Origin of the sequence: Bradyrhizobium sp. SZCCHNR1053 (assembly GCF_032381235.1) — a bacterium.
Lineage (GTDB): Bacteria > Pseudomonadota > Alphaproteobacteria > Rhizobiales > Xanthobacteraceae > Bradyrhizobium.
On the sequence record NZ_JAUHJM010000018.1, the window covers coordinates 1 to 56875 of the forward strand.

55 protein-coding genes (1 of these 55 cut by a window edge) are annotated in these 56875 nt (G+C 66.1%); 20 read left to right on the top strand and 35 right to left on the bottom strand.

The window, feature by feature from the left end; all coding sequences use genetic code 11:
- Positions 1-345: 345 nt before the first annotated feature.
- Positions 346-3864 (top strand): PAS domain-containing hybrid sensor histidine kinase/response regulator, encoded by a 3519-nt coding sequence (locus QX051_RS27935; RefSeq protein ID WP_315735932.1) that lies wholly within the window; start codon positions 346-348, stop codon positions 3862-3864.
- 60 nt (positions 3865-3924) lie between these two features.
- Here the strand turns inward: QX051_RS27935 and QX051_RS27940 are convergent, their stop codons facing one another.
- From QX051_RS27940 to QX051_RS27960, 5 genes are all read right to left on the bottom strand, one after another.
- A complete protein-coding gene (locus QX051_RS27940) occupies positions 3925-4086 on the bottom strand; it encodes a hypothetical protein (RefSeq protein WP_315735929.1) in 162 nt (53 codons plus the stop codon).
- A 153-nt stretch (positions 4087-4239) separates the two neighbouring features.
- Positions 4240-4695, bottom strand: a complete 456-nt coding sequence (gene rpiB / locus QX051_RS27945) for a ribose 5-phosphate isomerase B (RefSeq protein WP_315737011.1) — start codon at positions 4693-4695, stop codon at positions 4240-4242.
- Positions 4696-4793: 98 nt separating this feature from the next.
- Positions 4794-5153, bottom strand: a complete 360-nt coding sequence (locus QX051_RS27950) for a hypothetical protein (RefSeq protein ID WP_315735927.1) — start codon at positions 5151-5153, stop codon at positions 4794-4796.
- 155 nt (positions 5154-5308) lie between these two features.
- Positions 5309-5890 (bottom strand): Imm21 family immunity protein, encoded by a 582-nt coding sequence (locus QX051_RS27955; protein ID WP_315778343.1) that lies wholly within the window; start codon positions 5888-5890, stop codon positions 5309-5311.
- A gap of 748 nt (positions 5891-6638) precedes the next feature.
- The gene (locus QX051_RS27960; protein WP_315778344.1) at positions 6639-7313 is read right to left on the bottom strand and encodes a response regulator transcription factor; all 675 of its coding nucleotides are present in this window, start codon (positions 7311-7313) and stop codon (positions 6639-6641) included.
- Between the two features lie 352 nt (positions 7314-7665).
- Between QX051_RS27960 and QX051_RS27965 the strand changes: the two genes are divergently transcribed.
- Positions 7666-9336, top strand: a complete 1671-nt coding sequence (locus QX051_RS27965; RefSeq protein WP_315735921.1) for an MFS transporter — start codon at positions 7666-7668, stop codon at positions 9334-9336.
- A gap of 108 nt (positions 9337-9444) precedes the next feature.
- On the opposite strand, the gene QX051_RS27970 is transcribed toward QX051_RS27965, so the two are convergent.
- The 3 genes from QX051_RS27970 to QX051_RS27980 form a co-directional block, all read right to left on the bottom strand.
- The gene (locus QX051_RS27970; RefSeq protein ID WP_315778345.1) at positions 9445-9912 is read right to left on the bottom strand and encodes a secondary thiamine-phosphate synthase enzyme YjbQ; all 468 of its coding nucleotides are present in this window, start codon (positions 9910-9912) and stop codon (positions 9445-9447) included.
- Between the two features lie 24 nt (positions 9913-9936).
- Positions 9937-10503: a hypothetical protein gene (locus QX051_RS27975; protein ID WP_315735916.1), complete on the bottom strand. Its 567-nt coding sequence runs from the start codon at positions 10501-10503 to the stop codon at positions 9937-9939.
- Positions 10504-10605: 102 nt separating this feature from the next.
- On the bottom strand, positions 10606-11229 hold the full coding sequence (locus QX051_RS27980; protein WP_315778346.1) for a 2-hydroxychromene-2-carboxylate isomerase: 624 nt from the start codon (positions 11227-11229) through the stop codon (positions 10606-10608).
- A 286-nt stretch (positions 11230-11515) separates the two neighbouring features.
- Here QX051_RS27980 and QX051_RS27985 point away from each other — a divergent pair, with 286 nt between their 5' ends.
- From QX051_RS27985 to QX051_RS28005, 5 genes are all read left to right on the top strand, one after another.
- Complete coding sequence (locus tag QX051_RS27985) at positions 11516-11893, top strand: AtpZ/AtpI family protein (protein ID WP_315735912.1); 378 nt, start codon at positions 11516-11518, stop codon at positions 11891-11893.
- A gap of 73 nt (positions 11894-11966) precedes the next feature.
- Complete coding sequence (locus QX051_RS27990) at positions 11967-12710, top strand: F0F1 ATP synthase subunit A (RefSeq protein WP_315735910.1); 744 nt, start codon at positions 11967-11969, stop codon at positions 12708-12710.
- Positions 12711-12750: 40 nt separating this feature from the next.
- The gene (locus QX051_RS27995) at positions 12751-12978 is read left to right on the top strand and encodes a F0F1 ATP synthase subunit C (RefSeq protein WP_006615622.1); all 228 of its coding nucleotides are present in this window, start codon (positions 12751-12753) and stop codon (positions 12976-12978) included.
- Between the two features lie 28 nt (positions 12979-13006).
- A complete protein-coding gene (locus QX051_RS28000; RefSeq protein ID WP_315717910.1) occupies positions 13007-13582 on the top strand; it encodes a F0F1 ATP synthase subunit B' in 576 nt (191 codons plus the stop codon).
- A complete protein-coding gene (locus tag QX051_RS28005; RefSeq protein WP_315778347.1) occupies positions 13582-14073 on the top strand; it encodes an ATP F0F1 synthase subunit B in 492 nt (163 codons plus the stop codon). The genes QX051_RS28000 and QX051_RS28005 overlap by 1 nt, the downstream gene beginning before the upstream one ends.
- A 122-nt stretch (positions 14074-14195) precedes the next feature.
- Here QX051_RS28005 and QX051_RS28010 read toward each other — a convergent pair whose 3' ends face one another.
- The 14 genes from QX051_RS28010 to coxB form a co-directional block, all read right to left on the bottom strand.
- Positions 14196-14813 (bottom strand): hypothetical protein, encoded by a 618-nt coding sequence (locus QX051_RS28010; protein ID WP_315778388.1) that lies wholly within the window; start codon positions 14811-14813, stop codon positions 14196-14198.
- A gap of 142 nt (positions 14814-14955) precedes the next feature.
- Entirely contained in the window at positions 14956-15543 is a 588-nt protein-coding gene (locus tag QX051_RS28015) for a GNAT family protein (RefSeq protein WP_315778348.1), read from the bottom strand.
- 114 nt (positions 15544-15657) lie between these two features.
- Positions 15658-16947: a pitrilysin family protein gene (locus tag QX051_RS28020; protein ID WP_315735902.1), complete on the bottom strand. Its 1290-nt coding sequence runs from the start codon at positions 16945-16947 to the stop codon at positions 15658-15660.
- A complete protein-coding gene (gene thrC / locus QX051_RS28025; RefSeq protein ID WP_315778349.1) occupies positions 16947-18362 on the bottom strand; it encodes a threonine synthase in 1416 nt (471 codons plus the stop codon). The genes QX051_RS28020 and thrC overlap by 1 nt, the downstream gene beginning before the upstream one ends.
- 539 nt (positions 18363-18901) lie before the next feature.
- Complete coding sequence (locus QX051_RS28030; protein WP_315778350.1) at positions 18902-19333, bottom strand: carboxymuconolactone decarboxylase family protein; 432 nt, start codon at positions 19331-19333, stop codon at positions 18902-18904.
- Positions 19260-19739 carry a MerR family transcriptional regulator gene (locus QX051_RS28035; RefSeq protein WP_315778351.1) on the bottom strand — a complete coding sequence of 160 codons (480 nt, stop codon included), beginning with the start codon at positions 19737-19739 and terminating at the stop codon, positions 19260-19262. Before QX051_RS28035 ends, QX051_RS28030 begins: the two co-directional genes overlap by 74 nt.
- Before the next feature lie 84 nt (positions 19740-19823).
- Positions 19824-20582 carry an SURF1 family protein gene (locus tag QX051_RS28040; RefSeq protein ID WP_315778352.1) on the bottom strand — a complete coding sequence of 253 codons (759 nt, stop codon included), beginning with the start codon at positions 20580-20582 and terminating at the stop codon, positions 19824-19826.
- A gap of 190 nt (positions 20583-20772) precedes the next feature.
- Entirely contained in the window at positions 20773-21162 is a 390-nt protein-coding gene (locus QX051_RS28045) for a DUF983 domain-containing protein (protein ID WP_315735883.1), read from the bottom strand.
- 166 nt (positions 21163-21328) lie between these two features.
- Entirely contained in the window at positions 21329-22186 is an 858-nt protein-coding gene (locus tag QX051_RS28050) for a cytochrome c oxidase subunit 3 (RefSeq protein WP_315757594.1), read from the bottom strand.
- Positions 22187-22273: 87 nt separating this feature from the next.
- On the bottom strand, positions 22274-22909 hold the full coding sequence (locus QX051_RS28055; protein WP_315735879.1) for a cytochrome c oxidase assembly protein: 636 nt from the start codon (positions 22907-22909) through the stop codon (positions 22274-22276).
- Positions 22910-22943: 34 nt separating this feature from the next.
- Positions 22944-23120, bottom strand: coding sequence for a CoxF protein (locus QX051_RS28060; protein ID WP_315735877.1), 177 nt, complete (start codon positions 23118-23120; stop codon positions 22944-22946).
- Between the two features lie 20 nt (positions 23121-23140).
- Positions 23141-24079 (bottom strand): heme o synthase, encoded by a 939-nt coding sequence (locus QX051_RS28065; protein WP_315778353.1) that lies wholly within the window; start codon positions 24077-24079, stop codon positions 23141-23143.
- A 158-nt stretch (positions 24080-24237) separates the two neighbouring features.
- Positions 24238-25851 carry a cytochrome c oxidase subunit I gene (gene ctaD, locus QX051_RS28070; protein WP_315735873.1) on the bottom strand — a complete coding sequence of 538 codons (1614 nt, stop codon included), beginning with the start codon at positions 25849-25851 and terminating at the stop codon, positions 24238-24240.
- Positions 25852-25920: 69 nt separating this feature from the next.
- Entirely contained in the window at positions 25921-26757 is an 837-nt protein-coding gene (coxB, locus tag QX051_RS28075) for a cytochrome c oxidase subunit II (RefSeq protein WP_315778354.1), read from the bottom strand.
- Positions 26758-27237: 480 nt separating this feature from the next.
- Between coxB and QX051_RS28080 the strand changes: the two genes are divergently transcribed.
- Complete coding sequence (locus QX051_RS28080; protein ID WP_315778355.1) at positions 27238-27867, top strand: invasion associated locus B family protein; 630 nt, start codon at positions 27238-27240, stop codon at positions 27865-27867.
- 86 nt (positions 27868-27953) lie between these two features.
- On the opposite strand, the gene QX051_RS28085 is transcribed toward QX051_RS28080, so the two are convergent.
- The gene (locus tag QX051_RS28085; RefSeq protein ID WP_315735867.1) at positions 27954-28454 is read right to left on the bottom strand and encodes a GNAT family N-acetyltransferase; all 501 of its coding nucleotides are present in this window, start codon (positions 28452-28454) and stop codon (positions 27954-27956) included.
- An 84-nt stretch (positions 28455-28538) separates the two neighbouring features.
- Here QX051_RS28085 and tldD point away from each other — a divergent pair, with 84 nt between their 5' ends.
- From tldD to QX051_RS28105, 4 genes are all read left to right on the top strand, one after another.
- On the top strand, positions 28539-29963 hold the full coding sequence (gene tldD, locus QX051_RS28090) for a metalloprotease TldD (RefSeq protein WP_315735865.1): 1425 nt from the start codon (positions 28539-28541) through the stop codon (positions 29961-29963).
- The gene (lepB, locus tag QX051_RS28095; RefSeq protein WP_315757600.1) at positions 29960-30751 is read left to right on the top strand and encodes a signal peptidase I; all 792 of its coding nucleotides are present in this window, start codon (positions 29960-29962) and stop codon (positions 30749-30751) included. Before tldD ends, lepB begins: the two co-directional genes overlap by 4 nt.
- A 13-nt stretch (positions 30752-30764) precedes the next feature.
- Positions 30765-31103, top strand: coding sequence for an MmcQ/YjbR family DNA-binding protein (locus QX051_RS28100; protein ID WP_315778356.1), 339 nt, complete (start codon positions 30765-30767; stop codon positions 31101-31103).
- 76 nt (positions 31104-31179) lie between these two features.
- Positions 31180-31749, top strand: a complete 570-nt coding sequence (locus QX051_RS28105; RefSeq protein WP_315778357.1) for a nucleotidyltransferase family protein — start codon at positions 31180-31182, stop codon at positions 31747-31749.
- A 96-nt stretch (positions 31750-31845) separates the two neighbouring features.
- Here QX051_RS28105 and QX051_RS28110 read toward each other — a convergent pair whose 3' ends face one another.
- The 3 genes from QX051_RS28110 to QX051_RS28120 form a co-directional block, all read right to left on the bottom strand.
- A complete protein-coding gene (locus tag QX051_RS28110) occupies positions 31846-32508 on the bottom strand; it encodes a PAN domain-containing protein (protein ID WP_315778389.1) in 663 nt (220 codons plus the stop codon).
- 250 nt (positions 32509-32758) lie between these two features.
- Positions 32759-34129 (bottom strand): glutamate--cysteine ligase, encoded by a 1371-nt coding sequence (locus tag QX051_RS28115; RefSeq protein ID WP_315778358.1) that lies wholly within the window; start codon positions 34127-34129, stop codon positions 32759-32761.
- A 96-nt stretch (positions 34130-34225) separates the two neighbouring features.
- Positions 34226-34714 carry a helix-turn-helix domain-containing protein gene (locus QX051_RS28120; RefSeq protein WP_315735855.1) on the bottom strand — a complete coding sequence of 163 codons (489 nt, stop codon included), beginning with the start codon at positions 34712-34714 and terminating at the stop codon, positions 34226-34228.
- A gap of 148 nt (positions 34715-34862) precedes the next feature.
- Here QX051_RS28120 and gstA point away from each other — a divergent pair, with 148 nt between their 5' ends.
- Positions 34863-35477 carry a glutathione transferase GstA gene (gene gstA / locus QX051_RS28125; protein ID WP_315778359.1) on the top strand — a complete coding sequence of 205 codons (615 nt, stop codon included), beginning with the start codon at positions 34863-34865 and terminating at the stop codon, positions 35475-35477.
- A gap of 169 nt (positions 35478-35646) precedes the next feature.
- A complete protein-coding gene (locus QX051_RS28130; protein WP_315778360.1) occupies positions 35647-35883 on the top strand; it encodes an addiction module protein in 237 nt (78 codons plus the stop codon).
- Between the two features lie 89 nt (positions 35884-35972).
- On the opposite strand, the gene QX051_RS28135 is transcribed toward QX051_RS28130, so the two are convergent.
- The 4 genes from QX051_RS28135 to QX051_RS28150 form a co-directional block, all read right to left on the bottom strand.
- A complete protein-coding gene (locus QX051_RS28135; protein ID WP_315778361.1) occupies positions 35973-38186 on the bottom strand; it encodes a 3-hydroxyacyl-CoA dehydrogenase NAD-binding domain-containing protein in 2214 nt (737 codons plus the stop codon).
- Positions 38187-38338: 152 nt separating this feature from the next.
- Complete coding sequence (locus QX051_RS28140) at positions 38339-39547, bottom strand: acetyl-CoA C-acetyltransferase (protein ID WP_315778362.1); 1209 nt, start codon at positions 39545-39547, stop codon at positions 38339-38341.
- Between the two features lie 87 nt (positions 39548-39634).
- Complete coding sequence (locus QX051_RS28145; protein ID WP_315778363.1) at positions 39635-41425, bottom strand: acyl-CoA dehydrogenase C-terminal domain-containing protein; 1791 nt, start codon at positions 41423-41425, stop codon at positions 39635-39637.
- A gap of 128 nt (positions 41426-41553) precedes the next feature.
- The gene (locus tag QX051_RS28150) at positions 41554-41952 is read right to left on the bottom strand and encodes a nuclear transport factor 2 family protein (RefSeq protein WP_315735843.1); all 399 of its coding nucleotides are present in this window, start codon (positions 41950-41952) and stop codon (positions 41554-41556) included.
- A gap of 137 nt (positions 41953-42089) precedes the next feature.
- Here QX051_RS28150 and QX051_RS28155 point away from each other — a divergent pair, with 137 nt between their 5' ends.
- From QX051_RS28155 to QX051_RS28175, 5 genes are all read left to right on the top strand, one after another.
- Complete coding sequence (locus QX051_RS28155; protein ID WP_315717938.1) at positions 42090-42677, top strand: PadR family transcriptional regulator; 588 nt, start codon at positions 42090-42092, stop codon at positions 42675-42677.
- A gap of 188 nt (positions 42678-42865) precedes the next feature.
- Positions 42866-46387: a hypothetical protein gene (locus QX051_RS28160; protein WP_315778364.1), complete on the top strand. Its 3522-nt coding sequence runs from the start codon at positions 42866-42868 to the stop codon at positions 46385-46387.
- Positions 46388-46538: 151 nt separating this feature from the next.
- Entirely contained in the window at positions 46539-47372 is an 834-nt protein-coding gene (locus tag QX051_RS28165) for a hypothetical protein (protein WP_315778365.1), read from the top strand.
- A 153-nt stretch (positions 47373-47525) separates the two neighbouring features.
- Positions 47526-48452: a sulfite exporter TauE/SafE family protein gene (locus tag QX051_RS28170; protein WP_315735837.1), complete on the top strand. Its 927-nt coding sequence runs from the start codon at positions 47526-47528 to the stop codon at positions 48450-48452.
- Positions 48449-49228 carry a TIGR02186 family protein gene (locus QX051_RS28175; RefSeq protein WP_315735834.1) on the top strand — a complete coding sequence of 260 codons (780 nt, stop codon included), beginning with the start codon at positions 48449-48451 and terminating at the stop codon, positions 49226-49228. Before QX051_RS28170 ends, QX051_RS28175 begins: the two co-directional genes overlap by 4 nt.
- Positions 49229-49239: 11 nt before the next feature.
- On the opposite strand, the gene QX051_RS28180 is transcribed toward QX051_RS28175, so the two are convergent.
- Together QX051_RS28180 and QX051_RS28185 are read right to left on the bottom strand one after the other, a co-directional pair.
- Positions 49240-50019, bottom strand: coding sequence for an MBL fold metallo-hydrolase (locus QX051_RS28180; protein ID WP_315778366.1), 780 nt, complete (start codon positions 50017-50019; stop codon positions 49240-49242).
- Positions 50016-50936, bottom strand: a complete 921-nt coding sequence (locus QX051_RS28185; RefSeq protein WP_315778367.1) for a DMT family transporter — start codon at positions 50934-50936, stop codon at positions 50016-50018. Before QX051_RS28185 ends, QX051_RS28180 begins: the two co-directional genes overlap by 4 nt.
- 97 nt (positions 50937-51033) lie before the next feature.
- Between QX051_RS28185 and QX051_RS28190 the strand changes: the two genes are divergently transcribed.
- Positions 51034-51900: a LysR family transcriptional regulator gene (locus QX051_RS28190; protein WP_315778368.1), complete on the top strand. Its 867-nt coding sequence runs from the start codon at positions 51034-51036 to the stop codon at positions 51898-51900.
- 237 nt (positions 51901-52137) lie between these two features.
- On the opposite strand, the gene pdeM is transcribed toward QX051_RS28190, so the two are convergent.
- The 3 genes from pdeM to QX051_RS28205 all read right to left on the bottom strand — a co-directional run.
- Positions 52138-52791 carry a ligase-associated DNA damage response endonuclease PdeM gene (pdeM, locus tag QX051_RS28195; RefSeq protein ID WP_315778390.1) on the bottom strand — a complete coding sequence of 218 codons (654 nt, stop codon included), beginning with the start codon at positions 52789-52791 and terminating at the stop codon, positions 52138-52140.
- A gap of 49 nt (positions 52792-52840) precedes the next feature.
- Entirely contained in the window at positions 52841-55546 is a 2706-nt protein-coding gene (locus QX051_RS28200; RefSeq protein WP_315778369.1) for a ligase-associated DNA damage response DEXH box helicase, read from the bottom strand.
- Between the two features lie 379 nt (positions 55547-55925).
- Positions 55926-56875, bottom strand: partial view of an ABC transporter substrate-binding protein gene (locus QX051_RS28205; RefSeq protein ID WP_315778370.1) — the 3' portion only. It continues 280 nt past the right edge of the window; 950 of the gene's 1230 nt are visible here — the last part of the coding sequence; the start codon falls outside the window, past its right edge; it ends in the stop codon at positions 55926-55928.

Below are 56875 nucleotides of genomic sequence, written 5' to 3' on the forward strand. Positions count from 1 at the left end.
GAGACAACACAGCAGTGATCGAATAGTGTCAGGGATCAGCCCGGTCCAAAATGTCAGGGATCAACCCGGTCGGTCACCGGGGCCCCCCACCCCCAACCCCTCCCCGCAAGGGGGAGGGGAGCTGACCGGCCACGCCGCGAGACACGGGCTCAGATCGTCACGACTCCACCGATCCGTCTGGATATGGAACGGACCGCCGCCGTCGAAGCGATACATCGCGCCGCCCTTAACGACGCCTCCTCGTTCCCTGCGTCCCTCGCCACATCCCTATCGCCCCGCCTCTCGCAAAGCGCTAAGTTCGCAGCCAATTCACGGGGCGCAGCGATCGAGGAGTTCGCGAAGGCCATGCTGCACGACTGGGGCGTGATCGCAGCCGCGTTCGGCTACATCGGCTTCCTGTTCCTGGTCGCCAGCCGCGGCAACCGGGCCGGAGAGCGGCGGCCGGCGGAAAGCCGTGGCCGGCTGGCTGGGCTGATCTACCCGCTGTCGCTGGCGATCTACTGCACCTCCTGGACCTTCTTCGGCTCGGTCGGCTTCGCCTCGCGCACCAGCGTCGACTTCCTTGCGATCTATCTCGGGCCGATCCTGATGGTCGGCGCCTGCACGCCGCTGCTGCGCCGGGTGATCCAGCTCGCCAAGTCGCAGAACATCACGTCCGTGGCCGACCTGATCGGCGCCCGCTACGGCAAGAGCCAGGCGGTCGCAGCAACGGTGGCGCTGATCGCGATCATCGGCTCGGTGCCCTATATCGCGCTGCAGCTCAAGGCCGTCGCCTCCTCGCTGCAGACCATCCTGATCGACGACCGCGCCTTCGCCCACATCCCGATCGTCGGCGACATGGCGCTGATGGTCACGCTCGCGATGGCCGTCTTCGCGGTGCTGTTCGGCACGCGACAGACCGACGCCACCGAGCATCAGCACGGCCTGATGCTGGCGGTCGCGACCGAGTCGATCATCAAGCTCGTCGCCTTCATCGCCGCCGGCGCCTTCGTCACCTTCTGGATGTTCTCGCCGGTCGAGCTGATCGAGCGCGCGATGAAATCGCCGGAGGCCGAGCGCGCGCTGGAATATGTGCCGGGCATCGGCAATTTCCTCACCATGACCCTGCTGTCGTTCTGCGCCGCAATGCTGCTGCCGCGCCAGTTCCATGTCAGCGTGGTCGAGAACGCCGACGACGCCGAGGTGTCGCGCGCGCGCTGGCTGTTCCCGCTCTATCTGGTCGCGATCAATCTGTTCGTGATTCCGATCGCGCTCGCCGGCCTCGTCACCTTCCCGTTCGGCGCCGTCGACAGCGACATGTATGTGCTGGCATTGCCGATCGAGGCCAATTCGCAATGGCTGTCGATCCTCGTCTTCGTCGGCGGATTGTCGGCGGCGACCGCGATGGTGATCGTCGAATGCGTGGCGCTGTCGATCATGGTCTGCAACGACATCGTCGTGCCGCTGGTGCTGCAGCGTCAGGAGCAGCGCGAGATCGGCCGCGACTTCGCGGGCTTCCTGCTCGGCACCCGCCGCATCGCGATCTTCGCCATCATGGTGATGGCCTATTTCTACTACCGCGCGCTCGGCAACACCCAGCTCGCCGCGATCGGTCTGCTGTCGTTCGCCGCCATCGCCCAGCTCGCGCCGAGCTTCTTCGGCGGTCTGTTCTGGCGGCGCGCGACCGCGCGCGGCGCCATGGGCGGCATGCTGGTCGGCTTCGCCGTCTGGCTCTACACGCTCTTCATCCCGAGCTTCCTGGACACCTCGACCGCGGGCATCCTGTTTCTCCAGCACGGCCCGTTCGGGCTGGAGGCACTCAGGCCGCAGGCGCTGCTCGGCACCGATCTGCCGCCGCTGCTGCATGGCGTGCTGTGGAGCCTGTCGCTCAATCTGTTGACCTACATCGTGCTGTCGCTGGCGCGGCAGCCGTCGTCGATCGAGCTCTTGCAGGCCGACATCTTCGTACCGGCCGAGCTGACGCCGAGTGCGCCGAGCTTCCGGCGCTGGCGCTCGACCGTGACGGTGCAGGACATCCAGAGCACGGTCGGCCAATATCTCGGTCCCGACCGCGCTCGCGCCTCGTTCGAGGCGTTCGCCGCCCAGCGCAACCTCCCGCTCGATCCGGCCGCGCCGGCCGATTTCGAGCTGCTGCGCCATGCCGAGCACCTGATCGCCTCCTCGATTGGCGCGGCGTCGTCGCGCCTCGTGATGTCGCTGCTGTTGCGCAAGCGCACGGTGTCGGCCAAGGCCGCCTTGAAGCTGCTCGACGATTCCCATGCCGCGCTGCATTTCAACCGCGAGATCCTGCAGACCGCGCTCAACCACGTGCGCCAGGGCATCGCGGTGTTCGACGCCGACCTGCAACTGATCTGCTCCAACGGCCAGTTCGTCGACCTGCTCGGGCTGCCGCCGGATCTGGTGCAGATCGGCAGCCCGTTGAAGGAAATCCTCGAATTCATGGGCACGATCGGCGCGCCGACCTATGAGGACAGCGAGGCGCTGCTGGCGCGCCGACTCGCCGCCTACACCACCGAGGGCGAGCCTTATCTGGAACGCCTCGCCGACCGCCACATGGTGATCGAGGTCCGCACCAACCGCATGCCGGATGGCGGCCTCGTCATCACCTTTACCGACGTGACGCCCTCGTTCGAGGCCGCCGAAGCGCTGGAGCGCGCCAATGCGACCTTGGAGAAGCGCGTGCGCGACCGCACCGAGGAGCTGACAAGGCTGAACTCGGAGCTCGCGCTGGCCAAGAGCGCCGCCGAGGACGCCAACATCTCCAAGACGCGCTTCCTCGCCGCCGCCAGCCACGACATTCTGCAGCCGCTGAACGCGGCGCGGCTCTACGTGACGAGCCTGGTCGAGCGGCAGACGGCGGGCGAGGATTCGCGCCTGGTCGAGAACATCGACGACTCGCTCGAGGCGATCGAGGAGATTCTCGGCGCGTTGCTCGACATCTCCCGGCTCGACGCCGGCGCGATGACGCCCTCGATCTCGAGCTTCAAGATGGCCGACCTGATGCGCTCGCTGGAGATCGAGTTCGCGCCGGCCGCGCGCGCCAAGGGTCTGGAGCTGGTGTTCGTGCCGTCGTCGCTGCCGGTCGAATCCGACCGCCTGCTGCTGCGCCGGCTGCTGCAGAACTTCATCTCCAACGCCATCAAGTACACGCCCAAGGGCCGCGTGCTGGTCGGCTGCCGCCGCCACGGGCAGTCGCTGCAGATCGGCGTCTACGACACCGGCGTCGGCATCCCCCCGGTCAAGCGTGGCGAGATCTTCAAGGAATTCCACCGCCTCGAGCAGGGCGCGCGGATCGCGCGCGGCCTCGGCTTGGGGCTGTCGATCGTCGAGCGCATCGCGCGTGTGCTCAATCACGGCATTGCGCTGGACTCGCGACCCGGCCGCGGCTCGGTGTTCTCAGTGACGGTGCCGATCGCCAAGGCGATCAACCACACCGCCGCCGTCACCACCGCGACCCCGCTGGCAACGACGCCGATCGCGGGCGCCCTGATCGTCTGCATCGAGAACGATCCCGCGATCCTCGACGGCATGAAGACCCTGCTGACGGCGTGGGACGCCGAGGTGATCGCCGTCCCCGATCCGGAGTCCGCGGTGGAGGCGATCGCGGCACGCGACGGCGCCGTCACCGGCCTGCTCGTCGACTATCACCTCGACCGCGGCAACGGCATCGCCGCCATCCGCGACATCCGCCGCCGCTTCAATGAGGCGCTGCCCGCGATCCTGATCACCGCCGACCGCAGCCCCCACGTCCGCGCCGCCGCACGCGACGACAACATCGCCGTGCTCAACAAGCCGCTCAAGCCGGCGTCATTGCGGGCGCTGTTGGGACAGTGGCGGATCCAGCAGATGGTGGCGGCGGAGTAGTTCGCAAAGGCGCGGCTGCTCACCCGAAAAAGAGGCAGCCCCGACTGGCGAACAAAGGAATCAGAAAAAGGCGAGGCTCAAATCCAGCCCGTAGGTCTGGGTCAGTATCCATACGAAAAATAGAGCAGCGAAGAACAGCACCAGATGTCTGAGCAACTCGTCCTTTGCACCATCCGATGACTCGGAAAAAGCCCTCGAAAGAGCCCTGGCCATGGCAGTCATGTGCGACCTCTACCTCCCCCCGCTCAAAATAGGTCAAGACGAAGGGCTGAAAGGTTCACCAAGGCGGGAACGCTGACCCGCAGCAGCGCGGCGCACCTGGACCCGCCCTTTGGCTGTCGCAATTGCTGGTCCGTTCGCATTCAAGCGACGGCACTACGCCTCCAGTGCGGTGATCATGTCCACCCGCGTCACATGCCGGCCGCCCTCGAAATCCGCAGTTAGGAACGCGTCGACGATATCGAGCGCCAGCCCCTCGCCGACCACGCGCGCACCGATCGACAGCATGTTGGCGTCGTTGTGCTGGCGGATCATCCGCGCCGAGAAGGTGTCTGCGCAGACGCCGCAACGGATGCCCTTGACCTTGTTGGCAGCCATCATAATGCCCTGGCCGGTGCCGCGCAGGATGATGCCCAACCGGCAATCGCCGGAGGCGACGCGACGCGCGGCCGCTTCGCCATGCTTCGGATAATGCGTGCTCTCCGGCGTCGTCAGCCCGATATCGACCACCACCCAGCCTTTCAGCGAGAGATGAGCCGCAATGGCTTGTCGCAAGGGGATGGCAGCGTGGTCGCTGGAGAGGACGACGCGGCTGTGGCTGTCATGGAGCAGGCTTTCCTCGTTCCGGAGCAGGTTCGCGGCTCGAATGAGTCGGATTAGGTACTCGACGCACTGGATCCGAGATCAATCGGCAAATCTCTTCCCCCGCATTATTTTGCCAGCGACCTCAGCTTGTCGAGCCTCTCGCGCACCTCGCTCCCGTTGCGGTTCAGGATGGGCCCTGCAGATCCGGTCAGGAAGGTGATGTACGGATCTCGATCCTGCAGAAAGAAGATGTAATCAGCCCCCGCCAGGAGAGGGAGCGTGCAATTGCCGTATGCAAATGGCGCGCTCCTGACCTTTTCGTCGTCCGGCGGCTTTCCTTTGATCACCTCGATCGCTTGGGCCGAAGCTTCGATGATCTGCTTGTAGGCCCCCTTCATATCGTCTGGCGCGGCAATCTCCTGGACCGACGTGAGGTGTGCGACGAGGACCGCGGAGGCTTGCGAAAACAATTCCTCCTCGGTCACGAGCGGCTTCCGAGAGAGGGAAGAGCAAGCGGACCCAGGCGAGACATGCGCAAGCGATATCGTAATCAACGAGGCGACCAAGATCCGGCGGGGCATTGCGAACATCGAGCTGCTCCACTCTGGGGTGGGCATATAACATCCTCTTCAACGGCCGATCAACTGTCTGGGGCAGCCGCCTGTCTCCCAGCGGTCGGCAATCGGCTGATCCAGCCGATCTCGCGAACGACAATCGCCAGCCCGGTAGAGTGTTGATACGCTGCTCTCGCGAGATAGCGCCCTGGCCGCAACGCCAGTGTCAGATGATGGCTGCGCAGATCGTCACCTCGATCGGCTGAATCGATCAGATACATGACCCCGGACGCCCCCGTCTCGAATTCGAGTCGCTCAGCGTCCGGGCCATCGAGGTCGGCCCGCAGTTGCGGCGCCCTCAATGCAGGCTCAATCGGTCGCTCATCGTCGACCCCAATCCATTGAACGAGAACCCCTCGGTCTTCGCGATCATCGGCGTACCACGCCACATCACCGGCATCTCCGGACAAGATGACGGCCGCACCATTCCCGCAGACGATCGATCCCAGCCAGCCCGTCGCCCTGCACGCACGCGCATAGTCGCTCTGATCTTCAGGGTCTTCATGGCTACTCCATCCCTCGATGCCCCGCCAACGCGACAGTTGCTCAGCGGGGATCAGCACGTGAGGGCCACGGGTCGTTTCAATCCAGGTGCGGGTGCGTGACATGCGGCTAATGATAGCAGATGCGTCTACTCTTGGACCAACAAAGCTCGGCAGCTATTCGAGCCGAAACGAGGCCCCCCCGCGAATTGAGTTTCTTTTTTCCAGAAATCATGCTACGAGTCGCGCCATCCCGTGCCCGCCATGAGGGGCGCTTCGCGATCGTCACGAACGTGGGGCGCGGGATGCGGTGGGCGCGTCGGGTCGCAGCGGGCTTTGTCCTGCCGACGAACGATCCGGCGCGCACGGTCAAGCCGTGTGGTCCTGGCATCCCGTTGCTGATGCCAAATCCGTGACGACGGTGTTGCGGATGACGGGGGCAAGAAAGCCGGTCCCCGAGGAGAGCGCGGAGCAGCCGTTAAAGCCATCGCGCAGGGAAGGCCGGGTGTTTCGGCCAGACCTGTGGTGACTGCCGCCTGCTTTTTTCTGCAGGCGGGCCACGGGCGCGGCCAGCGCCCGGCCTTCCCTGCGCCCTCTATCTTCAAGAGGGCCGATGATTGGCAAAGCTCGGACGCGCTGTGCGCCGCGAGGCCGTGAAGGTGTGTCGCGAGTGAAGCAGAAGGCGTGCGGAATGGACGCTGTCCACATACACTGCAAGGCGGCATCAAGCGCCGGCCAATGGCGCCTCCGGCAGACTGCTGCGGGGTATCGTCATTCCGGGGCGGCTCGCAGAGCCGAACCCGGAATCTCGAGATCCCGGGCCCCGTCCTTCGGACCATCCCGGAATGACGACTCATCCAGATTTTCCCGTCGCCTACTTCCCCGTCGGCGTATCCTGCCGCCAGGCGCTGCCCGCGATCTTCGCGGCGGCGATCACGGCCTGGGTCCGGCTCTCGACACCGAGCTTCTGCAGGATGGCCGAGACATGCGCCTTGATGGTCGCCTCGGAGACGCCGAGCTCGTAGGCGATCTGCTTGTTGAGGAGGCCCTGCGACAGCATCATCAGCACACGCACCTGTTGCGGGGTCAAGGTGACCAGCCGGTCGCGCAGCTTCGTCATCTCCGGATCGGCCCCGGCGGCGAGGTCGGTGTCGGGCGGCACCCAGACGTCGCCGTCCATCACCTTCTTGATGGCATCACGCAGCGTATCGACGCCGAACCGTTTCGGAATGAAGCCGGACGCGCCGAAATCGAGCGAGCGGCGGATCGTCGCGCCGTCATCGCTCGCCGACACGATGACCACCGGGATCGCCGGATATTGCGCGCGCAGATAGATCAGGCCCGAGAAGCCGGAGATGCCGGGCATGGTGAGGTCGAGAAGTACGAGATCGACATCGGAATCCTTTTCCAGCAGTGCGGTGAGGTCCTCGAACGAACCGGCCTCGTCGACCACGGCCTCCGCGAGCACGCTCGCGACCGCCTGCCGCAAAGCGTTGCGGAACAGCGGATGATCATCGGCAATGACGAGATGGGTGCTGGCAGTCGCCATGAATCCAGATTTGACCTTGCGAGACCGACGACATGCTGCAACTGCACGCGCCCGGTTTTCCGGAAATACTCGCCCGGCCACCGGTTGCATGCAAGCGTCCAATTCCACTTGCAGGGAAGGCGGTTAATCCGAACCTTGTGCAACGCAACATCGGTAACGCGACGGCCTTTCACCGAACTTGATCCGCCGCAATGTCCCCATCTTTACCGCGCGCCGCAGAGGGCAGAGCCGAAAGTCGTATTGGGGCGGGTTTCACTGCAATGTTACTGAAGGCCAAGGTCTCCGCGACCTGCGCCGTCCAAGTCCGGCATGCGGAGGCGAAAGCCATCATCACAACAATCATGGGGAGCGAATGCCGATGTCGACAATGGTAGCCACACAAGCGAGATCGGGAGGCATGACGAAGGACGAACGCTTCGTCATTCTGGCTTCCTCTCTCGGCACCGTGTTCGAGTGGTACGACTTCTATCTCTACGGATCGCTGGCCTCGATCATCGGCGCGCAGTTCTTCAGCGCCTACCCGCCGGCCACCCGCGACATCTTCGCGCTGCTGGCCTTCGCCGCCGGCTTCCTGGTCCGCCCGTTCGGCGCCATCGTGTTCGGCCGCATCGGCGATATCGTCGGCCGCAAATACACCTTCCTGGTCACGATCCTGATCATGGGTCTGTCGACCTTCATCGTCGGCATCCTGCCGAACGCCGAGACCATCGGCTTCGCTGCGCCGGTGATCCTGATCGGTCTGCGCCTGCTGCAGGGCCTCGCGCTCGGCGGTGAGTATGGCGGTGCGGCCACCTACGTCGCCGAGCATGCGCCGATGGGCAAGCGCGGCTACTACACCTCCTTCATCCAGACCACGGCGACGATGGGCCTGTTCCTGTCGCTGCTGGTCATCCTGTTCACCCGCACCATCATCGGCGAGGCCGACTTCGCCAAATGGGGCTGGCGCGTTCCGTTCCTGGTGTCCGTGCTGCTGCTCGGCGTCTCCGTCTGGATCCGTCTGCGCCTCAACGAGTCGCCCGTGTTCCAGAAGATGAAGGACGAGGGCAAGAGCTCGAAGGCGCCGCTGACGGAAGCGTTCGCGAACTGGGGCAACGCCAAGATCGTGCTGCTGGCCCTGATCGGCGCCACCATGGGCCAGGGCGTGGTCTGGTATACCGGCCAGTTCTACGCGCTGTTCTTCCTGCAATCGATCCTGAAGGTCGACGGCTACACCGCCAACCTGCTGATCGCCTGGTCGCTGCTGCTCGGCACCGGCTTCTTCGTCGTGTTCGGCATGCTGTCCGACAAGATCGGCCGCAAGCCGATCATCATGGGCGGCTGCCTCATCGCGGCGCTGACCTTCTTCCCGATCTTCAAGATGATCACCACCAACGCCAACCCGGCGCTGGAGAAGGCGATCGAGGCGACGAAGGTGGAAGTGGTGGCCGATCCCGCCGGCTGCGGCGATCTGTTCAACCCGGTCGGCACCCGCGTCTTCACCGCGCCTTGCGACACCGCCCGCGCCTTCCTGGCCCAGTCCTCGGTCAAGTACTCGACCGTGTACGGTCCGGCCGGCTCCGGCGTGAAGGTTACCTTCAACGGCAAGGAAGTGCCCTACACCGACGCCAAGACCAGCAACCCGGCGCTGACGGCGGCGATCGGCGAGGCCGGCTATCCGAAGGCCGGCAACCCGACGATCGTGAAAATGGCGCATCCGTTCGACATCTTCCGTCCGCAGGTCGCGGCGATCATCGGCCTGCTGCTGATCCTGGTGATCTTCGTCACCATGGTCTACGGCCCGATCGCAGCGATGCTGGTCGAGCTGTTCCCGACCAAGATCCGCTACACCTCGATGTCGCTGCCCTACCACATCGGCAACGGCTGGTTCGGCGGCCTGCTGCCCGCCACCGCCTTCGCAATCGTGGCCTCGACCGGCGATATCTATGCCGGCCTGTGGTACCCGATCACGTTCGCCGTGATCACCGCGGTCGTCGGCTTCATCTTCCTGCCGGAGACCAAGGACGTCGACATCCAGGCCGATTGATCACGAGGCGAGCGGCACCCCGCTCGCATCTGCTTCCAACGACGAACGGCCGCGGATCACTCCGCGGCCGTTCCGCTTTTTGCGCCAGGGATTTTCTCTTTTATGGCCTCACGCCGCGCCGATGAACTGCAACACCACCTCGCGCCGATGCGGACGCGCGCGATGCTCGATCAGATAGAGCGCCTGCCATGTGCCGAGCATCATGCGGCCGTCCTGAACCGGCACCTGCTGCGAGACCGCGCTCAACATGGTCTTGACGTGCGCCGGCATGTCGTCGGACCCCTCGGTGTCGTGCACCCAACCGGCATTCTCCGGCGCCAGCCGCGCCAGCGCCGTGGCGAGATCGTGCAGCACGGTGGGATCGGCATTCTCCTGGATCGTCAGCGACGCCGAGGTGTGGCGAATGAACAGGGTCACCGCGCCTTCCCTGGCGGATACTTCACGCAGGAACGCCTCGACCTCGCGCGTGAAATCGGTGAAGCCGCGGCCCGAAGTCTGTACGGTCAGAGTCGAGGTTACGATCGTATTGATGACGCTCGCCGAGGGCGCGCTGCGCGACATCGATCTGGCTGGCATGCGTTCAGCCTCCTCGAAGCGGTCTCAGATCCTGCCCGAGACGTCCTTCTGCACCCGCGTCGCCATGTCGAGCAGCCGGCGCCAAGCCTGTTCGAGGAACCCCATCATGCGATCCATGTCCTGGTCGCTGGGCAGCGGGATCTCGAGTTTGCGCGTTGCATCGGAGGATTTCGATTCACCCGGCTTGTCCCCCGTCTTGGGTTCGGCTTTCTTCAACTGATCGGATTTGGGCAGCGCCTGATCTTTCGGCAGCGGCTCATCGATCTTGCCGGAGATGCTCTGGTCGCGCGACGCGAGCTGGCCCTTGAGCTTTTCATTCTCCGCCTGCAGACGGCCGATCTCGGCATCCAGCGCGGCGCGCTCATCGGGCACCGCGTAACAGGCGAAGCCCGACCCACCGCTGTTGTTGCACATCGAGACCGCACCGGTCCTCGTATCGAGCCGGATCACGCCATCCGACGTCGTCGACATCGTGTAGCGTCCCTTGTCGCCGTCAGGCGCGGTGTCCTCGACCGCAAACGCCTCTCCGCCGAGACAGCTCAACGCCAGCAGCGCGAGGAGGGGCGGCCGGTAGGGCTTCGTGAGACTCATGGCTGGCTCTCCCAGGCGCATTCGCAACCGCCGCCATGCACGCCGACATTGTGTCGCGGCCATGACGTTGCCCCAGGTGCGATCCCCTGCCACAGGCCGCACCTATGTTTCGGACGTATAGGCGGAGCGACCGGATTTCAACGCGTCCGCCAGCAGCTCGAGCCGGTCCTGCCCCCAGAAGATCTCGCCGTCCAGCACATAGGCCGGCGAGCCGAACACGTCGGCCGCGATCGCGTCCTGCCGGTTCTGCTCGTAGGCCGCCCCGACCATGTCCGTCGCCGCCTGCGTCACGAGATCGCGGCCCGGCAGTCCGGCTGCATCGGCCAAGCCGGCGATCACCTCGGCATCCGCAAGATTGAGCTGCTGCTCCCAGATGGCCGGGAAGGCGCGCTGCAGATAGGGCTCCGGATCGAGGCCGGCCTGCTGCGCCGCGATGACGACGCCGTCGGCGAGCCGGGCGTTGAAGGGCCAGTTGTTCGGCTGGATGTGGAAATCAAGACCGCGCTTGTCGCGCCACCGCTTCAGCTCGACGATGCGATAGCGCTGCCGCGCCGGATGGCGCCTGGCCAGTGGAAGCCCGCCGGTCTCGGCGAACAGATCCACCAGCATGACCGGCTTGAGGTTGACGGTCGCCCCGTGGCTCGCGGCGATGTCGCGGAACAGCCGGTGGCCGATATAGGCCCATGGCGACTGCAGCGAGAAATAGTAGTCGATCTGGCGCGCCATGCGGGTTCCCGTGTTGGTTGGAGCTCAGCGAGAGCTGATCATCGGGTCCTGACGGGTGCAAGATCGCAGCCGCACACAACACTGTTGATGCGGCGCGGTGACACGCGCGACCGATCTGACGAAAAAGCCGAGAAAACGTGTAAATTCAGGCATCTAACAGTTCAACACGCAATCTTGACTTGGGGGGATGCGGTCAGTATGGTCCGCCCGGCTTTAAAGGGCGATGGGGCGCTAATTCCTGAAACTCGCGGCACCGGGTCGGGTCTCCACACGTGGCGGATGGCACATGGCGGATGACACGAACGAGAGCAGCGGACACAAGGATCGCGACAAGTCGCCCGATGAGGTTGCGCTTTCCGCAAGGCTCGGAAGTCTCGACCAACGGTTGTCCGAAATTCGCGACGGCCGAAAGATCGGGGCTGATCAACCTGGAAACGGCAGCGGTGACACTGCAGCCCGGGCTTCGGCCATGGCGCGTGGCCTGCGACTGTCGTCCGAGTTGATCGCCGGTGTCCTCGTCGGCGCGTTGCTTGGCTGGGGCTTCGACCGCTTGCTGTCGACATCGCCCTTCGGATTCATCGTGTTTTTCCTGCTCGGCTTTGCCGCCGGCGTGTTGAACGTGGTGAGATCCGCAGGCATAGCTCCCGACAGGCCCCGCCAGTGAGATCAGCGCGGAAGATCGTCGAGTGAATTGCAAAGCGCCGGCGTGGCCGGTGAACAACTGAGACGCCACGCGGATGATCGATCCGATCCACCAGTTCCATCTCAACAAGATCTTCACGATCGGCCACATCGGCAATCAGGAGATCACCTTCACCAACTCGTCCGCGTACATGCTGCTCGCGGTCGTGCTCATTGCCGTCATGATGATGGCCGCCGGGCGCGCGCTCGTGCCGGGCCGGTTCCAGTCGGTGGTCGAGCTGTCCTACGAATTCGTCGCCAACACCATCAGAACCAGCGCCGGCTCGCACGGCATGACGTTCTTCCCGCTGGTGTTCTCGCTGTTCATGTTCATCTTCGTCTCGAACATCGTCGGCATCATCCCCTACACCTTCACCGTCTCCAGCCACATCATCGTCACCTTCTCGCTGGCGCTCTTGGTGTTCCTGACGGTCATCATCTACGGCTTCTACAAGAACGGCCTGAAGTTCTTTAAGCTGTTCGTGCCGTCCGGCATCCCCGCGGTGATCCTGCCGCTGGTGGTCGTGATCGAAATCATCTCCTTCTTCTCCCGCCCGATCTCGCACAGCGTCCGTCTGTTCGCCAACATGCTGGCCGGCCACGTCACGCTGAAGGTGTTCGCGAGCTTCGTGACCATGCTCGGCGCGCTCGGCTTCGTCGGCAAGGTCGGCGCGCTGCTGCCGCTCGGCCTGACGGTCGCGCTGACCGGCCTCGAGCTGATGGTCGCGTTCCTCCAGGCCTACGTCTTCACGATCCTCACCTGCATCTATCTCAACGATGCTATCCATCCGGGCCACTGATCCGGCCCTCTCTACCAAACCCCTCAAAGGAGTTCGTTTCATGGATCCGGTTGCAGCGAAGTACATTGGCGCGGGCATTGCCTGCATCGGCATGGGTGGCGCGGGTGCCGGCATCGGCATCATCTTCGGCAACTATCTGTCGGCCGCTCTGCGCAATCCGTCGGCTGCCCAGGGCCAGTTCGGCAACCTGATTTTCGGCTTCGCGGTGACCGAAGCGCTCGGCATCTTCTCGCTGCTGATCGCGCTGCTCCTGCTGTACGCCGTCTAAGACGGCTTGAGCCGGACAGGAGAAGCCCGTGGCTGAAAGTCATGGCGAGGCCAAGGGCGGCGAGGCCAAGGGCACCGCAAGCGCCCATACTGAGGCCGATGGCGGGCATGGTTTCCCTCCCTTCCAGAAGGAAACCTTTCCCTCCCAGATCGTCTCCCTGGTGATCGCCTTCGTGGCGCTGTACGTGATCGTCTCGCGTGTGGCGCTGCCGAAGGTCGGGGCCGTCATCGACGCCCGCCAGAAGTCGATCGACGGCGATCTGGCTGAAGCGCAGCGGCTGAAGGATGAATCCGAAGCCGCGATGAAGGCGTATGAAAGCGAGCTGGCGACGGCTCGTGCCCGTGCCCAGGCGATCGGAGCCGAGACCCGCGAGAAGCTCGCGGCTTCTTCGGACGCCGAGCGCAAGGCGCTGGAAGACAGCCTCGCAGCCAAGCTCGCGGCGGCGGAGAAGTCCATCGCCACCACGCGCACGACCGCAATGAGCAATGTCCGCGGCATCGCCGCAGACGCAGCCAGCGCGATCGTGAAGCAGCTCACCGGCAAGGCCCCTGCAGCCAAGACGGTCGAGGCTGCGGTCGATGCATCGTTGAAGGGAACAGCCTGATGCATTTGCTTGCTGATCCGGAAACCTGGGTTGCGATTGCCTTCGTGATCCTGATGGGCCTGTTCGCCTATCTCGGTGTCCACCGCACGGTCCTGAAGGCGCTCGACAATCGCTCCGAGCGCATCAGGAACGAGCTGGCGGAGGCCAAGCGGCTCAAGGAAGAGGCGGTCAAAGTGCTCGCCGACTACAAGACCCGCCGCGCCAGTGCCGAACGCGAGGCCGAGGAGATCATCACCAGCGCCAAGGCGGAAGCCGAGCGCATCGCGGTGGAAGCCAAGGCCAAGATGGAAGACTTCGTCGCCCGTCGAACCAAGGCCGCCGAGAGCAAGATCGCCCTCGCCGAGGCCCAGGCTCTCGCCGACGTCAGGTCCGCTGCGGCGGATGCCGCCGTCCAGGCCGCCGCGACCGTGCTGTCGCAGTCGGTCAAGGGCGCTCTTGGCGAAGACCTCGTGGCCAAAGGCATCGCGGAAGTCGGCCGCAAGCTGAACTGAGCGGCAGTCCATCTGATCCAGTATCTTCAAAAGGCCGGGGCGATTTCATCGCGCCGGCCTTTTGCGTTGAAGGCCATCGGCCCCGGACCTGCCGAGCGCGGCCTCGCCGTCGTTCACCCGCCTCACCTCCGCTTCTTGCCGTGCGGCCGCTCCGGGGTCAGGGCCTGCGGGTCGAAGCCGATGTAGAAGACGTAATTGTCGGCATTGGCGCCGGGCGGCGGCACCGGATAGACCATGTCCTCGGCGACGATCGTGAACGGCACGCTGCCGTCCTCGGTCATCTGCACCGTGGTGCGATACGACTTGGTCGCGATCACCTTCTCGCCGATGCCGCCCTGGACCACGGCGATGCGCATGGGAATGTCGACGCTCGCCGGCGCGCCCGCCGGTCCGGCAACGATGCGCCCCTGGATGCCGATCTTGGCGATGATTTCGGCCCCGTTGAGATTGCATTCGCGCGCGGTCTTCGTGATCGACGCCTGGAACCGGACGTCATTGCCGACCGCCTGCTTGCCGGGCGCGGCCACGGCGTAGGTCGAGGCGCCGGCGCGAATGCTGACCGGCGGACAGGTCAGGCCCTCGGTCGGATCGGCCGGCGGTCCGCCGCCGGCGGGCAAGTTCTCCTGTCCCTTGTTGTCGGAGCCGCCGCCGAACAGGCTCTTGAAGCGGTCGGTCAGCGATTGGGCGGCCGCCGGCGGCGCCGCGCCCGCGGCTCCCAAGGCCAGCAGCACGGCTGCCAACGTCCCAACCCTGATCACGCTCGTCTCTCGCATCGTCTGATATCCCCGGCAACTCGGTCGCCCAGCCCAGGCGTCTATACCCAATTCAGAGGCCGGAACCAGCCCCGATCGGCCTCTCCCGCGGCCATCCCGATCACGATTGCTACCCCCGGAAATCCTCGTGCAACAGGCCATAGAGGTAATGGTCCTGCCAGACTCCGTTGATGCACAGGTAGCGACGCGCCAGGCCCTCGCGGGTGAAGCCGCATTTCTCCAGCACGCGAATCGACGGCGTATTGGTCGGGATGCAGGCCGCCTCGACCCGGTGCAGATTGAGCTCGCCGAACAAGGTCGGCAGCAGCAGCCGCAGCGCCGCCGTCATGTAGCCATGATGCCCGAACGGCTGCCCCATCCAGTAGCCGATGGTGCCGGCCTGAACGATGCCGCGGCGGACATTGGCGAGCGTGATGCCGCCGAGCATGGCGCCATCCTGCTCGCGGAAGAGGATGAACGGATAGGAGCGGTCGGCCGAGATGTCCTCGGCATAGCGGCGCAGCCGGCGGCGGAAGCCGGAGCGCGTCAGATCGTCGGACGGCCAGATCGGCTCCCAGGGCGTGAGATAGTCGCGGCTGATCTCGCGCAGCCGCGCCCATTGCGCGTAATCGGCCATCTGCGGCGCGCGCAGCAGCAGGCCCTGGCCGCGCGGAGCCAGCGCAGCCGGTCCGTTGGATGGCAAGCGAAACAGGGCCATCTGTGATGCTCCCCCTGCTCTTTCCGGGTCGAAGCCTGCTCCGACCCACCCCAGATCTCCGGCGCCGAGTCCTGGCGGAATTCAATGCGAAGACCGCACCGAGCCGTACCACGTTCAGTGCAGTTGGGCCTTCGATCTCGAACCGGTCAGACCTTCGGCGAAAGTTACCGCTGTGTCCAGACCCCTGCCGGTGCCGAGCGCGACGACGGCCGGCTTGCTGCGTGCGAGCAGCGCCCGCGCCGCATCGCGCGTGCTCTCGACGCTGACCGCCTCGATCTTGGCGACCATCTCCTGCAAGGTCTGCGGCCGTCCATAGGCCAGGATATGCCGCGCCAATTGCTCGGCACGGGCACTGCAGCTCTCCAGCGCCATCAGCAGCCCGGCCTTCATCTGCGCCTTGGCGCGGGCGACCTCGGCCTCGCTCAAGGTCTCCACCGCATTGCCGATGATGTCGACCACGACCTCCATCATCTCGGGCGCGTCAGCCGGATCTGTCCCGGTGTAGAGGCCGAAGAAGCCGGTGTCGCTATAGGGCGCGTGGAACGTGTAGACGGAGTAGCAGAGCCCCCGGTTCTCGCGCACCTCCTGGAACAGCCGGGACGACATGCCGCCGCCCAGGATGTTGGTGAACACCTGCAGCGAGAACAGCGACGGATCGGCCTGCGGCACGCCCTCGAGCGCGAGCGTCAGATGCGCCTGCTCGAGATCGCGGTGCACGACGCGTGAGCCGCCCTTGCCGAATGTCGCCGGCAGCGGCTTCGGCGCCGGGCCGCCATTGAAGCTGGCAAATCGCTTCGTCACATCCTCGACCACCCGCTGATGATCGACGGCGCCGGCGGCCGCGACCACCATGTCGGGTCCGCGATAATGCGTCGACAGATAGCCGTGCAGCTTGTCGCGATCGAACGCCTCCAGCGTCTTGGCGGTGCCGAGCAGCGAGCGGCCCATCGGCTGGTCCGGAAAGCACAGCTCGTTGAGATGCTCGAACACGACGTCATCGGGCGTGTCCTGTGCCGCGCCGATCTCCTGCACGATCACGTTCTTCTCGCGCTCCAGCTCCTCCGGCACGAATGACGGATTGGCCAGAATGTCCGAGAGCACATCGAGCGCCATCGGCACGTCCGCCTTCAGCACGCGGGCGTAATAGGCCGTGGTCTCGGTCGAGGTGCCGGCATTGAGATCGCCGCCGACCGCCTCGACCGTCTCGACGATCTCGCGGGCGCTGCGCGTCGTCGTGCCCTTGAACGCCATGTGCTCGAGCAGATGCGAGATGCCGTGCTCGTCCGGCTTCTCGTCGCGACCGCCGACGCCGGCCCAGACCCCGAGCGCCGCCGTCTCCAGATGCGGCATCGTGTCGGTGACGACCGTCAACCCCGTCGGCAGCTTGGTGACTTCCACACCCATCATGCAATTCCCTGCTTGGCGGCCCGGCTGACCGAGCGGATGAACTTCTCCACCTCGGCCTGGTCGTTCCGCATGATCCTGATGTCCTCGCGCTTGCTCATCAGCCCTTCGAGCCACACCGGCAGGTGCGGCCGCATCCCGCAGGCGGCCTCGACCGCATCGGGGAATTTGGCGGGATGGGCGGTCGACAGAACGATATTCGGCACCGACAGATCCGTGCCGTCGCGATCGGCTACGGCCAGCGCCACGGCGGTGTGCGGATCGACGAGATCGCCGGCCTCGCGGAAGGCGGCACGGATCGCCGCCGCGGTCTCGGTTTCGTCGGCGCGGCCGGCATCGAAATCGGCGCGGATCGCCGCCAGCATGGCATCGGGCAGCACGAAGCGGCCGGACTGCTTGAGGCTGTCCATCAGCCGCCGCACGGTGCCGGCATCGCGGCCGCCGGCTTCGAACAGCAGCCGCTCGAAATTCGACGACACCTGGATGTCCATCGAGGGCGAAGCCGTCGCATGCACCTCGCGCACCTCGTAGATGCCGGTCGTCAGCGTCCGGGCGAGGATGTCGTTGACGTTGGTCGCGACGCGCAACGTGCGCACTGGCAGGCCCATGCGCTTGGCGACATAGCCGGCGAAGACGTCGCCGAAATTGCCGGTGGGCACGGTGAAGTCGACGGCGCGGTGGGGCGCGCCGATCGCGACCGCCGAGGTGAAGTAGTAGACCACCTGGGCGACGACGCGCGCCCAGTTGATCGAGTTGACGCCCGACAGCCTGACCGAATCGCGGAAGCCGTGATGGTTGAACAGGCCCTTCACGATCGCCTGGCAGTCGTCGAAATGACCTTCGATCGCCAGCGCATGCACGTTGGCCGCACCCGACGTCGTCATCATCCGCCGCTGCACCTCGGAGATGCGGCCATGCGGGAACAGCACGATCAGATCGGCATAGTCGCGGCCGGCGAAAGCCTCGACCGCCGCACCACCGGTATCGCCGGATGTCGCCACGACAATGGTGGTGCGCTCGCCGCGCTTGGCCAGCACGTGGTCCATCAGCCGCGAGATCAGCTGCATCGCCACGTCCTTGAACGCCAAGGTCGGGCCGTGGAACAGCTCCAGCACGAACTGATGCGGTGCGATCTGGTCGAGCGGCACCACGGCGGGGTGACGGAAGGTCGCATAGGCCTCGTTGGCCATGCGGCCGAGCTCGGCATCCGAGATCTCGCCGGCGACGAACGGCTTGATGACCTCGACCGCGACCTCCCAATAGGGCCGGCCGAAGAACGAGGCGATCGTCTCGGGCGTCAGCTGCGGCCAGGTCTCGGGCACGTACAGGCCGCCGTCGCGGGCGAGCCCGGTCAGCATCACATCGCAGAAGGTGAGCGCGGGGGCTTCCCCGCGGGTCGAAACATAGCGCGTCAAACCGCTCTCCTGACCTGCGTCACCAGGCCATAACCCGTTGATTGAATTCGAAATCGGAACCGCCTAGCGGCAACATGGTCCGGCACCATAATGGTTTTGGTCCGTGCGCGAAACCGGTTGTTGGCACAGCAATGGTCGCGGCTCCGGGTTACGGCGGCGTTACGGACGCCGGCGCGGGAGCGCAGCGCATGGTGGCGCTCCGAACCAGCCTCCCGCGCTCCGCCGTCATCGCGCGGTTCAATGCGTTCGGTAGAAATGTTGACGATCGTCGTCTGCCGGCTATCTGCGCGAGCTCGCCTGGGCGGCCGAGGGGCCGATCGTGATCCGCCAGGGCGAGGACATGGGCGTGCCCTGCTGCCTGCAGGTCGATCTCGACGGATCGGCCGCCGCGCCGGTGAAGGTCTCGGGGAGCGTGCGGTCGATCGAGGCCAAGCCGTAGCCCGCAACCGTAGCCCGCATGAGCGCAAGCGACATGCGGGATCAGCACCGGTCCCGCATGTCGCTTTGCTCATGCGGGCTACGAGTGACCCGGCGGCCGCTCAGAGCTGTGCGGCCTCCGCGCCCTTCGCATCGGCCTCGGCGAACACCGCCTTGGCCGCGAACAGGCCGTTGAGCGCGGCGGGAAAGCCGGCATAGACCGCCATCTGCATGATCACCTCGGTGATCTCGTCGCGGCTGAGGCCGACATTGAGACCCGCATGGATGTGCACCTTGAGCTGAGGGGTGGCATTGCCGAGCGCGGTCAAGGACGCGATGGTCGCGATCTCGCGGCTGCGCAGATCGAGGCCGGGGCGCGAATAGATGTCGCCGAACGGAAACTCGATCACGTAGGTCGCGAAATCCGGCGCGATGTCGGCGAGCGCCGCGATCACATTGTGGCCGGCCTCGCCGTCGATGCTATCGAGCGCGCGCCGGCCGCGCGCCAGCCGGTCCTGATCGTTGTTGGCGCCCGATTGCGTGCCGCCCGGCATCGGGCTCGTCGTCGTGGATTGGCTGGGCGTTGATTGCGTCATCATCGTTCGTCCTCTCGTTCGCGCCGGCATAGCTGGCGATCTTGGCGTCGAGAACGAGAAGACAATCCTGCAAGCTGGCGACGCGCGCCCGGACCGCGTCGCGATGGCGCTCCAGGAGCCGGCGTCGGTCCGGCTCCGTGGCAGCGCCGCCCGCGCGCAGCTCGGCATAGCGCAGCATGTCCCGGATCGGCATTCCCGTGGCCTTCAACCGGCCGAGGAATTCGATCCAGGTCAGGATCGATGCGTCATAGTCCCGCTGCTGCGCATGGTCGCGATCGGCCCTGGGCAGCAGCCCGATCCGCTCATAGTAGCGGATGGTATGGGGCGTGAGCCCCGACTGCCTCGCCAGCTCGCCGATCTTCATGCGCGCTCATCTCCATTCACGACGCCCGGCAGGCTACGGGTTCGAGCGCGCTCTAAGTCAAGCGCCGTTTCGCGGGCTACGGGCTCATCGGTTCGCTGCGCGCCGGCCGCGCGCCCACACCGCGAACGCGACGATCAACGCGGCGGCCAGAGAGAACCAGGTGATCGCGTATTGCATGTGCTCGTCGCGCAGATGCGGCGACAGCGGGCCGGGCTTGGGGATGCCGTTGTCCGGCACCGGGGTCTCGAGGTCGATGTAGAACGGTGCGACCTCGCCCCAGCCGAGGGCGTTTGCCATGGCCTGATGATCCCTGGTGAACCACAGGCGCTTGTCGTGATTTTCCGCCGCGGTGAGCAGGCCGGCGGCTTCCGGGAAACGCAGATAGCCGGTCAGGGTCACGGGGGCGCCGGTGACGAGCTTGCCCACCTGGCGATCCTGGACGCTGCGTTCCTGCATCGTGTTGGCGACGAAGCCGGCGTCGATCACGACGGTCTCGCCAGACGGCAGGCGCGCGGGGAGGAACGCCCAGGTGCCCGGCCCGGAGACGTCCTCGCGCACGGCCGAGCCGGCGCTGTAGACCATCGCGTCCGGCAGTCTGGTGTAGGTGGCGGTGAAGCTGACGCGGCGAAATTCGTCGCGCTCCGGCGTCAGCGTGCGCCATTCCGTCTGTGGCGGCAGCGGCTCGGGCGCAGCGGCGACGCGATCGGTGAGCGCGGCGATCAGCGCATGCTTCGCTGCCCGGCGCTGCAACTGCCAGACGCCGAGGCCGATGAACAGTGCGACCATGACGAGGGTGAAGGCGGCAAAGGCGCGCGATGAGGTGTTGGGGCGCGTCGAGGTCATCGTTGCAGGGCCGCCAACGACAGGCTGCACGCTCTGCCGACGCAGACGGTGCACTCCCCTCCCCCTTGCGGGGAGGGGTCGGGGGTGGGGGTGCCCCACGGAAGACTGCCGCTGGGGCTACCCCCCTCCCCAACCCTCCCCCACAAGGGGGGAGGGAGCGCACCGCGCTGGCGGCGAGTCGATGCGTCCCTCATCGCGGCGTCTTGTCCACCAGGCGGCCGGGGGCGGCCTTGTGGTGGAATTGCAGGGCGATCAGCAGCGACTTCATCGCGCGCAGCGGCAGCAGCGTCGTCACCAGGATCAGCGGTCCCCATAGCGCGGCGTGGACCCAGAACGGCGGCTGATACTTCACCTCGACGATCAGGGCGGCGCCGACCACGATGGCGCCAGCGAGCATCATGATGAAGATCGCCGGACCGTCGCCGGTGTCGATGAAGGCGTAGTCGAGATCGCAGGCTTCGCAACGCTTGCGCAGGTTGAGGAAGCCGTCGAACAGCTTGCCCCGGCCGCAGCGCGGGCAGCGGCAGGCGAGCCCGCGCAGGACGGTCTGGGCCAAAGTGACGGGCGGATGGGTGGTCATGGTGTCTTGCCCCCTGGGCGGCCGGGCGACGCCTCATGGTGATACAACCGGAGGCGACGAGAGCGGATCACATTTCGATCAACCGCCGGGCGCCGCCGCAACGAGAAAGGGCGGCCCGACGGCCGCCCCTTCTTAGCACGTTCGGCGGAACCGGTACGCGCCAGCTTCAGTGCGCGCCGTGGGCCATCGCCTCGGCGCCGTGGCCCCAGACGTAGATGCAGATGAAGAGGAACAGCCAGACCACGTCGACGAAGTGCCAGTACCAGGCGGCGAACTCGAAGCCGAGATGCTGCTTGGGCGTGAAGTGGCCGGCATAGGCGCGCGCCAGGCAGACGATCAGGAAGATCGTGCCGACCAGGACGTGGAAGCCGTGGAAGCCGGTCGCCATGAAGAAGGTCGAGCCGTAGATGTGGCCGGCGAACGAGAACGTCGCGTGGCTGTACTCATAGGCCTGCACGCAGGTGAAGGTGGCGCCCAGGAGGATGGTGAGGATCAGGCCGTATTTCAGGCCCTTGCGGTCGCCCTCGAGCAGCGCGTGGTGGGCCCAAGTCACCGTGGTGCCCGAGGTCAGCAGGATCAGCGTATTGAGCAGCGGCAGATGCCAGGGATCGAAGGTCTCGATGCCCTTTGGCGGCCAGACGCCGCCGAACAGGGCGTCGCGGGTGGCCTGCACCTCGAAGTTCGGATACAGCGCGGCATTGAAATAAGCCCAGAACCAGGCGACGAAGAACATCACCTCGGAGGCGATGAACAGGATCATGCCGTAGCGGTGATGGAGCTGCACCACGCGGGTGTGATCGCCCTTGTACTGCGCTTCCTTGATGACGTCGCCCCACCAGCTCGCCATGGTGTAGAGCACGCCGATGGTGCCGATGCCGAACACGACCGGCGCGGCGCCGAACATCTTGTGCATCCAGCCGATCGCGCCGAACGCCATGATGAAGGCCGAGACCGAGCCGACGAACGGCCAGGGGCTCGGGTCGACGAGATGGTAGTCGTGATGCTTGGCGTGCGCCTCAGCCATGTCAGGTCTCTCCCCAGATCGATGCCGGTCGCGCCGGCACGGTGTCGTTCAACAGCAATGGTCCCCGGATATCGGACGTCCGCGCGGTCACAGGTTGCCCCGCGGTTTGTCCGGCTCGCCCGCGGCGATCGGCTTGGGCTCGGCGTCGCGAACGGGATAGAAGGTGTAGGACAGCGTGATCGTCTTCAGCCCGTCATTCTCGTGATCGGCCGTGATCGCCGGATCGACGTAGAACACGACAGGCATCTCACGGGTCTCGCCCGGGGCCATGGTCTGTTCGGTGAAGCAGAAGCAGTTGATCTTCTGGAAATAGGCGCCCGACGTCAGCGGCGTCACGTTGTAGGCCGCTTGCGCCATGGTGGTGCGCGCCGCCTGGTTGGTGACCTTGTAGTAGACCGTGACCACCTCGCCGATCGCGACCTCGATCTCGGTCTTCTCCGGCTCGAACTTCCACGGCAGCCCGCCGGCGACATTGGCATCGAAACGGATGCCGATCCGGCGCGCCAGCGGCGCCGACGACGGCGCCGCGGTCGCGACCTGCGTGGTGCCGTTGAAGCCGGTGGCGCGGCAGAACCAGTTGTAGAACGGCACGGCGGCATAGGACGCGCCGACCATCAGCACCACGACGGCGCCGCAGATGCCGCCGACCAGCGCATCGCGGCCGAGGCCGCGGCGCGGCGCGGCCGGCGCTGTCGCCGGAACGATCTGGTCGGTTGTCTCCATTGCGGTCTGCTTCGCCCTGTCCTGCATCGCGTCTCTACATCGGCCGATTCAGCACCGCGGGACCCTTCACCATGGTCACCGCGAAGAACAGCACCACCAGCACGCCGAGCGCGAGCGCAATCGCGATCGAGCGGCGACGGCGGCTGCGCAGCTGCGCCTCGGTGAGGACGATGCCCTCTTGCTCGTTCGGATCTGCCATCGTGATCGCCATGTTTTCCAGTCTCGCGCCTCTTACCAGATCAGCGGCGCGATCATGCGCGCGACCGCTTCGAGCCCGAGCGTCGCGAACAGCGCGAACAGGTAAAGGATCGAGAAGGCGAACAGCCTGCGGTTGGCGCGCAGCGAGGTGCTGCGCTCGCGCTTGCGGAACACCTCGATCGCGAGCCATAGCATGCCGGCGCCGAGCGCCAGCGAGACGACGCCGTAGACGGCATCGAAATAGCCGAGCGGCCAGGGCGCCAGCGCGACCGCCACCAGCACGATCGTGTAGAGCAGGATCTGCAGCCGGGTCGCATCGGGGCCGGCGACCACCGGCAGCATCGGCACGCCGGCGCGGGCGTAATCGTCGCTGCGGAACAGCGCCAGCGCCCAGAAATGCGGCGGGGTCCAGAAGAAGATGATCAGGAACAGCCAGAGCGGCTCCGGCGCGATCGATCCGGTGGCCGAAACCCAGGCGACGACCGGCGGCAGGGCGCCGGCGGCGCCGCCGATGACGATGTTTTGCGCGGTCCAGCGCTTCAGCCACAGCGTGTAGATGACGACGTAGAAGAAGATGGTGAAGGCGAGCAGCGCGCCGGCGAACCAGTTGACGAGGATGCCCAGCGTCAGCACCGAGAAGAACGACAGCGTGATGCCGAAGGCGAGGGCCTCCTGGCGGGTGACGCGGCCGCGCGGGATCGGGCGGTTGGCGGTGCGCGACATCAGCGAGTCGATGTCGCCTTCCAGCGCCATGTTCAGCGCCCCGGAAGCCCCGGCCCCGACCGCGATGCACAGCAGCGAGGTGATGGCGAGCACCGGGTGGAAATGGCCCGGAGCGATCAGCAGGCCGATCAACGCCGTAAAGATCACGAGCGACATCACCCTCGGCTTCAGGAGCGCGAGATAATCGCCGACATCGGCCTCGGAAATCCGCGGGCCGACGGCAATGGCGTTCTGATCGATGACCGACACGACGAATCCAGACTTCAATTCACAGGCTTCAATTCAAACGGCTCTGACGCAGGGCGTGCCAGAACCTCGATTCAAGACTCCATCCGGCAAACCATCGGGCGCACCACCGGCGGATATCGACGCGGCGCCGGATGGGCGCCGCGTCGGAGAGATCAGGCTCACTGCACCTTCGGCAGCACCTCGAACTGGTGGAACGGCGGCGGCGAGGACAGGGTCCATTCCAAGGTCGTCGCGCCCGGTCCCCACGGATTGTTCGCCGCCTGCTGCTTGCGCATGAAGGCGTCGACGACCCCGTAGATGAAGATCAGCACGCCGAAGGCCGAGATGTAGGAGCCGATCGACGACACCAGATTCCAGCCGGCATAGGCGTCGGGATAGTCGATGTAGCGGCGCGGCATGCCCGACAGGCCGAGGAAGTGCTGCGGGAAGAACACCAGGTTCACGCCGACGAAGGTGACCCAGAAGTGCGCCTTGGCGATGGTCTCGTTGTACATGTAGCCGAACATCTTCGGGAACCAGTAGTACCAGCCCGCGAAGATGGCGAACACGGCGCCGAGCGACAGCACGTAGTGGAAGTGCGCGACGACGTAATAGGTGTCCTGCAGCACGCGGTCGACGCCGGCATTCGCCAGCACGACGCCGGTGACGCCGCCGACCGTGAACAGGAAGATGAAGCCCACCGCCCACAGCATCGGCGCGCGGAATTCGATCGAGCCGCCCCACATCGTGGCGATCCAGGAGAAGATCTTCACGCCGGTGGGCACCGCGATCACCATGGTGGCGGCGACGAAATAGGCCTGCGTCGCCGAGGACATGCCGACCGTGTACATGTGGTGCGCCCATACCACGAAGCCGATGCCGCCGATCGCGACCATGGCGTAGGCCATGCCGAGATAGCCGAACACGGGCTTGCGCGAGAAGGTCGACACGATCTGGCTGATCATGCCGAAGCCGGGCAGGATCAGGATGTACACTTCCGGATGGCCGAAGAACCAGAACAGATGCTGGAACAGCAGCGGGTCGCCGCCGCCGGCCGGATCGAAGAAGGTGGTGCCGAAGTTGCGGTCGGTCAGCATCATGGTGATGGCGCCGGCGAGCACCGGCAGCGACAGCAGCAACAGGAACACCGTCACCAGGATCGACCACACGAACAGCGGCATCTTGTGCAGGGTCATGCCCGGCGCACGCATGTTGAAGATCGTGGTGATGAAGTTGATCGAGCCGAGGATCGACGACGCACCGGCGAGATGCAGCGACAGGATCGCGAAATCCACCGCCGGTCCCGGATGACCCGAGGTCGACAGCGGCACATACATCGTCCAGCCGGCGCCGACGCCGTTGGCGCCGGGCTCGCCCTCGACGAAGGTCGAGGTCAGCAGCAGCGCGAACGAGGCCGGCAGCAGCCAGAACGAGATGTTGTTCATGCGCGGGAACGCCATGTCCGGCGCACCGATCATCAGCGGCACCATCCAGTTGCCGAAGCCGCCGATCATCGCCGGCATGACCATGAAGAAGATCATGATCAGGCCGTGCGAGGTCACGAACACGTTGTAGGTGTGGTTCTCGTGAAAGAACTGCACGCCCGGATACATCAGCTCGATGCGGATCGCGACCGACATGACGAGGCCGATGATGCCGGCGCACACCGCGAAGATCAGATACATCGTGCCGATGTCTTTGTGGTTGGTCGAATAGATCCAGCGGCGCCATCCGGTCGGATGGTCGTGCGCGTGATCGTCATGGCCGGTCAGGGTCGTCGCGTTCGTCGCCATTGTCCAATCCTCAGTGTCCCCGTAGGCCGCGCGAGGCGGCCCTCAATCCTAAGCGCTCGTCCCCGCGCGCTACTGCGATATGCCCGCAGCCGACGCGTAGGTGCTGGTGGGCGCGCTGGCGTACTTCTTCTTGGCGTCCTCGACCCAGGCGGTGAATTCCTGGTCGCTCACGACGCGCACCGCGATCGGCATGTAGGCGTGATCCTTGCCGCACAGCTCGGAGCACTGGCCGTAATACATGCCGACCTTGGTCGCCTTGAACCAGGTCTCGTTGAGGCGGCCGGGAATGGCGTCGATCTTGATGCCGAAGGACGGCACGGCGAAGGAGTGGATGACGTCAGCGCCGGTGGTCTGGACGCGAATCACCTTGTTGACCGGCACGACCATCTCATTGTCGACCGCCAGCAGGCGCGGCTTCTTGTCCTGCGCCATCAGCGAGTCGAACTCGAACTTGCCGTTGTCGGGATAGGCGTAGCTCCAGTACCACTGCTTGCCGGTCGCCTTGATCGTGAGGTCCGCCTTCGGCACGTCGAGCTCGAGGAACAAGAGGCGGAACGACGGCACCGCAATGGTGACGAGGATCAGCACCGGGATCAGCGTCCACGCCACTTCGAGCAGCGTGTTGTGGGTGGTCCGCGACGGCACCGGATTGGCGCGCGCGTTGAACTTGACCACCACGGCGATCAGCAGCGCCAGCACGAACAGCGTGATGATGGTGATGATCGTCAGCAGCAGGCCGTGGAACCAGGTGATGTTCTCCATCACCGGCGTCGCAGCCTCCTGCAGCTTGACTTCCCATGGCGCCGGCTGCCCCGTTTCAGCAAACGCCGCTCCACCCGACACGAGCGTCATGCCCGTTACAGCCAACCCCAGCAAGGCGCTCAATTGGCCTTTCGACATCTTCATGCCGTCGCGCTCCCTTCAGAACTTTCCCCCTCAGCGCACCGCCCGCTTCACGCGGCGGCGCGCCGTTCGATCCGCTCTCCTGACAAATGGCCTTCGGGCGGATGCATAGAAAAGCACCTGGGCCAGTTCACTGGAATGACGAAATCTTTCTTCTCAAACCATAATTCTTGATCTATCGCAATGCAGTCTTGCGCCGGATATCGCGCGCCGCGCTGTTCGTCGCGACAGGCGTATTTTCCGGGAGATTGCCGCATGCCGTGATTTCGCGGGCAACGGGCGCTTGACAGGCGTGCGGCGCGATGTAGGCAAACGGGACACGGCCGTTTGCGAGGCTGATTCGGCGAGGCGCAGCGGCAGCGCCCACCGGGGTGCGGCCATATTTGGTATCGTTTCGTGCCGTACGCCGGTGACGCTGTCCTCAAGACGCCATCATTGCCGTATCATGGCGTCGGACGCGCAGACCACCCACAGGAAATTGTCATGGCACCGACCCGGATCAGGGTTTCAACGGACAGGACAGCTGACATGCCGACCCCAGCTGCGAATGACTCGCGCCGTTTGTACCGATTCAGCGCGGTGCGTGCGCGACTCACGCATGTCGCCGCAATGACCTCCGCCGCAGCAACGGCGATCGCGCTGATGGCCGCGACGGTGGTCGGCGTGCCGCACGCGGCGTTGGCACAGGGCGCGGTGCGCTCGGTGCATGGCGACTGGCAGATCCGCTGCGACACGCCGCCCGGCGCGCAGAGCGAGCAGTGCGCGCTGATCCAGAGCGTCGTGGCCGAGGACCGCTCCAATGCCGGCCTCACCGTGATCATGCTGAAGACCGCCGACCAGAAGAGCCGGCTGATGCGCGTGGTGGCGCCGCTCGGCGTGCTGCTGCCCTCCGGCCTCGGCCTGAAGCTCGACAACCAGGACGTCGGCCGCGCCGGCTTCGTGCGCTGCCTGCCCAATGGCTGCGTCGCCGAGGTGGTGCTGGATGACAAGCTGCTCGGCCAGCTCAAGACGGCCAAGACCGCGACTTTCATCATCTTCGAGACGCCGGAGGAAGGGATCGGCTTCCCGCTGAGCCTCAACGGACTCGCCGAAGGCTTCGACAAGCTGCCCTGACGTTGGCCACGATTGACAGGCCCCTCCCGCGCACGATGCCGTGATCGAGCCGTGAGTTCGCGCGTCTGAATGCGCGCGCCGCGGCCTCAGCGCGGGCCGTCGAGCGCCAGCGCCATCACCAGCAGGGTCTTGTCGAACCCGTCATCGCCGGGCTCCCGCGGCTGCACCGCCTTGAGCAGGAATCCGGCCTTCTGGTACAACCGGATAGCGTTGGTGTTGCTGCGGTAGACCGTGAGCTCGACACGCGAGAAGCCGGCCGCCCGCGCGGCCTCGAGCGCCGCCGCCATCAGTCGCCTGCCGAGGCCCTGGTGCCGGAACTGCGGCATTAGGCCCATGCCGAGCACCCCGATCCGGGCATCGATTGGCCCCGATTTGGGCGTCACATCGCACCAGCCGACCACCTCCCCGGCCGAGAGAGCGACGAATTGCGGATATCCCTCGTGGATGTTGTTCAGAATGAAGGCGCGCGTGGACTCCAGCGGCGGCGCCTGCACGAACGACAAATAGCGCCGCTCGCGCGCGACATGATCGAGCGTGCGGTGGAAGCTCTCGATGTGAGCGGACGTGATGGGAACGATCTCAACCATGTCAGTTCGGTAATCATCCAGCCCCTCGCGCCCCGGCGTCAAAACAACTATCTTGGAATGAACGCTCCGACAACGGATTGACACATGACTGCTCCCACCACTTCCCTGCTCGAGCGCGCCAATCTGGATCGCGATGCGGTCCGGAGCGAGGTCGCGCGCGGCCTGGCCGGCGCCGATGACGGCGAATTGTTCTTCGAATACAGCCAGACCGAGGCGCTGACCTTCGACAATGGCCGGCTGAAGCAGGCGACCTACGACACCAGCCAGGGCTTCGGCCTGCGCGCGGTGAAGGACGACGCGGTCGGCTATGCCCATTCCTCCGACGTGTCGCTGCCGGCCCTGATGCGCGCCGCCGATGCGGTGAGCGCGGTCAGGGGCGGCTATTCCGGCACGTTCGCGAGCGCACCGCCGCACACCAACGTCCGGCTCTATGGCGACGACAATCCGCTGGACGCCCCGGGCTTCGAAACCAAGGTCAAGCTGCTCGGCGAGATCGACGCGTATCTGCGCGACAAGGATCCGCGCGTGCGCCAGGTGACGGTGAGCCTGGGCGCGACCTGGCAGGTCGTGGAGATCCTGCGGCCCGACGGCGAGAGCTATCGCGACATCCGCCCGCTGGTGCGCGTGAACATCTCCGTCGTCGCCGGCCAGGGTGATCGCCAGGAGAGCGGCGGCAAGGGCTATGGCGGCCGCGAGGCCTATGCGCGCTTCATCGAGACCAAAGCCTGGCGCGAGGCCGCCGACGGCGCGCTGCGCGAGGCGCTGGTCAACCTGGAGTCTGTCCCCGCCCCCGCCGGCGAGATGGACGTCGTGTTAGGGGCCGGCTGGCCCGGCGTGATGCTGCACGAGGCCGTCGGCCACGGCCTCGAGGGCGACTTCAACCGCAAGAAGACCTCGGCCTTTGCCGGACTGCTGGGCAAGCCGGTCGCCGCCAAGGGCGTCACCGTGGTCGATGACGGCACCATGGCCTCGCGCCGCGGCTCGCTGTCGATCGACGACGAGGGCACGCCGACCAGCCGTACCTTGCTGATCGAGGACGGCATTCTCGTCGGCTACATGCAGGACCGCCAGAACGCGCGGCTGATGAACATGGCGCCGACCGGCAACGGCCGCCGCCAGGGCTACGCACATGTGCCGATGCCGCGCATGACCAACACCTACATGCTGGCCGGCGAGCACGATCCGGCCGAGATCATCGCATCCGTCAAGAACGGCATCTATGCCGTCAATTTCGGCGGCGGCCAGGTCGACATCACCTCGGGCAAATACGTCTTCCAGTGCACCGAGGCCTACAGGATCGAGAACGGCAAGGTCGGTGCGCCGGTGAAGGGCGCGATGCTGATCGGCAATGGCCCGACGGATTTGAACCGCATCAGCATGATCGGCAACGATCTGTCGCTCGATACCGGCATCGGCACCTGCGGCAAGAACGGCCAGGGCGTGCCGGTCGGCGTCGGTCAGCCGACGCTTCGCATGGATCGCATCACCGTTGGAGGCACGGGCCGATGAGCCTCGACAAGATGTCCACGAGCAAGATCGGAACCAAGGCCGTGCGTAAGGAAACCACTTGGGGCGGTCAGCTTGCGCAACTCGCCGCCGTGGTGATGGTGGTGTTCGTCGCCAAGGGCGCGATCGCCGAGCCGTTCTACGTGCCGTCCGGCTCGATGGAGCCGACCCTGATGATCGGCGACGCCCTGCTGGCGTCGAAATTCCCCTATGGCTACGGCACCTCGTCGCTGCCGATGCAGATCACGCTGCCCGAGACCGGCCGCCTGTTCGGCGAAACGCCGAAGCGGGGCGACGTCGTCGTGTTCCGCTGGCCCGGCGACACCTCACAGGCCTGGGTCAAGCGCGTCGTCGGCCTGCCCGGCGACCGCATCCAGATGCGCCAGGGCCAGCTCTACATCAACGGCCAGGCAGCCGCGCTGAAGCCGGACGGCATCGGCGATGCCGAGGACGACACCGGCCGCAACGAGCCGGCCTATCGTTACGTCGAGACGCTGCCGAACGGCGTGTCGCATTTGATCTTCAAGATGCGCGACAACGGCCGGCTCGACAACACCCCGGAGGTGACCGTTCCGCCCGGCAAGCTGTTCGTGCTCGGCGATAACCGCGACAACTCCGCCGACAGCCGCGTTGCCTTGCGCGACGGCGGCGTTGGCTTGCTGCCGATCGACAACCTCGTGGGCCGCGCCGATGCCGTGGTCGGCTCCTGGGACCTCGGCTTCAAGAACCAGCCGGTCTGGGCCTGGCTGTCGGGCTTCCGGCTGGATCGCTTCTTCACCGCGGTGCGCTGAGCGGATCGCGGCCGTGACCTTCGACGATGTCAGGGCGCTTGCGCTGACATGGCCGGAGGTCGAGGACGGCACGTCCTACGGGACGCCCGCGCTGAAGGTGCGCAAGAAGATGCTGGCGCGGCTGAAGGAGGACGGGGACAGCCTCGTCCTGCCCGGCGTACTGCTGGATGAACGCGCGATGCTGGTCGAGACGCGCCCAAAGCTGTTCTATTTCACCGATCACTACCGCGACTATCCGATCGTGTTGCTGCGCCTGTCGAAGGCGAAGCGCGCCGACGCAGAGCCGCTGTTGCGCCGGCAGTGGCGGGCCCTGGCGTCAAGGAGAGCCGTAGCCGTGTTCGATCGCGGCTGAAACGGGCTGCACGCCGTTCTCCATCTCGTGTATTGAACGTGTCGACGGCACCCATGTTCTGATGCCTTCGACTATCATGACCAAAGACGATTTCATCGCAGCCGCGCTGCGCAACCCCGTCAACACCGCGATCATGCGCGTGCTGCGTGAAACGGCCGTGCCCGATGCCTGGGTCGTCGCCGGCTGCCTGACTCAGAGCGTCTGGAACGTGCGGACCGGCCGTCCGATCGATCACGGCATCAACGACTACGACATCTTCTATTTCGATCCCGATACGTCGTGGGATGCTGAGGACGCCGTCATCCGGCGCATCACATCCTGCCTCCATGACATCGAAGCCAAGGTGGAGGTGCGCAACCAGGCCCGCGTCCATCTCTGGTATCCCGCCAAGCACGGTCGTCCCTACTCCGCCGTGTCGCGATCAACCGATGGAATCGACCGGTTTCTCACCGTCAACACGCAGGTCGGGCTCCGCCCCGCCGCCGATGGATATGAGCTCTATGCGCCCAAGGGCCTCGGTGACATCGCGCAGATGATCGTGCGGCCGAACCACACGGCCAATTTCTCGGCGACGAACTACATCGCCAAGGCGGAACGTTGGAAGGCACTGTGGCCTGAGATCACCGTGATCGTCGCGGAAGACTAACATTGTTGGACCAACACGTGAAACGACAGGGACGCAGGCATCTTCGTTTGCCGTCCTATAGCCGGCCCGCAAAATAGCGGCCCTCGTCGCCCCGCGCTATCGCACCACGCCTGACGTGAACCCCGCGCGGCGCCGCGGCGGCTTGATCTCCTTCTTCAGGAAGCAATGCGCCTCCTTGCCGGCATAGCCGGGCCGCGCGAAGGTCCAGGCCCGGCATTTGTTGTCGCCTGTGCAAGCAGCCTTGCAGATCTCCTCGGCGTCGGCGGCCTTCTCTTCCTTCTTGTCCGCCGCCTTGTCACCGCTGCTCTTGTCGCCCTTGTCGGCGGCCTTCTCGGCCTTGTCGCCGCCCTTCAGATCGGTGGTCTTGATGTCGAAGCTGCGGTAGTCGCCGCCGGGACGGTCGATCGACGTCTCGACCGCATCGTTGCGGATCTCGACGACGCCCGCGCCACGCACGCCGGAAACGCAGCAATTGTCCGGCACGCGCGCCGGCACGCTGTTCTTGAGCCAGCACACCGCACCCGCTTCCATCACGGTCGGATAGTTGAAGCTCCAGGCGCGGCACCGCCGGTCGTGCTCGCACAGCAGCGCGCAATCGGCCGGGTCGCCGGAGGTGATCGGCGCGCTCATATAGTCGCCGCCGGGGCGATCGGAATAGGTCTGGGCTGAAGCCGGCGTCAGGCACACAGCCGCGAACAGGCACGCCAGTGCCCTCAGCCATGCCCCGATGAAGCGCCCCACGCGCCGCCGCTGAACCATCCGACCCATTGTTAATGTTCGAGTTTTCTTGCGAGTTTTTAGGCAGTCATTTGATCGCCACGAACCTGTATGGCGGATGAACGGCTCGGACCGGTGGGAGCAGCGGAAGGCAACGCAGCGGCGCCCAGGCGCTGAATCGAACCTGGGACACAAATCGCAACAAAAAACAGCGGACCCAAGCCGCCAGCCGCCTCAACGTGGAGCAGGCGGCGCAGCGAACCTGCGACGGTCGCAGGCTCAGCCCTTCCGATCAGAACGCATATTCGTCGTAGGCCGGCTCGACCGAGCCGCCCCACGGGCCGTCGAACTTCTCCAGCATCTCCTCGGCCGGCGAGCGGCCGGAATCGATGATCTGGTCGAGCGGCTCGAGATAGCGGCTCTCGTCGCGGCCGAGATGGTCGATGCGGCCGCGCCGGCGCAGGCCGAGATGCGCCAGGGTGAGGCATTCCTTGGCGATCTCGAACACGTAGCGATTGCGAATACGCGCCTTGAAGCCGAGGCGCGGCACGTCGTCGCGCAGGTTCTGGCGCTCGAACGCGGTCCAGGTCTTGACCAGGTCCCAGGCCGCGTCGAGGCTGACGTCGTCGTAGAGCAGGCCGACCCAGAACGCCGGCAGCGCCGGCAGCCGGCCCCACGGCACACCGTCGGCACCGCGCATTTCCAGATAGCGCTTCAGGCGCACCTCCGGGAAGATCGTCGAGAGGTGATTGGCCCAATCCGACAGCGTCGGACGCTCGCCCGGCATCGCCGGGTTCTTGCCTTCGAAGAAGTCGCGGAACGAGGTGCCGGAGACGTCGATATAGGTCTCCTCGCGTTTCACGAAATACATGGGAACATCGAGCGCGTAGTCGACCCAGCGCTCGAAGCCCATGCCATCCTCGAACGCCCACGGGATCATGCCCGAGCGCTGATTGTCAGTGTCGCGCCAGATCTCGGAGCGGAACGACAGGAAGCCGTTCGGCTTGCCTTCGGTGAATGGCGAATTGGCGAACAGCGCGGTCGCGATCGGCTGCAGCGCCACCGAGACCCTGAGCTTCTTGACCATGTCGGCTTCGGAGGAGAAGTCGAGATTGGTCTGAACGGTGCAGGTCCGGTACATCATGTCGAGGCCGTAACGGCCGACCTTCGGCATGTAGCTGGTCATGATCTTGTAGCGGCCCTTGGGCATCACCGGAATTTCGGCGCGCGACCAGGACGGCGTCATGCCCAAGCCGAGAAAGCCGATGCCGAGCGGAGTTGCGATCTCGCGTACCTGCGCCAGATGCGCCATCAGCTCCGCATGCGTCTGGTGCACGGTCTCGACCGGCGCGCCCGACAGCTCGAACTGGCCGCCGGGCTCCAGCGAGATGGCGCCCCCGCCGGTGACATCATAGAGCCCGATGATGTTGCCGCGCTCCATGATCGGCTCCCAGCCGAGCAGGAGCTTCATGCCTTCGAGCAGCGCGCCGATGCCGCGCGCACCCTCGTAAGGGACCGGGCGGTGACCGTCGAGCGTGAACGGCGTCTTCTCGTGCTCGGTCCCGATGCGGAAGGCGGACGGCGGCTTCACGCCGGCCGCGAGCCACGCCACCAGCTCGTCGCGCGACTGCAGCGGGGTCATATCGATCTGGTCACGCGCCATGGGAGTCTCGGTTCAGAAGCGCTTCGAGGGTCGCGCGTGGTGACAGGAAAGGCCGCGGACCCCAGGGGGCCGCGGATGTGAATGGGGACGGATGCTTCATCGGGTCGCCGCGCCCTCTCCAGCCGCCAACGGAGCGGCCTGACCACAGGAGCAGCCAAGCCGATCCAGCAGCATGCAAAGCTTGGCGGCGTCGGTATCCGACAGCTTGGAGCCGACATGCTTCTCGATCGCGGCGGAATAGGCCGACCACATCCGCTTCTGCAGTTCGCGTCCGGCCTCGGTGATCTCGACGAACTGGCCGCGCTTGTCCATCTTGCATTCCCGCCGGACGACCAGACCTTCTTCGACCAGCCGGTCGATCAGCCGGGAAGTGGAATATTGCGGGATCAGCATCTGCCGCTCGAGCTCGACCGGGCGCAGCTCGCCCGCGGGCGCCCGGGACAGCTCCAGCAGCGCATCATACCAGGCGAGCGGCGGAAAACCGGCCTTCTTCAGCTCCTGCTCGACGCAGTCCAGCACCCGGCTCTGGACCCGCATCAGGCGGATCCAGGCGGCGGTCGCCTCGGTCGATGGTTTGCGTTTCATGGGCCGGCTCGTATCCTTCAGGTCCTCGTTCTAGCGCATTCGATGCACCTGCATCAATCTTGACTATTCCATGCAAGTGCATGTAAGGGCGGGTGTGACGCCGCGATCGGTTCCAACCACGACGATGGTCTCACGGAGGGAATACCCAATGAAGCTTTATTATTCACCCGGCGCCTGCTCGCTCTCGCCCCACATCGCCCTGCTCGAGGCCGGCCTGCCCTACGATCTCGTCAAGGTCGACCTGCGCGCCAAGACCCTGGAAAATGGCGACGATTACCTCAAGGTCAATCCGAAGGGCCAGGTGCCGGCGCTCGGGTTGCCGAGCGGCGAGATCGTGACCGAAGGCCCGGTCATCGTCCAGATGATCGCCGACCGGGCGGCGACCAAGAACCTCGCCCCGGCGCGCGACAGCGGCGAGCGCTACAAGCTCTTGGAGTGGCTGAACTTCATCACCTCGGAGCTGCACAAGAATTTCAGCCCGATGTTCTCGCCGGTGCTCTCCGACGACGCCAAGGCGTTCTTCAAGGACCGCGTGATGGGCAAGTTCAAATATATCGACGGCCAGCTTGCCGGCCACGACTATCTGATGGGCCAGCAGTTCACGGTCGCCGACGGCTATCTGTTCACCATCCTGACCTGGGCGGACCGGATGAAGTTCGACCTGTCGGCGATGCCGAATCTGGTGGCCTACAAGAACCGCGTCGCCGCGCGGCCGAAGGTGCAGGAGGCGCTGACCAAGGAAGGGCTGATGAAGGCGGGGTGAGCGATTGCTTCTTACCGAAGCGATTGCGACGTCACGAAGCCGGTGAGCTCCCCTCCCCCTTGCGGGGAGGGGTCGGGGGTGGGGGTCCACACGATGACTCTAGCCGAGTTCATGAACCTCCCGGCTCCAGCGATTATCATGACGTGATGTCCGTTCCATTCGACATTCTATGCTGACCACGAAGGACCGGCCCGATTTCATCGCGCTGTTGTGGGACAGCCTCGCATCTGAAGACGCGCGATTGACGTCGGCTCAAGAAGTTTGGTTGGCTCGTCGCTTGGCTGGCTTCGATGCGGATGCGCGAGGCGCTGTGCCGTGGAGGATATCGACCGCGATCTTTTCACCCGAGCTCACGCTGAGACTCCGAGGTGAGGGGCATCTTCAAATCATCGAGACCTTTTGCTGAGACCCCCACCCCCGACCCCTCCCCGCAAGGGGGAGGGGAGCGCACCGTCGATGCGGTGCTATCGAGACTCATCAGGCAGCCCGCAATCGTCAAGCCGCCGCCTTCTTCGGCGGGAAGCGGCCGTAGAAGGTTTCGCCCTTGGCGGCCATCTCTTCCAGCAGCTTCGGCGGGGCGAAGCGCGAGCCGTACTTCTCTGTGAACTTGTGGCACAGCTCGACGAACTTCTTGGTGCCCATGAAGTCGATGTAGGACAGCGTGCCGCCGGTGAACGGCGCGAAGCCGAAACCGAGGATCGAGCCGACATCGGCCTCGCGCACGTCGGTGATGACGTGGTCCTCGACGGTGCGCGCAGCCTCCACCGCCTGCACCACCAGGAAGCGCTGCTTCAGCTCCTCGACGTCTAGCGTGTCGGGATCGAGATGCTTGGGCTGCAGCTTGGCGAGATCCGGCCACAGGCTCTTCTGACCCTTGCCCTTCTCGGGATAGTCGTAAAAGCCTTTGGCGTTCTTGCGGCCGAAGCGACCCTGCTTCTCGACCAGCTCGACCATCAGCTTCTTGTGGTCCTGGTTGATCGCGTTGGGTCCGAGATCGTGCTCGGTCGCCTTCATGATCTTGAGGCCGAGATCGAGCGCGACCTCGTCCGACAGCGACAGCGGGCCAACCGGCATGCCGGCCATCTTGGCCGCGTTCTCGATCATCGCCGGCGGCACGCCTTCGAGGAACATCTCGTTGCCCTCGGCGATGTAGCGCATCACGCAGCGGTTGGCGAAGAAGCCGCGGGAGTCGTTGACCACGATGGGCGTCTTGCCGATGGTGCGGACATAGTCGAGCGCGGTCGCCAGCGCGACGTCGCCGGTGGCCTTGCCCATGATGATCTCGACCAGCATCATCTTCTCGACCGGCGAGAAGAAGTGGATGCCGATGAAGCGGCCCTGGTCCTTGAACTCCTCGGCCAGCGAGGTGATCGGCAAGGTCGAGGTGTTGGAGGCGAAGATCGCGCCGTCCTTCAGATGCTGCTGCGCCTTGGCGTAGGTCTCGGCCTTGACCTTGCGGTCCTCGAACACGGCCTCGATGACCAGGTCGCAATCCTTCAGCGCGGCGTAGTCGGCGGTCGCGGTGATGCGGCCCATGATCGCCTCCGCCTCGCCCGGCTTGGCGCGGCCCTTCTTGACCAGACCATCGACCACGCTCTGGGCATGCGCCTTGCCCTTGTCGGCGCTCTCCTGGTCGCGGTCGATCAGCACGACCTCGAGGCCACCGCGCGCCGAGACGTAGCCGACGGATGCGCCCATGAAGCCGGCGCCGATCACGGCGATCTTCTTCAGCTTGCTTGGCGGCACGTCGGCCGGACGACGCGCGCCCTTGTTCAACTCCTGCATCGACAGGAACAGGCTGCGGATCATCGCTGCGGCTTCCTTGGAGCGCAGGATGTGGGCGAAGTAGCGCGACTCGACGCGCAGCGCGGCGTCGATCGGCAACTGCAGGCCCTCATAGACGCAGCTCATGATCGCGCGCGCGGCCGGATAGTTGTCGTAGGTCTCGCGGCGGTAGATGGCGTTGCCGGCCGGGAACATCATCATGCCGTTCTTCGAGAACACCGGGCCGCCCGGCAGCTTGAAGCCCTTCTCGTCCCACGGCTGAACGGCCTTGCCGCCGCCCTTGATCCAGTCCTTGGCGGCCTTGATGAGGTCAGCCGCCGGAACGATGGCGTCGACCAGCTTCAAGGCCTTGGCCTTGTCGAGCGTCAGCGCCTCGCCCTTCAACAGCAGGTTCATCGCGTCCTGCGGCTGCACGATGCGCGGCACGCGCTGGGTGCCGCCGGCGCCGGGGAACAGGCCGACCTTGATCTCGGGCAGGCCGAGACGGGTCTTCGGGTTCTCGGCCGCGACGCGGTGATGGCAGGCCAAGGTCAGCTCGAAGCCGCCGCCGAGCGCGAGGCCGTTGATCGCGGCGACCCACGGTTTGCCCGACGTTTCCATAGCCCGGTAGATCTGCGAGAAGCGCCGGCTGTTGTCGAACAGCATCTGGTTGGCGGCTTCCTCGCCCTTGCCCTTCAGCACCTCGGCATAGGTGCGGTTCATGCCCTCGAGCATGGACAGGTCGGCGCCGGCGCAGAACGCCTCCTTGGCCGAGGTGATGACGACGCCCTTGATGGCGGCGTCAGCAGTGGTCTCCTTGACGATGGTCTCGAGTTCGATCGCCGAGGTCTCGTCCAGCACGTTCATCGAACGTCCCGGAATGTCCCAGGTGATCAGCGCAATGCCGTCGGCATCGGTTTCGAGTTTGAAGTTCTTGAAGGCCATATTGATCTCCCTCGGTGCCAGCAGCCGGTCGGCGCGGCGTTGTCCTGAAATCGTAGGGTGGGCAAAGGCGCCCTTGCGCCGTGCCCACCGACGGTGTCGATGAAGACGATGGTGGGCACGCTTCGCTTTGCCCACCCTACGTTAGGAGTTCGTCACACCCGCTCAATGATGGTCGCGGTGCCCATGCCGCCACCGATGCACAGCGTGACCAGGGCGGTGGCCTTATCGGTGCGCTCCAATTCGTCGAGCACGGTGCCCAGGATCATCGCGCCAGTGGCGCCGAGCGGATGGCCGAGCGCGATGGCGCCGCCATTGACGTTGATCCTGTCCTTGTCGATCTCGAACGCCTGCATGTAGCGCAGCACGACCGAGGCGAACGCCTCGTTGAGCTCGAACAGGTCGATGTCCGAGGTCTTCATGCCGGAGCGCTCGAACAGCTTCTCGGTGACGTCGACCGGGCCGGTCAGCATCATCGCGGGCTCCGAGCCGATATTGGCGAAGGCGCGGATTTTCGCGCGCGGCTTCATGCCATACTTCGCCCCGGCCTCCTTGCTGCCGAGCAGCACCGCGCCGGCGCCGTCGACGATGCCCGAGGAGTTGCCGGCGTGATGCACGTAGTTGACGCGCTCGATCTCCGGATGCGACTGGATCGCCACCGCATCGAAGCCGCCCATCTGCGCCATCGCCGCGAACGACGGCTGCAACTGCGCCAGCGACTGCATCGTCGTCGACGGGCGCATGTGCTCGTCCTTGGCGAGGATGGTCAGGCCGTTGATGTCCTTGACCGGAACGACCGATTTGCTGAAACGGCCCTCCTCCCAGGACTTGGCGGCGCGCTGCTGGCTCTGCACGGCGTAGGCGTCGACATCGTCGCGCGAGAAGCCGTACTTCGTCGCGATCAGATCGGCGGAGACACCCTGCGGCATGAAGTAGGCCGGCACCGCCATCGACGGGTCCATCGGCCAGGCGCCGCCGGAGGCGCCGATGCCGACGCGGCTCATCGACTCCGCGCCGCCGCCGATGACCAGCTCATGCTGGCCGCTCATGATCTGCGCGGCGGCGAAATTCACGGCGTCGAGGCCGGAGGCGCAGAAGCGGCTGATCTGAATGCCCGGGACGGCGTCGCCGAGACCCGCATTCAGCGCGGCGAAACGTGCGATGTCCGAGCCGGCCTCGCCGACCGGATCGACCACGCCGAGCACGACGTCATCGACCGCGTCCTCGGGAATGTTGTTGCGGTCCTTGAGCGCCTTCAAAGGCACCGTGGCGAGCGCGAGCGCGGTCACCTCATGCAGGCTGCCATCGGATTTGCCGCGGCCGCGGGGGGTACGCACGTGGTCGTAGATAAAGGCCTCAGGCATCACGCCCTCCTCATCTGATCGGATTCGTTGTTGTTGGTGTTCGACGGTAGCCGGCGCGCGAGCGGCGCACTGGCTCCCGCCACAGCATCAGAAGGCTTCCGCCGGCAGCTCCATCACGGTCGCACAGCCGGCCTGCAGGCGGGCGAGATGCGCGGCCGTCTCAGGGATCACGCGCTCCATGAAGAAGCGGCCCGTGATCAGCTTCGTGGTCAGATAGGTCGAGCTGTCGCCGGCCGCAATCTTGTCCTGCGCGACCTTGGCCATCTTCGCCCACATGTAGCCGAAGGTGACCAGCGCGAAGAGATGCATGTAGTCGGTCGCGGCGGCGCCGGCATTGTCCGGCTTGGTCATCGCGTTCTGCATCAGCCAGGTCGTGGCCTGCTGCAGATGGCCGAGCGCGGTCGACAACGGAGCGACGAACGGCTTCATCGCATCATTGCCGCCCTGCTCCTTGGCGAAGGAGCCGACCTCGGCGAAGAACGCCATCACGGCGCGGCCGCCGTCGCGCGGCAGCTTGCGGCCGACGAGATCCAGCGCCTGGATGCCGTTGGCGCCTTCGTAGATCATCGCGATGCGGGCATCGCGCACGAACTGCTCCATGCCGTGCTCGGCGATGTAGCCGTGACCGCCATACATCTGCTGCGCCTGAACGGCGTTGGCGAAGCCCATGTCGGTCATGTAGCCCTTCATGACCGGGGTCATCAGGCCCATGTGATCGTCGGCCGCCTGACGGTCCTTCGGGTCAGCTGAGCGGTGCGCGACGTCGCTCTTCAGCGAGGTCCAGACGACCATGGCGCGGGCGGCCTCGTTGAAGGCGCGGATCGACAGCAAGGTGCGGCGCACGTCGGGATGCACGATGATCGGATCGGCGGCCTTGTCGGGCGCCTTGGGCCCAGTCAGCGAGCGGCCCTGGATGCGCTCGCGCGCATAGGCGACCGCGTTCTGATAGGCGACCTCGGACTGCGCGAGCCCCTGCACGGCGACGCCGAGCCGGGCCTCGTTCATCATCACGAACATGCCCTGCATGCCCTTGTTCTCTTCGCCGATCAGCCAGCCGGTGGCGTTGTCGTAGTTCATCACACAGGTCGAGTTGCCGTGGATGCCCATCTTGTGCTCGATCGATCCGCAGGTCACTCCGTTGCGCGCGCCGACGGTGCCGTCCGGATTGACCATGAATTTCGGCACCACGAACAGCGACACGCCCTTGATGCCGGCGGGCGCGCCCTCGATGCGGGCGAGCACGAGATGGATGATGTTGGAGGCCAAGTCGTGCTCGCCGGCCGAGATGAAGATCTTGGTGCCGGAGATCTTGAAGCTACCGTCGGGCTGGCGCACCGCCTTGGTGCGCAAGAGACCGAGATCGGTGCCGCAATGCGGCTCGGTGAGGTTCATGGTGCCGGTCCACTCGCCCGCCACCATCTTCGGCACGTAGGTCTTCTTCTGCTCCTCATTGCCATGCACGATCAGCGCGGCGGTGGCGCCCATGGTGAGGCCGCCATACATCGAGAACGCCATGTTGGCAGAGCACTGGAATTCGTTGACGGTCTGGCTCAATGTCACCGGCAGGCCCTGCCCGCCATATTCGGTCGGCGCCGACAGGCCAAGCCAGCCGCCCTCGACGATCTGCTTGTAGGCCTCCTTGAAGCCCTTCGGCGTGGTCACGCTGCCGTCGTCATGGCGCTTGCAGCCTTCGAGATCGCCCACGCGATTCAGGGGGTGCAGCACCTCTTCGGCGAGCTTGGCGGCCTCGCCGAGGATCGCCTCGCGGACATCGGCCGAGGCATCGGAGAAGCCCGGCAGATTGTCGTAGCGGTCGATCTGGAACACGTCGTTGAGCAGGAAGGTGACATCTTCCACGGGGGCTTTGTAGATCGGCATCGGCGTCTCCGGCAGGAAGGCTGAAGTTTCAGACTGAAATTGTGCGGACGCGGCAGGCAATGCTGGCCGCGGACTGTAGCGACTTCTAAGAGCTTGCGGCAGCCATTCGTTTGCGGCTGTCGGTCACATCACGACGGCTTGCTCATCGCGGCCAGCTGTTCGCCCATCAGGCGGTGCAGCAGGTTGATGGCCTTGAGCGGCCGCACCATGACCTTGAAATGGGTAATGCGGCCGGCGTCATCGAAGGTGATGATGTCGACGCCGTTGAGCTTGATGCCCTCGATCTCATTCTCGAATTCGAGCACGGCGCCCGTGGCGTTACGCCACTCCCCGACATACTTGAATCCGGGACCGCCTAAGACTTTCTCAGCACTCGCGAGATATTTGAAGGTGATGTCGCGGCCGCGCTGCGGCGTATGCACGACGGGACTCTCGAACACGGCGTCCGGGTGCAGCAGCTCCCGCAGCGCGCCGAGATCGTGAGACCTCATATAGCCGTACCATCCATCGAGGCCGGTCATTGTCATTGGGCGTCTCCTCAGGGCGGAACAGGCCAGCACCACAACCACCCCATATGCACATTGACGCATATGCGCCAATGTGCATAATGTCAAGCGTGGAGCGGGGCAGAACACGATCAGAAAAACGGGAGCAGTTTCCGGCCATGGCCCTCGGCGACGCCATCCTCGCCTGCCTCACCGAACATCCGATGACGGGCTACGAGCTCGCCAAGACGTTCGATTCCTCGATCGGCTTCTTCTGGAAGACGGACCACCAGCAGATCTACCGCGAGCTGTCGCGGCTGCGCGACCGCGGCTACATCCAGGGTCGCGAGGTGGTGCAGACCGGCAAGCCCAACAAGCTGGTCTACACATTGACCGCGGAGGGCCGCGCGGCGTTTCGCAGCTGGGCGGCGCGGCCGAGCACGCCGGCCTCGACGAAGGACGATCTTCTCGTCCGGCTCTATGCACTGGGCGCCGCCGACATCGGGCCGATCCGGGCCGACCTGATGGCGCGGCTCGAGCATCATCGCGACCGCGCCGAGCGCTACGATCGCATCCTCAAGAAGCATTATGCGGACGGCAACGTGGCCCCGGCCGATATGGGCAAGCTCCTCAACCTGCGTCTCGGCCTGCGCCACGAACGCATGGTGGCGGAATGGTGCGAGGAAGCGATCACCGCGCTCTCGACGATATCCGGCGCGAGCAGCGTGCGGCCGCTCGATCCATCATCGCGTGAAAATGCCGGCTGATACCCGCCGTTCGATAGGGCAAAACTTCTGACCGCGCCGGCGGTAAACTTAACGCGTTATTTACCGTAAAAGTCAAAAGTCGGGACCTGGAGCAGACGATCTGCGCGGACCCGTTCATGTTCATGTCCGGGACGCGTGGAGAGGCTGGAGGCGCTTGGTGGAGCGCTGGAAGCGGAACCGGACGAGACATGAATTCGCGCGTACCGTGGAGTAATGAAGGCATCGACCCGTCCGTCCGTGAAAGGGCCGAGGCCGCGGCGCAACGCGCCGGCATGACGCTGAACGACTGGATCAACTCCACGCTCGGCGCATCTACCCCGCCCGACTTCCGTGGCAGCCACGCGCCGCGCAGCACGCCGACCGTCAGCCGCGATGCCCGCGAGGTGACCGACATCCACCAGCGGCTCGACTCCATCGCACGGCAGATCGAGCAGATGTCGCGCCCCGTCTCGCGCAAGGATGCGCCACGCGACGAGCAGGGCGTCGCGCGTCAGCTGAATGATGCGATCTCGCGGCTCGACGCCCGCCTGTCACAGATCTCGACGCCGCTGCGCAAGCCGGACACCGAAGACCGCTATCGTGGTCCTGACGGCGTCGAGCGCGCCGCTGCGCAGCTCTACCGGCCCGCCCAGCCGCTCAGCGCGGGTTCGTTCGACGTGGCCGTCGCTGAAATCAGCGCCCGCCAGAGCGAGCTCGACAATGCGCGCCCGCTGCCGCCGCACCAGGCGCCGCCGACCGCGCCTGCCATGGCATCCGCAGCAGCGCCGCTGATGACCCCGATCAGCGCGCCGCTGACGCCGCCGCAACCGGCCGCACCCACGCCCGATTTCTCACTGCTCGAACGCCATCTGCTGAAGATCACGAGCCAGATCGAGGCGCTGCATCGCCCCGAGGACGGCATCGAGCAGTCGATCGCCGGATTCCGCAACGAGCTCTCCGAGATCCGTCACGCCATCACCGAGGCGATGCCGCGCCGGGCGATCGAGTCGATCGAGAACGAGATTCGCTCGCTGTCGCGCCGCATCGACGAGAACCGCAACACCGGCGTCGACGGCCAGGCACTGGCCGGGATCGAGCGCGCGCTGACCGACATCCGCGAGGTCGTCGGCTCGCTGAAGCCTGCCGAGCAGCTCGCCGTCTATGACGAGGCGATCCGCAATCTCGGCGCCAAGCTCGACCTGATCCTGCGCGCCAATGACGACCCCGGCACCGTGCAGCAGCTCGAAAGCGCCATCGCGGCGCTGCGTGCGATCGTCGCCAATGTCGCCTCCAACGACGCCCTGGAACGGCTGTCGGACGATCTTCGGCAGCTGTCGTCGAAGGTCGACCAGGTCACGCAGGCGCGCGACAATCACGAGTCGTTCCATGATTCCTTTGCGGCGCTCGAACAGCGCATCGCCGCGCTGACCTCGACGCTGGAGAGCCGCGAGCCGCCGCCGGCAGCGCGCGACAACACCGCCCAGATCGAGGACGCGCTGCGCGGCCTGTCCGACCGCATCGACCGCCTGCAGGTCGGCAACGACGGCTCATCGGCGATCACCCATCTCGAACAGCGGATCAGCTATCTGCTGGAGCGGCTCGAGGCCGCCAACGACCCGCGCGGCGGCAACATGACCCGCGTCGAGGACGGCCTGCAGGACATCCTGCGCTATCTCGAACGGCAGCAGGCGACATTCGCAGCGCTGGCGGAGAGCCGGTCGCAGCGCGAAACGTCGCAGGACGGCGGCCTGATCGACATGGTCAAGCGCGAGCTGTCCGACATCCGCTTCAGCCAGACCGAGACCGACCGCAACACCCAGGACTCGCTCGAGGCCGTCCACAACACGCTGGGGCACGTCGTCGACCGCCTCGCCATGATCGAAGGCGACCTGCGCAATGTGCGCGCCACCGCGGGCCCGCCGGCCGCGCTGCCGCCGCTGGCACCGCCAATCGAGTCGCCGATGCCGGCTGCACGCGCGCCGGCGCCCCAGGCCCATGCCGAGCCGGCCAGGCCAGAGCCTGCCTACCGGCCGGAGCTGCCCAATCCGGCGGCCGAGCAGCCAGCGGGACAGATTGTCGCTCCGGCCGCGGGTCAACAGGCGTTCGCGGCCGCCTCGCGCGACTTCCACGCCGCTCAGGCGCCGGCGGCTGCCATGCCGCCGCCGATTCCGCCGAAGGCAATCGCCGACATCCTGGAGCCGCACGCGGCACAGGCGCCCCGCGCGACCATCATCGTCCCCGAGCTGCCACCGGATCATCCGCTTGAACCGGGCACCCGTCCGCCTGGCCGGACCGCATCGCCCGCCGAGCGGATCGCCGCGTCCGAGGATGCGCTGAGCGAGCTTCCCGCCGGCAAGCGGGAGCCGGTGTCGACGTCGAGCTTCATCGCGGCTGCGCGCCGCGCGGCGCAGGCCGCGGCGGCTGCACAGCCCGTTGACGCCAAGAAGGCGAAGAAGGACAAGCCGAAGGAGAAGGCCAAGGAGCCGCCCAAGGACGTCGTCAAGGAAGTCGCCAGCGACGTCGCCAAGCCCAAGGCCAAACCCAAGGACAAGCCGACGTTCGCTCTCACCGCTGAGGGTGACGAGGAGGTCTCGACCATCGGGTCGAAGATCCGTTCGCTGCTGGTCGGTGCCAGCGTCGTGGTGATCGTGCTCGGCACCTTCAAATTTGCGATGTCGCTGCTCGACAGCGGCAGCACGCCGCCGCCGATCTCGCCGATGGAAACCCAGGGCGAGGCGCCCCGGGCGCAGATGCCGTCGGCCTCGCCGGGCCTGTCGCCGCGGCCGACGACGCCCGACCAGAGCGTGCCGTCGTTGACGTCGCCGACGCCGATCGACCGTCAGTCCTACAACCGGGCCATGCCGAGCGAAGCGGAGACGATCGCGATGCTCGCGATCCCGCAGGACGTCGAAAAGCCGGCCACGGTACCCGCTGCCGTCCCCACTGATGTCACCGGCACGATCCCAACCGCCGCCAACGGCCAGAAGCTCGGTCTGGTGCAGGTGCCCGCCTCCGAGAAGCTGCCCGATGCCATCGGCGGACTGGCGCTGCGCAACGCCGCTCTGAGGGGTGATCCGACCGCCGCCTACGAGGTCGGCGTGCGCTTTGCCGAGGGCAAGGGTGTCGCGGCGAACTATGAGGAAGCCGCGAAGTGGTATGACCGCGCGGCACAGGCGGGGCTGATCCCGGCGGTCTTCCGTCTCGGCACCTTCTACGAGAAGGGTCTCGGCGTGAAGAAGGACGCCGACATCGCCCGCCGCTACTACGTCGTCGCCGCCGAGCGCGGCAGCGCCAAGGCGATGCACAATCTCGCCGTGCTGGATGCCGACGGCGGCGGCAAGGGCGCGAACTACAAGAGCGCCTCGCAATGGTTCCGCAAGGCCGCCGAGCGCGGCGTCGCCGACAGCCAGTTCAACCTCGGCATTCTCTATGCCCGTGGCATCGGCGTCGAACAGAACCTCGCCGAGTCCTACAAATGGTTCACCCTGGCCGCAGCGCAGGGTGACGTCGATGCCGGGCGCAAGCGCGACGATGTCGCCAAGCGGCTCGATGTCCAGTCGCTCGCCGCGGCCAAGCTCGCGATCCAGACCTTCACGGTCGAACCGCAGCCCGACGACGCCGTGAATGTGCCGGCACCCGCCGGCGGCTGGGATGGCACGCAGGCGATCGCCAAGGCAGCCGCGGCCAAGGCGGCGCTGGCGAAGCGCGCGGCTGCGACGGCGCTGCGCTGACGAGGGCATTTCTCTGGGCAGGCTGACGAGCGCTCGCGCGCGGCCTGCAAAATCCTCCTGGCTTGCAATCGCGCCGCCATAGTGTCGCGCGGTCGATCGATATAGGTTGTCGCGGCGGATCATCACGAGCGCCGCGAGGGAGCATCGACGCGTGTCAGCGGGGAACGAACAACACGACGGCGCGCGCTTCCTGCAGTCGCCGACGGGCCCCCGCGTGCCACCGCGGACCACGGCGAACGTCGCCCCCGCTCCGCCTCCTCGCCAACCAATCCAGCAAGTGACCGACGGCTATCCTGCGGCGTTCCGATGGCGTCGGCTGGCTTCCGTCATTTTCTTCGTTGCAATCCTACTCGGCGGGGGCATTCGCGCCTACCGCGACCTGTCGCGACCCGACGCCTGGTCGTTCTGGAAGGATCAATACATCTCGCCGAGTCTGTCGGCGGCGCTGGTCGCCGACCCCGCGCTTGCCGGGCTGGGCGACAGGCGCGCCGTGCTCGCCGTCAGCGGCCCCATCGGACCCGCGGCGGCCGGCTGGCTGCGCGAGCGGATCAGCGAGGCCCATTTCAAGCCGGGCGACCTGATCCTGCTGTCCTCGCCCGGCGGCAACCTCGACCAGGGAGTGCTGATGGGCGAGATCATCCGCGCTCACGGACTCGCCACCGCCGTCGGCGTGGCCGACAATTCCGGCCGCATCCGTCCGGGCTTCTGCGCCAGCGCCTGCGTGTTCGCCTTTGCCGGCGGGCAGACCCGCTATGGCCTCGATGGCTCGGCGCTCGGCGTGCACCGCTTCACGTCGGAGGCCCGTGGCGCCGACGCGGTCGCCGACACCCAGCGCGTGACCGGCGCCATCCTCGGCTATATGACACGCATGGGCGTATCGTCGCAGGTCATCGAGGCGATGTCGCAGACCCGCGAGATCCGCTGGCTCGATCCGAGCGATGCCGAGGCCATGAGGCTGGTGACCGCGCCGCTCAAGGCCCTCTGACGGAGCGCCCAGACCCCCACGCTCGGCGCCGGTGGATGTCACTTTGGGCGGGAATGACTGATCCCTTCGCTCCCATTTTCGGTTATGCAGGAGCCCGGCGTCCTGCTTCGCATGCGCGGGATGCTCGCTCGAAGGTTCGCAGAGGCCGCGCCGATGCAGATTTATCTTCCGATCGCCGACATCCCGGTCAACATCTTCCTGTTGCTGGCGATGGGCGCGGCCGTCGGCTTCGTCTCCGGCATGTTCGGCATCGGCGGCGGGTTCCTGATGACGCCTCTTCTGATCTTCGTCGGCATCACGCCCGCGGTCGCGGTCGCCTCGGTTTCCAGCCACATCGCCGCCTCCTCGTTCTCCGGCGCGCTGTCCTATTGGCGGCGGCGCGCGATCGATCCCTCGCTGGCCTCAGTGTTGATGATCGGCGGCGCGCTCGGCACCGGGCTCGGCGTCGCCACCTTCACCCTGTTGCGTTCGCTCGGCCAACTCGATCTGATGATCGCGCTGTCCTATGTCGCCCTGCTGACGAGCGTCGGCGGCACGATGTTCTGGGAGGGTCTGCGGGCGATGATGCGCGCGCGCCAGGGCGCGGTCGCGACCGTACGGCGTCCGGGCAGCCATGTCTGGATCCATGGCCTGCCGCTGAAGATGCGCTTCAAGCGCTCGAAGATCTATGTCTCCGTCATTCCGGTGATCGCCATCGGCCTCATCATCGGCTTCCTCGGCGCCGTGATGGGCATCGGCGGCGGCTTCATTCTGGTGCCCCTGCTGATCTACCTGCTGCGCGTGCCGACCTCGACCGTCATCGGCACCTCGATGGTCCTGACGCTCGCGACCATGATGATCGCGACCATGCTGCACGCGATGAGCAATCATCTGGTCGACGCCGTGCTGGCGCTGATCCTGATGGTCGGCGGCGTCACCGGCGCGCAGTTCGGGGCCCGCGCCGGCCAGATGATCCGCGGCGAGCAGCTGCGGTTGCTGCTCGGCCTGCTGATCCTCGCCGTCGGCATCCGGTTCGCGATCGAGCTCGTGATCAAGCCCGACGACCTGTTCACGATCCGCGAGACCGAGATCAGCAGATGACGCCGCTCCGCCTCGCCAGCCTCACCTTCATGCTGCTGCTTGCCGGCGCCGCATCGGCGCGCGCCGAGCGGCTGATCGTCTCGGTCTCCAACCATCGCGTGACGGTGACGCCGAACTATTCCGGGGAGGAGCTGGTGCTGTTCGGCTCGGTCGAGAAGGACGTCCAGACCCCGCCGGGTCGCACCGCCTATGACCTCGTCGTCACCGTCCGGGGCCCGCGCGCCGACATGGTGACGCGGCGCAAGGAGCGGAAGTTCGGCATCTGGATCAACACCGACTCGCGCCAGTTCCTCAAAGTGCCCGGCTATCTGGCGCTGTTCGCCAACCGCCCGTTCGACACGATGGCCGCGCCCGAGGTGCTGCGCCGGCAGCAGCTTGGACTCAACAACGTGCTGCTGACCCAGCGCGTCGGTCCTGACTATGCCGACGTGGTCCCGAACGACGCGTTCCGCAGCGCTTTCGTGCGACTGCAGTCGCAGCACGGCCTGTATCGCGAGGACACGTCCGCGGTGACCCTCCTGACGCCGACCCTGTTCCGTACCGGCATCCCTCTGCCCGCTGCGGTGCCGATCGGCACCTATGAGGTCGAGATCAAGCTGCTCGCCGACGGCGCGCTGGTCACCAAGACCGAGACTGCGTTCGAGATCGTCAAGGTCGGCTTCGAGCAGTTCGTTGCGAACTCAGCGCGGCAGAACGGCTTCGTCTATGGTCTCGTCACCGCCGCGATGGCACTGATGACGGGATGGATGGCCTCGATCGTGTTCCGTCGGGATTGATCTTTTCCGCCTCATTGCGAGGAGCTGGACGACGAGGCGATCACCGTCCTCACACCGGGCTCCAGAAGCTTCAGCCGCGCACCGAACCCGAGCGCATCGAAGGTCTTGCGCAGATCCTGCGCGTCCTGGCGGAAATGGGCCCAGCCGTCCGTGTGAACCGGAACGATGGCGGCCTCGGCAAACACGCGCGCGGTCTCGATCGTGTCGTTGGTGTCCATGGTGAGATGGAACGGCCCGCGTGTCTGCGCCGCTCCGGCAAAGGGCATCACGACGCTAGGCTTGAAACGCCGCGCCACCTCCGCCACACCGTCATAGAACACCGTGTCGCCACTGACATAGACGGGCGCGCCGTGCTGCGGGATCAGGACGAAGCCGATCACATCGCCCGCGAGCGGCTCGATGCCGGCGGGACCATGGCGCGCCGGCGTCGCCGCGACCGTCAATGTCCTGCCGCCCTTGCTGAGCTGCGTCGTCTGCCACGGCGCCAGCCCTTCCGCCGGCGCACCGAGCCTGCCTGCGCCGACTTCCGTCGTGAGCACGCGCGGTGCACGTGTCAGGAAGGCGCGGCCGCCGTGGTCGAGATTGTCGGAATGCTGGTCATGGCTCAGCAGCACCGCATCGACCTCGCCGATCGCCTCCGCGGTCATCGCCGGTCCAGTGAGCTTCTCCAGCACGACATGCGGCAATTCATAGCGGCCGGGAGCATCGAATGTGGGATCGGTCAGCAGGCGGAAGCCATCGATTTCGATCAGGGCGGTCGGGCCGCCGATCAGGGTGATCGCAACGCTCATGATGATGCTCCAACGGTTCGGGCCGGCGCCCGCGTGACCAGATAGATCCCGAGCGCGACGGGAAATACGCCGAGCAGGTCCTGCAGCGCCACGTGCTCGCCGAGCACCAGGAAGGCGAAGATCATCGCCAGCGGCGGCATCACGAAATGATAGGCGCTGGCGGCGGTCGCGCCGCAGACTTTCAAGAGATGGAACCAGAGCACGTAGGCCAGGATCGAGCCGCCGAGCACCAGGAAAGCAAACGCGCCGATCAGTTGCGCATTCGGCACGATCGCGTCGACGTTCGACAGGCCGAGCGCAACCGGCCACAGCACCAGCCCGGCTGAGAGGTTCTGGATGCCGTTGCCGACCCACAGGCTGCCCTTCGGGGCGAGCTGCTTGAACAGGATGGTGCCGGTCACGATCGAGGCCAGCGCCGCCAGCGTATAGAGAATACCTTCGAGCTGGTCGGTCCCGACGGACATGCGGTGCCAGACGATCATGGCGACGCCGATGGTGCCGAGCGCGAGGCCTGAGATCTTGCGCAGGGTCAGCGGCTCGCGCAGCAGCAGCGCCGCGAACACCGCGGTGAATACGGGATTGGCCGAGACGATCAGGCCGCCGAGCCCCGCCGACACCGTCTGCAGCCCGGTGTAGCCGAGACTGAGATACAGCGCGTTGTTGGCGATGCCGATGATCGCGAACACGGCCGCATCGCGCCAGCTCATGCGCAGCTCGCCCCGGACTGCCGACACCACGACAATGAGGACGCCGGCGAGCGAGAACCGCGCCGCGAGCAGCAAGAGCGGCGGGCAATAGGTCACGCCGACCTTGCCGGCGACGAAGGCGAAGCTCCACAGCAGACAGAACAGGCCGATTTCGAGCGGCAGCAGGTTCGACTTCATCGGGGTCACGGCAACCGAGGAAACGGACGACATCAGAGCTCTCCTTCGTCGCCGGTGTAGGGCTGTTCTTTCCCATTTGGAAATTAAATGATAGACTGGCATTCAGTGGTTTTCCGAATGGAGGTCCCGCGTGCTCGATCTGGACCTGTTGCGCAGCTTCGTCTCGGTGGTCGAGGCCGGCGGCTTCACCCGCGCCGGCGAGCGCGTCCACCGCACGCAGTCGACGATCAGCCAGCAGATCCGGCGGCTCGAGGAGGATCTGGGCCAGACGCTGCTCAACCGTGACGGCCGCGAGGTCACGCCGACCGAGGCCGGCGAGCGGCTGCTGTCCTATGCCCGCCGCCTGCTGGCACTCGCCGAGGAGGCCCGCGATGTCGTGGCGCGGCCCGGACCCGACGGCGCGGTGAAGCTCGGCATCCCCGAGGATTTCGCGGCCTACCGGCTCGCCAAGCTGCTCGCCGCGTTCTCGCGCGCCCACCCCGATCTGCGGCTCGACGTGCGCGCCGACCAGAGCCTCAACCTGAAGCGCGACATCGAGCGCGGCGATCTCGATCTGGCGCTGCTCAAGCGCGGCGTCGACGACACCAGGGCAGCGATCGCGGCATGGCCGGAGCAGGTCTATTGGGTGACCAGCAAGGCCCATCCCGTCGACCTCGACGCCCGCTCGCTGCCGCTGATTGGCTTCCCGCCCGGCTGCCTCTATCGGACCCGGGCGATCCATGCGCTGGAGAGCGAGGGGCGCGCCTGGCACATGGCCTACACATCGTCGAGCCTCGCCGGCATCCAGGCCGCGGTCGCCGCCGGCATGGGGCTGAGCATCCTCTCCGAAATGTCGGTGCAGTCGGAGCACCGCGTGCTGACGGCCCGCGAGGGCTTTGCGCCGATCGAGCGCACGGAGGTTGCGCTGGTCGCCTCGCCCGACGCGAGCCCGGCGACGTTGCGCCTGGCCGACCGGCTGGCCGAGTTCTGCGAGAAGGTACAGGCGAAGGCGGCGTAGCAGCGAGACGTCCGCGACTCCTGCGACCATGGCGCCACGAGCAAAGTGCATTCCCTCCCCCGCTTGCGGGGGAGGGCTAGGGAGGGGGCCGCTCCGACGGCGGTGCGCTTGGCGCCCTCTCCCCCGCAAGCGGGGGAGAGGGCGCAGCGGTGCGCGCAGCGGGCATGATCAGTCCAGCGTCGAATGATCCGTTCGACCTCTGATCACTGATCCAACTAATGAATTTCCATCATCCGACTAATAGCACCGCGCCGCGGCGATGCTGTGCAGGCGCCTATCTCCCAGCACATGCGCGATGAAGGCGCGCTTCGGAAACAGCTTGGCGAAGGCCGCGTCGCGCACGCTCAGGCCGCCGGCATAGGCGCCGAACGCCGGCATCACGGCGCGCTCGCCGTCGGAGACGAAGCAGCGTCGCTCCAAAGTGCGCGCCCGCGTCGCCACCCGCGCTTTGGGGTGCAGATGGCCGGCGATCTCTCCACGCGCGCCGGTCGGCTCGTGACGGAAGCTGATCGCGCCGACCGTGATCTCGTCGACCACCTCGCCGCCGATGCCGCGCGGCGCCGGATCGTGATTGCCCGTGATCCAGACCCAGTCGCGGCCGACCTGGAGGTTGGCGATGCAGGCGCGATCGTCACCGGTCAGGCGCGTATGCGCGTCGCGATCGTGAAAGCTGTCACCGAGCGCGATCACGGCGCGCGGATTGTAGTTCGCGACCACGGCGGCCAGCCGGTGCAAGGTCGCGGCGGTGTCGAACGGCGGCAGCAGCGTGCCGCGTGACGCGTAGCTCGAGCCTTTTTCCAGATGCAGGTCAGAAACGATGAGCAGGCGCTGCTCGTCCCATACCAGCGCGCCGGAGAGATCGACGCGCAGCGCGGTGCCGGCGACGTCCATCATGCCCGATGCGCAGAAAGTCCCCCGCAAAGCCGCCTCGCTTCTCAATCTACCCCATCGCTTCCTTCACGAGTTCCTCGGCGGCTTCCGCCAGGAGCTCGTCAGCGGCCTCGCCATAGACGGATTCGCGGCCGATTTCCAGCATCACCGGCACCGCCAGCGGCGAGACGCGATCGAGTTCCCGATGGGTGATTCGTCCCTTGATGCGCTGGAGCATATCACCGAGCCGCTTCAGATCGAGCAGGCCGGTGGCGGCATCGGCGCGCGCGGCGCGCAACAGCATGTGATCGGGCTGATGCCGGCGCAGCACGTCGTAGACCAGATCGGTCGAGAACAGCACCTGGCGGCGGGTCTTCTCTTCGGTCGTCGAACGCCGCGCGATCAGGCCGGAGATGATCGCACAGGACCGGAACGTGCGTTTCATCAGCGCCGATTCGGCCAGCCACGCTTCGAGGTCGTCGCCCAGCATGTCCGGATCGAACAAGGCGGCGAGATCGAGCCGGCCTTGGCTGACCATCAACGACATGTCGCCCAACCCCCACACCGCGAGCGCATATTCATTGGCGACGAAGCCGAGCGGCCGGACGCGCGCCCGCTCCAGCCTTCGCGTCAACAGCATGCCCAGCGTCTGATGCGCGAGCCGGCCCTCGAACGGATAGCAGACGAGATAATGCTTGTCGGAGCGCGGGAAGGTCTCGACCAGCAGCTCGCGGCGCGCCGGCACGCGCGACACGTCCTTCTGCAGCAACAGCCAGTCGCGCACCTGCTCCGGCAAGGCCGACCATGCGCGGCGATCATCCAGCAAGCCGCGGACGCGATCGGCGAGATAGGTCGACAACGGAAACTTGCCGCCCATGTAGGACGGCACCTTGGGATCGGCATCGTTGGCGCGCGACACATACACCTGGTCCTCGGCCAGCGCCTCATAGCGCACGATCTCGCCACTGAACACGAACGTGTCGCCGAGCGTGAGCCCTTCGATGAACGCCTCCTCGATCTCACCCAGCAGCCTGCCGCCGCGCGCGATCGCGCCGGTCGAACCGGCGCCGCCGCCGCGCGAGCGCACCAGCCGCACCTTCAGCATCGCCTCCTCGACGATGGTGCCGACGTTCAAGCGATAACTCTGCCGCACCTTGGGATTGGCGACGCGCCAGCGTCCTTTTGCATCCTGCTTGATGCGCGCGAAGCGCTCATAGGTCTTCAGCGCGTAGCCGCCGGTGGCGACGAAGTCGACGACATCGCCGAAATCCGCGCGCGACAGCGACGCATAGGGGGCCGCAGTGATGACCTCCACATAGAGTTCGTCGCTGAGAAACGGCTCGGCGCAGGCGCAGCCGAGCACGTGCTGCGCCAGCACGTCGAGCGCGCCGGTGCGCAAGGGCGGCGTGTCCTGCGCATTGTCGGCGATGGCATCGATCGCGACCGAGCATTCCAGCACCTCGAAGCGGTTGGCCGGCACCAGCACCGCCCGCGAAGCCTCGTCGAGCCGGTGATTGGCACGGCCGATGCGCTGCATCAGCCGCGAACAGCCCTTGGGCGCGCCGACATTGATGACGAGATCGACGTCGCCCCAGTCGACGCCGAGATCGAGCGAGGAGGTGCAGACGACGCCGCGCAGCCTGCCTGCCGACATGGCATCCTCGACCTTGCGGCGCTGCGCGACGTCGAGCGAGCCGTGATGCAGGGCGATGGCGAGATTGTCGTCGTTGATGCGCCAGAACTCCTGGAACAGCATCTCGGCCTGGCTGCGGGTGTTGACGAACACGAGCGTGGTCTTGTTTCGCTTGATCAGCTCGTACATCTCGGCCAGCGCATGGCGCGCGCTGTGGCCGGCCCACGGCAGCCGCTCCTGCGTGTCGAGCATCTCGACCACCGGCGGCGCGGCGCCGCCGGCGACCACGACATCGGCCGCGGCTATGCCACCGCTTGGCTGCGGCACCAGGAAGCGCGCGAGCTGCTCGGGCTCGGCGACGGTCGCCGACAGGCCGATCATGCGCATGTCCGGCGCAAGCCGCCACAGCCGCGCCAGCGCGAGCGACAGCAGATCGCCGCGCTTGGAGGTCACCAGTGCATGCAGCTCGTCGAGCACCACGCGCTTCAGTGAGGAAAACAGAAACGGCGCATCGTCGGACGACAGCAACAGCGCCATCTGCTCGGGCGTCGTCAGCAAAATGTCCGGCGGATAGCGGCGCTGGCGCTGCCGACGCGACACCGGCGTATCGCCGGTGCGGGTCTCGACCTTGATCGGCAGGCCCATCTCCGAGATCGGCGCCTCGAGGTTGCGGGCGATGTCGACCGCGAGCGCCTTCAGCGGGGAGATATAGAGCGTGTGCAGGCCGGCGGGTCGCGGGATGCGGTTCGCCGTCTGCTTGCTCTTTTCCGTGTTCGCGAGTTCGACCAGTGCATTCGGCTCGGTGCCGGGTGCCACCATCGACACCGCCGCCGGAGGCCCCCCTCCCCGCCCCTCCCCCACAAGGGGGGAGGGAGTGGAGAGAGCGGATGGCTTGGCAAGAACAGAACGATGCTTCGGCGCGACGGCGGAGCCGAGCTCCACCAGGGTCGGCAGGAACCCGGCGAGCGTCTTGCCGGCGCCGGTCGGGGCGATCAGCAGCGCCGAGCGTTGCGCGCGCGCCTTCTCCAGCAGCGCCAGCTGATGCGCGCGCGGCGCCCAGCCGCGCGCCGCGAACCATTCGGTGAAATGGTCGGGCAAGGCGGCGCTGTCGTCAGGCGGGACTGGTGAGACGCGGGGCGGCACCGGGGGAAGGTAGGCAGTCGCCCGCGGTTCGTCGAGGGGCGGATAGGCGCCTTAGCCTTCACGGCTGCCGTGCCAGCCTATCCTGAAGCGCCAGCGCCTCGCCACGCTCCGCCGTCGTCCCCGCGAACGCAGGGACCCATACCGCGGCATCGGTGAGACGCATACTGCCAGTCATCGTCCCAACAAAGCCGGTGGTTATGGATCCCTGCGCCGCGTGCGCAATTGCGCACTAGGCAGGGACGACAGCGGAGTTTGAGGCTGCATCCCTCGCCACATCGTCATTGCGAGGAGCGAAGCGACGAAGCGATCTAGACTGCGTCCGCGGAGGAACTCTGGATTGCGTCGCTTCGCTCGCAATGACGAATGAGACCGCTGCCCCCTACTCCGTCATCGGCTTCTCGGAGATGCTCCAGTCCTTGCCGTCGAAGATCGAGATGTAGAGCGTCTTCATCGGCGTGTAGTCGTCCGGCGTGTAGGCATAGTTGACGCCGTCGAGGAAGAACGGCGAGTGGAAGCCGGCGAGTGTCGTGGCGTGCTTCAGCACGTTCTCGCGCGTCAGCGTATCGCCGCAGCGGCGCAGGATCTCGCCCATCGACACCGCCTGGCCGTAGCCGGCATAGGCGATGGTGTTGTCGGGATCGATGCTGGGCAGGTACTTGGCGCGCAGCGCCTCGAAGCCCTTCACGTCCGGATCGTCCTTCCACTGCGGCACGCCGGCGTCCTTGGAATAGCGGATCGCGACGATGCCCTTGGCATTCTCGAGGCCGGCGGCGGACAGGATCGAACGGCCGGTCGAGCCCGCCGACAGCAGCTGCAGCGGCTTCCAGCCGAGCTCGGCCACCTTGCGGATCGACTGCGACGAGGCCTTTCCCGTGCTGATGTTGTAGAACACGTCGGCGCCGGACTTCGACAAATTGATCAGCTGCGAGTCCACCGTCGGCTCGGTGAGATCATAGGTCTGATCCATGATCACCTGCGCCTTGCCGCCGGCGTCGGCCAGCACCTTCTTGAACGGTCCCAGGAAGTCGCGGCCGAAATCGTCGTTCTGATAGAGGATGCCGATCTTGGCTTCCGGCTTCACGCTCAGCACGTGCTTGGCGAGAATGCGCGCCTCGGTCGGATAGAGCGGCAGCCCCGCCATGGTCCATTTGTAGTTCTTCGGATCATTCCACTTCGAGGCGCCGGTGTTGAGCAGCAGCTGCGGCACGCCCTTGGAATTGAGGTATTTGTGCACGGCGGTCTGCGGCGCAGTGCCGAGCGAGCCGTACAGCGCCAGCACTTCGTCCTGCTCGACCAGCCGCCGCGTCGCCTCGACGCATTTCGGTGCGC

Excerpts from the sequence above, each read along its gene's own strand:
- QX051_RS28145 (WP_315778363.1), bottom strand. The coding sequence starts at position 41,425 with ATGCCGATCTACAAAGCCCCCGTGGAAGATGTCACCTTCCTGCTCAAC.
- QX051_RS28130 (WP_315778360.1), top strand. The coding sequence starts at position 35,647 with ATGCTGACCACGAAGGACCGGCCCGATTTCATCGCGCTGTTGTGGGAC.
- QX051_RS28135 (WP_315778361.1), bottom strand. The coding sequence starts at position 38,186 with ATGGCCTTCAAGAACTTCAAACTCGAAACCGATGCCGACGGCATTGCG.
- QX051_RS28140 (WP_315778362.1), bottom strand. The coding sequence starts at position 39,547 with ATGCCTGAGGCCTTTATCTACGACCACGTGCGTACCCCCCGCGGCCGC.
- ctaD (WP_315735873.1), bottom strand. The coding sequence starts at position 25,851 with ATGGCGACGAACGCGACGACCCTGACCGGCCATGACGATCACGCGCAC.
- QX051_RS28185 (WP_315778367.1), bottom strand. The coding sequence starts at position 50,936 with ATGTCGTCCGTTTCCTCGGTTGCCGTGACCCCGATGAAGTCGAACCTG.
- QX051_RS28040 (WP_315778352.1), bottom strand. The coding sequence starts at position 20,582 with ATGACCTCGACGCGCCCCAACACCTCATCGCGCGCCTTTGCCGCCTTC.
- QX051_RS28060 (WP_315735877.1), bottom strand. The coding sequence starts at position 23,120 with ATGGCGATCACGATGGCAGATCCGAACGAGCAAGAGGGCATCGTCCTC.
- QX051_RS27955 (WP_315778343.1), bottom strand. The coding sequence starts at position 5,890 with ATGTCACGCACCCGCACCTGGATTGAAACGACCCGTGGCCCTCACGTG.
- QX051_RS27975 (WP_315735916.1), bottom strand. The coding sequence starts at position 10,503 with ATGAGTCTCACGAAGCCCTACCGGCCGCCCCTCCTCGCGCTGCTGGCG.
- QX051_RS28085 (WP_315735867.1), bottom strand. The coding sequence starts at position 28,454 with ATGGTTGAGATCGTTCCCATCACGTCCGCTCACATCGAGAGCTTCCAC.
- QX051_RS27935 (WP_315735932.1), top strand. The coding sequence starts at position 346 with ATGCTGCACGACTGGGGCGTGATCGCAGCCGCGTTCGGCTACATCGGC.
- QX051_RS28180 (WP_315778366.1), bottom strand. The coding sequence starts at position 50,019 with ATGAGCGTTGCGATCACCCTGATCGGCGGCCCGACCGCCCTGATCGAA.
- coxB (WP_315778354.1), bottom strand. The coding sequence starts at position 26,757 with ATGAAGATGTCGAAAGGCCAATTGAGCGCCTTGCTGGGGTTGGCTGTA.
- QX051_RS28055 (WP_315735879.1), bottom strand. The coding sequence starts at position 22,909 with ATGGAGACAACCGACCAGATCGTTCCGGCGACAGCGCCGGCCGCGCCG.
- QX051_RS28005 (WP_315778347.1), top strand. The coding sequence starts at position 13,582 with ATGCATTTGCTTGCTGATCCGGAAACCTGGGTTGCGATTGCCTTCGTG.
- QX051_RS28035 (WP_315778351.1), bottom strand. The coding sequence starts at position 19,739 with ATGAAGATCGGCGAGCTGGCGAGGCAGTCGGGGCTCACGCCCCATACC.
- QX051_RS28050 (WP_315757594.1), bottom strand. The coding sequence starts at position 22,186 with ATGGCTGAGGCGCACGCCAAGCATCACGACTACCATCTCGTCGACCCG.
- QX051_RS27940 (WP_315735929.1), bottom strand. The coding sequence starts at position 4,086 with ATGACTGCCATGGCCAGGGCTCTTTCGAGGGCTTTTTCCGAGTCATCG.
- QX051_RS28045 (WP_315735883.1), bottom strand. The coding sequence starts at position 21,162 with ATGACCACCCATCCGCCCGTCACTTTGGCCCAGACCGTCCTGCGCGGG.
- pdeM (WP_315778390.1), bottom strand. The coding sequence starts at position 52,791 with ATGGACGTCGCCGGCACCGCGCTGCGCGTCGATCTCTCCGGCGCGCTG.
- QX051_RS28160 (WP_315778364.1), top strand. The coding sequence starts at position 42,866 with ATGAATTCGCGCGTACCGTGGAGTAATGAAGGCATCGACCCGTCCGTC.
- QX051_RS28110 (WP_315778389.1), bottom strand. The coding sequence starts at position 32,508 with ATGGTTCAGCGGCGGCGCGTGGGGCGCTTCATCGGGGCATGGCTGAGG.
- QX051_RS27970 (WP_315778345.1), bottom strand. The coding sequence starts at position 9,912 with ATGCCAGCCAGATCGATGTCGCGCAGCGCGCCCTCGGCGAGCGTCATC.
- QX051_RS28175 (WP_315735834.1), top strand. The coding sequence starts at position 48,449 with ATGACGCCGCTCCGCCTCGCCAGCCTCACCTTCATGCTGCTGCTTGCC.
- QX051_RS28030 (WP_315778350.1), bottom strand. The coding sequence starts at position 19,333 with ATGCCGGGCGGCACGCAATCGGGCGCCAACAACGATCAGGACCGGCTG.
- tldD (WP_315735865.1), top strand. The coding sequence starts at position 28,539 with ATGACTGCTCCCACCACTTCCCTGCTCGAGCGCGCCAATCTGGATCGC.
- QX051_RS27960 (WP_315778344.1), bottom strand. The coding sequence starts at position 7,313 with ATGGCGACTGCCAGCACCCATCTCGTCATTGCCGATGATCATCCGCTG.
- QX051_RS28080 (WP_315778355.1), top strand. The coding sequence starts at position 27,238 with ATGGCACCGACCCGGATCAGGGTTTCAACGGACAGGACAGCTGACATG.
- QX051_RS28155 (WP_315717938.1), top strand. The coding sequence starts at position 42,090 with ATGGCCCTCGGCGACGCCATCCTCGCCTGCCTCACCGAACATCCGATG.
- QX051_RS27990 (WP_315735910.1), top strand. The coding sequence starts at position 11,967 with ATGATCGATCCGATCCACCAGTTCCATCTCAACAAGATCTTCACGATC.
- QX051_RS28120 (WP_315735855.1), bottom strand. The coding sequence starts at position 34,714 with ATGAAACGCAAACCATCGACCGAGGCGACCGCCGCCTGGATCCGCCTG.
- QX051_RS27995 (WP_006615622.1), top strand. The coding sequence starts at position 12,751 with ATGGATCCGGTTGCAGCGAAGTACATTGGCGCGGGCATTGCCTGCATC.
- QX051_RS28020 (WP_315735902.1), bottom strand. The coding sequence starts at position 16,947 with ATGGGTGTGGAAGTCACCAAGCTGCCGACGGGGTTGACGGTCGTCACC.
- QX051_RS27985 (WP_315735912.1), top strand. The coding sequence starts at position 11,516 with ATGGCGGATGACACGAACGAGAGCAGCGGACACAAGGATCGCGACAAG.
- lepB (WP_315757600.1), top strand. The coding sequence starts at position 29,960 with ATGAGCCTCGACAAGATGTCCACGAGCAAGATCGGAACCAAGGCCGTG.
- QX051_RS28170 (WP_315735837.1), top strand. The coding sequence starts at position 47,526 with ATGCAGATTTATCTTCCGATCGCCGACATCCCGGTCAACATCTTCCTG.
- QX051_RS28150 (WP_315735843.1), bottom strand. The coding sequence starts at position 41,952 with ATGACAATGACCGGCCTCGATGGATGGTACGGCTATATGAGGTCTCAC.
- QX051_RS28015 (WP_315778348.1), bottom strand. The coding sequence starts at position 15,543 with ATGGCCCTGTTTCGCTTGCCATCCAACGGACCGGCTGCGCTGGCTCCG.
- QX051_RS27965 (WP_315735921.1), top strand. The coding sequence starts at position 7,666 with ATGCCGATGTCGACAATGGTAGCCACACAAGCGAGATCGGGAGGCATG.
- QX051_RS27980 (WP_315778346.1), bottom strand. The coding sequence starts at position 11,229 with ATGGCGCGCCAGATCGACTACTATTTCTCGCTGCAGTCGCCATGGGCC.
- QX051_RS28105 (WP_315778357.1), top strand. The coding sequence starts at position 31,180 with ATGACCAAAGACGATTTCATCGCAGCCGCGCTGCGCAACCCCGTCAAC.
- gstA (WP_315778359.1), top strand. The coding sequence starts at position 34,863 with ATGAAGCTTTATTATTCACCCGGCGCCTGCTCGCTCTCGCCCCACATC.
- QX051_RS28115 (WP_315778358.1), bottom strand. The coding sequence starts at position 34,129 with ATGGCGCGTGACCAGATCGATATGACCCCGCTGCAGTCGCGCGACGAG.